Source organism: Helicobacter sp. MIT 14-3879 (assembly GCF_003364125.1).
Window position 1 is genome coordinate 115344 of the sequence record NZ_NXLP01000002.1, and the last position, 57671, is coordinate 173014.

The window sequence follows — 57671 nt, forward strand, 5'->3', positions numbered from 1 at the left end:
ATGGGCTTTTAGATTCTATTAAAAATAAGCCAGAGAAAAATAAATGGCAGGAAAATATACAATCAAGTAGGGCATTTTATCATACAGGAGGTTGATTTAGTGTTATGAAGTTTGTAATTACTATTTTTTATATCTCTACAATAAAGATAAGATTATATGCAATGTAGCTAAGGCGAAAATTATCTTAAAATGTTAGAATACGCAAATTTTTACATTAAATTTTAAGAAGGTATCAATGATTGATTTAGCCAACTTAAGCGTAACAAATCTAGTAAAACTTTATGATTATGATTTATTTGAATTAGGTAGTTTAGCAGATGATATAAGGCAAGAATTGCATAATAAAAAAGTATATTTTAATATGAATCGTCATATCAACCCTAGTAATATTTGTGCCGATATCTGCAAATTTTGTGCTTTTTCAGCACATAGAAAGAATCCAAATCCTTATGAAATGACGAAAGATGAAATATTAAGTGATGTTCATAGTAGTTATAATCGTGGTGCAAGAGAGATTCATATAGTAAGTGCTCATAATCCAAACTATACTTATGAGTGGTATTTTGATATTTTTAAAACTATTAAATCAAAATTTAGGGATATCCATATTAAGGCAATGACTGCAGCAGAGGTGGATTTCTTACATAGGAAATTTAATAAGAGTTATGAAGAGATTCTAGGTGATATGAAAGATTCTGGTGTAGATTCTATGCCCGGAGGAGGTGCTGAAATATTTAATAAAGAAGTAAGAAATAAGATTTGCAAGGGCAAGGTTAATACAGTAAATTGGTTAAAGATACATTCAATTTGGCATTCTATGGGTTTTAAGAGCAATGCAACAATGCTTTTTGGACATATAGAAAAAAGAGAACATAGAATAGAGCATATATTGCTTATTAGAGAATTACAGGATAAAAGTGGAGGTTTTAATGCATTTATTCCATTGCTTTATCAAAGACATAATAATTTTTTAAATATTACTGATTTTCCAAGTGGTATAGAGATATTAAAAACTATTGCAATTAGTAGAATCTTACTACCAAATTTACCAAATATTAAAGCTTATTGGGCAACTTTAGGTATTAATCTAGCCATAGTGGCACAGGAATTTGGTGCAAATGATATAGATGGCACTATTGAAAAAGAAAACATCCAAAGTGCTGCTGGAGCAAATAGTAAAAAAGGAATGAGTAAGGATGACTTAATATCACAAATCAAAGATGCCGGTTTTATCCCCGTATTACGCGATAGTATGTATAATGAATTAGAGTTTTTTAATTAATTTAACAGTTTATTTAAAAATAGGTATTTAAAAAATCTTATAGATTTTTTGATAATTTTTTATAAAACTACTTATCAATATAGATTCTAGGAACTCTATTTGAAATAGCACATATTATTTCATAGTTAATACTTCCAACATGTTTTGCTAACTCATCTACACTTAACTCATTGTTAAATTTATCATAGCCAAATAAAGTTACCTCATCATCAATTTTTACATTATCTATATTGCTAATATCAATAGTGCATTGATCCATACATATATTACCTACCACTTTAGCTCTTTTTGACTTTACTAAAACCTCAGCTTTATTTGATAAAAGCCTCATATATCCATCTGCATAGCCTAATGGTAATGTAGCAATTTTTGCTTTTTTGTTTGTAGTATAAGTTCTTCCATAACTTATACTACAATTTTTTGGAAGTGTTTTTATATGTACAATTTTTGCCTTTAAACTCATTACTGCTTTTAATCCCTCTATATTAATGTCTAAACTAGGTTTTAATCCATAGGCGATAATTCCAATTCTAGCCATATCTTCAATAGCATTTGGATAGGTAATTATTCCAGCACTATTTGAACAATGCTTAATAAAATTATTAACCCTATTATTATTTAAAAATTCTATAAATTTATTATAAATTTTATATTGTTTTTTTGTGTATTGGCAATTTAATTCATCAGCACTTGAAAAATGTGTAAAAACACCTTTTATATTAATAGAATCTAGTTTTGTTATATATAGAATTTCATCTAAATTTTTTTTATTCCATGTATAGCCAATCCTTCCCATGCCTGTATCAAGTTTAATGTGTATATTTGCTACTTTATTTTGTTTTTTAGCTTCTTTTGAAAGCTCAATAGCAACTTCTTTATGATACACACAAAGTTCAATATCATTTTTAATTACTTCTTTTGCTAAATTTGGTGGTGTGTATCCTAGAATTAAAATTCTAGCATTTTTATAATTCTCTCTTAATTCCATTGCTTCTTCAAGTGTTGCAACACCTAGTTGATACACTCCAAAATCTAGAGCGGCTTTTGCAAGCTTTATAGCTCCGTGTCCATAGCCATTTGCTTTTACTACACATAGAATCTTTGTGTTTTTATTTAGTTTATTTTTTATGATGTGTAGATTATTAGTAAAATTTGCTATGTTAATTTCTGCCCAACAATATCTCTTTAGCTTGTTATATGACATAAAGTGCCTTGTTTAATGTCTCTCTAGGTTTCAAGTAATTTTTTTGCCATTGCACTAATTCTATTGCCAGAAGCTACGCTGTATAAGCCTTTAGATGCTCCCATAACTTTTCCTAAGTCTTTTATGCTACTTACATTTAGTGATTGTATTATTTCTTTTAGCTTTGCTTCTAATTCATTATCACTAAGTTCTCTTGGTAGATATTGTAAGATTATTTCTAGCTCTTGCTCTTCTTTTTTTACTAAATCCTCTCTAAAAGCTTTTTTATAAGCTTCAATAGAATCTAATCTCTGTTTTTTTGCACTTAGTAGAATTTTTATTGCCTCATCATCATTAATTTCTATTCTTTTATCAACTTCTATTTGTTTAAATGCAGAATTTAGCAGCCTAATTGTATCTCTTGTAAAAGTATCATTATTTTTCATTGCATTTTTTAGATCATTATTTAATTTTTCTTTTATAGTCATTTTAAGTTTCCTTATTTTTGGAATAAACTTTGCTTTTAATTTTAAATTTAAATTATATCAATTTTATAGCGAGTTTAAATGAAAAAGTTTCTAGCACTATTTGCTTTTATTATTCTTTATGCAGATCCTGTAATGGATTTTAGCCCCCCAAAATATGTAGAGGATTTGCCAGAAAAGGATTTTATAGAAGAATTCCCCAAACTAGGTTCTCTTTTTGGTCAAGGAGAGAGACCTATGTTTGCAGATAGAAGGGCTATGAGGGTCAATGATATTTTATTGGTTAAGGTAAATGAAAGTTCTTCTGCATCATTTAGCACACAAAAAACCTATAATGGCACACAGGAGGGAACTTTAAATGCTCCTGCATTAAATTATAATGGCACAAATCAAGATATAGCACAAAATGTTGAGCAGTTTCAAAATGGAACAGCATTTAATCTTAATTTAGCTAACTCCGACACGGCTTTTAATGGTGGAGGTTCTCAAAATAGGAATGAGAATGTAGAGTTTGAATTATCAGCTAGGGTTATAAAAGTGCTAAATAATGGCAATTATTATATTGAAGGCACAAGGCAGATTATGGTTGATGGTGAAAAGAAAATGATACTTTTAAGTGGGGTAATACGTCCATATGATATTACTTCAGATAATACAATAGAATCTAAATTTATTTCTGAATTAAAATTAAATTATACAAGTGAGGGCGATATAAGCAACAAAAGACATAAAAAATGGGGCAGTGCAGAGCTAGAACAAGCGTGGCCTTATTAAAGAGATTATTAAAGAAGTATATATGAATATTGCAGTAATTCCAGCAAGAGGTGGAAGTAAGAGAATACCAAATAAAAATATTAAAGATTTTTGTGGAAAGCCAATAATAGCATATTCGATAGAAACTGCCTTGCAATCAGATATTTTTGATAGAGTAATAGTTAGCACAGATAGTATTGAAATAAGAGAAGTTTCATTAAAATTTAATGCTGAGGTCCCCTCACTTCGTCCAAGTAACATAAGTGATGATAACAGCACAACACTAGATGTTATAAGCTATGAAGTAAGCAATCTAGGTCTAGAATCTAATGATATTGTTTGTTGTATTTATCCAACTTCACCACTTTTAAAAATAGATTTTTTAAAAGAAGCATATTTTAGATTAAAAGAGGGAAGTTATTGTTTTAGTGCTTGTGAATTTAACTCAAATCCACTTAGAAGTTTTTATATTAAAAATGAAAAATTATGCTTACTAAATGAAAATTTTACTTCATATCGCTCGCAGGATTTAGAGACTTTTTATTATGATGCAGGACAATTTTATTTTGGCTATGCTAGCAGTTTTTTAAATAAAAAGCCAATTTTTAGTGTAGATTCTAGTGTTGTGATACTACCTCAAATAAATGTAGTAGATATTAATACCCAAGAAGATTGGGAAATTGCAGAAATAAAGTATAAAATATTATGCAAGCAATAATTTTGACAGAAGCAGGAAATAATTTTGGTTTGGGGCATTTAAGTAGATGCACAGCATTAAAAAATTTCTTGCAAAAGGTAAATTTTAATGTAGAAATTTATAATCGTGGAGACTTTATTAGTGATAATTGCATTAATTTTAATTGGTTAGCTGAAAGTGAAGCTAAAAAATTAGAATCTATATTAAAGAACAAACCATTAGTTATAATAGATTCTTATTATGCAAATTTTGAATTTTGTAAATATCTTGTAGATAACGCAAAGGTATGTGTATTCTTTGATGATTTTAGTAGAATGAAATATCCTAGAGGAGCTATAATTTTTAATGGTGCTTTGAATGCTAGTAAGTATTATATTGATGTAGAAAATACCATTTTTAGTGGGATTGAATACGGTCTTCTTAGAAATGAGTTCTTGCAAAGAGAGGTTAAAACAATAAATAAAGATATAACTAGAGTTTTAATAGCCCTTGGCGGTAATGATTATAATAATAACACACAAAAAGTTTTAGAAATAATAGAAAAAGAAATAGTTTATGCTGACATTGATGTAGTAGTTTCTAATAAACATAAGCCACTAAACTATGGCTTTAATACAAATATTCATTCAAACATTTCTGCAAGAGTGTTAAAGAATCTTATGTTAGATTGTGATTTAGCCATAAGTGGGGGAGGTGTAACTATGGTAGAGTTACAATCTACTTGCACTCCTACAATAGCTTTAGAAATTGCTTCAAATCAAAGCTACCAACTAAGAGCATGGCAAAAGGTTGGACTTAGAGTAGCAAATAATACCTATCAAATTAAATCACTTTTAAAAACGCTAAAAAAACTAAAAGATAGAAATAAGTTACATAACAAGCTCTTAAAAATTAATATTGGTGAGAAAATAGGAGAATTTATTCAATATTTAGTTGATAAATATAATAGTTAATTCTCCAAATTTTTCAAATATTTTAAATTTGGAGAATTAATGGTTTTTAACTTAAACAACTATAATTTTAGGAGAATTGGTTTTTACAAGTAATATTTTTGCTGATAACCATAATAATAAAAGTAACAAAATAACTGCACAAGAAATAGCAGATTTATTCTATAAAGTTGGAGGAGACCCAAAAGATTCTCATAGAAAAGTTAATCACAATAAAGGATTCTGCACTTCAGGTGAATTTATTCCAAATAAGGCTTTATTAAAAGAATACAATATTCCTATTTTAGAACAAGATTCTATTCCATCGCTTGTTAGGTATTCATTAGGTGGTGGGAATCCAAAAATTAGCGATAAGGATAAAAGCAGAGGAATTGCAATTAAAATGGATGGAAAAGAGCCTTGGGTATTGGTAATGAGTAATGCATAGATAAATTTTGCAAGAACACCTGAGGATATGAAAAGACATCTTACTGCAAGAATTCCAGAAGATGGAAAGCCTAATATAAAAAAGATTAAAGAGACTATTGAGGCTAACCCTTCTTTAAAAAACTATGATACTTATATTAAAACTTTGCCTATTACTTCAAATTTTGCTAATACGACATTTCATAGCGTCCATGCTTTTATCTTTAAAACTAAAGATAATAAAGAAATATTTGCTAGATGGAAGTTTGTTCCTATTGCAGGCGAGAGTTCTCTAAGTAATGAAGAATTAGATAAGTTAGGCAATGATTTTTTAGAAGATAATTTTAAAAATAGTCTAAAGAATGCTCCAGTAAAATATGAAATGTATCTTGTATTCCCTAATAAAAATGACGAAATAGATAATATTAATGCTAGATGGCTTGGAAAACATAAAGAAGCCTTATTTGGAACATTGGTTGTAAATAAATATGATGGTAAGGATTGTAATCAAGATGTTTATTTTCCTTCTATCTTGCCTAGTGGAATTTTACCTCCAAAAGATGCTATGTTTGATTTAAGAAATGAAGTATATGCTATTACTTTTGGAATGCGACAATAAATGTATTCTCCCTTTTTAAAAGAGGAGAATAATATTAATTTTTAATTAAATTATAAAGAATAGGAAGTTCTAACACCCCATCTTCTTGCATAAAATGCCCACCTTTTTCTAAAAGAATAAATTTTGCATCAATTTTTTTTGCAAGATTTTCACTCATGTAATATGGCACTATATAATCATCCTTTGCAGCAATAATAACACGATTTTTAGCTATTTTTTTAATTTTATCTACATTGAGTTTTTCTTTTGTAAATTCATCTAAAATAGGAAGTTCAGGCAATGGTTCGCAAAAGCCAGATACGAGTATAAAGCCCCCAATGTTAGAATCTACACTTATAGTTTCTATAAACCTTAAAATGCTAATACCACCTAAGCTATGCCCTATTAAATAGACTTCACTGTCCAATGATTTAATATCATTTTGCATCTTTTCTATCCAACTAGATAGCTTTGGGTTTGATGAATTTGGCATCTCTAGGATTGTAACTTCAATATTATCATTTAAGGCAGTATTTTTCAGCCATTTAAACCAATGCTTATTTGGTGATGACTCAAAGCCGTGTATTAAATAGATTCTACGCATTAATTTTTATCTTTATCTATTAGTTTGCTTTCATTAATCCAAGGCATCATTCCTCTAAGCCTATTTCCTACTTGTTCTATTTTATGATTTGCTAGATTTTTTCTCTCGGCATTCATTCTTGCATAATTTGCCTTTTTTTCTAAAATAAAGTCTTTTGCAAATCTACCTTCTTGTATATCCTTTAAAATCTCTTTCATTGCTTTTTTAGATGAATCGTTAATAACTCTAGGTCCGCTTACCATATCACCATATTCTGCAGTGTTTGATATAGAATATCTCATATCTGCTAATCCACCTTGATATATTAAATCAACAATTAGTTTTAATTCGTGTAAGCATTCAAAATAAGCCATTTCTTCGGGGTATCCAGCCTCTATTAATGTTTCAAATCCTGCCTTTACTAAGCTTGTTATACCGCCACATAGCACTGCTTGCTCGCCAAAGAGGTCAGTTTCTGTCTCATCTTTAAATGTTGTTTCAATAATGCCTGTTTTTCCACCACCTATTGCACAGGCATAACTCATAGCTAAGGCTTTTGAGTTTCCATCATAATCATTTGCTACTGCTATTAAATCTGGAATTCCACCACCTCTTACAAATTCACTTCTAACTGTGTGTCCAGGTGCTTTTGGAGCTATCATAATTACATTTATATCTTTAGGAGCATTTATTTGTCCAAAATGAACATTAAAGCCATGTCCAAAAGCAATAGTCTTGCTAGGAGAAAGATTTGGCAGAATCTCACTATCAAACACTTCAGATTGTAATTCATCAGGAATTAAAATCATAATTACATCACTTTCTTTTGTAGCTTCTGCTACACTTAAAACTTTAAAATCTTTAGCCTGTGCTTTTTCTTTAGATTTTGAATTAGAATGCAATCCTATTACTACATTTACTCCAGAATCTCTAAGATTTTCAGCGTGTGCGTGCCCTTGAGAGCCAAACCCAATAATTGCCACCTTTTTACTCTTAATTAGATTTAAATCGCAATCTTTGTCATAATACACATTTAAAGCCATTTTTTTACCTTTAATTTTGATTTAAAAAAGGTAAATTATAATTGATTTTACTTAAAATGCTATTTAGTATTGCAATTTTTTAAATGAGTTTTAAAAAACTTAATGTTAATATCCTGCTTTTTTAAATTGTAAGGTTGATTTTTTAAGGAAACTAAATATGCAAGATATTTATAATTCAGTTATTAAAAATATTTCATCATTTCCTGCATTATCTAGCATAGTAGGAGATGTTTGTAGTATTTGTCAAGACCCAAATTCAAGCATATCAGATTTAGTTAAAGTTATAGAAAAAGACCCAGGAATAGTGATAGATATACTTAGAATCTCAAATTCTCCAATCTATGGTTTTACAAGAGAAATATTAAGCATTCATCAAGCTGTTTCTTTATTTGGCATGGGGACTATTAAGGGTTTTGTAATGTCTTCTGTAATACGAAAAAATATGAAAATTAGCTTTGAGTCTTATGGAATTTCTATAAATTCATATTTAGATATTTGTAGAGAATATAATAAATTCTTAATAGAGATTTATAAAAGTGCAGATTCCAAGCTAAAAGAAGTAATATTTCCTGCATCATTTTTGATGACTTCAGGCATACTTATTTTGTCAAATGAAGCTTTAAGTTTAGAAAATTTACAAGAATTTAAGAATAAAATAAAAGAATCAGATTTGTTTTTAGATATTGAGAGTGAATTTTTTGGAATCAATAGCGTAGATGTAACTGTTATGCTTTTTGAACATTGGAATTTTGAGAGTATATTAATTGATACAATAAGGGCTATCAATACAAAAGAAGGTTCAGAAACTGCAAATCCACTAAAACTTGCTTTAAAGTGCATTAACTTACATAAGCAATATACAAAAGAGCAGATAATAAACGCATTAACTTTTATAAAAGAAAACAATATTAATATAAACTTAAATACTTTCAATAACTATATTGTAGATAATACCAATTAATTATTTGTGGAGAATTTTTTATTATCATTAATCTATGGAATAAGTAAGATTCCAAGTAATAAAAGAGAAGTTTTTGATAGATTAGATAAATTAGAGGCAATTGAAAAATACCAATCAAAGTTTAGATTAAAAAAAGATTTTTTTATTGGGTATATATCAAAAAGTTATTCTTCCATAAAAGTTGGTAATAGAGATGTAGTAGCTTTTTTAAAAACCATAAATCCAATTAAAAAAGACCCAAAAATAATAAGTAGGAATATAGATAGGATTCTTCCTAATGATATTGTTTTAGCAAAACTTAGCAAGAAGGGTAGTTTAAGAAAAGATACTAGAGCAAAAGTTAAAATAATAGAAGTATTGCACAGAAATATAGATAAATGTATTGGAATCCTAAAAGTATATAAAAATGAATATAAAATATTTAATTTAAAAACACAAGAGAAACTCCCTATAAAAGTATCACAAAAATCGCTTAGAACCTTGCCCTTAGGTTGTATGTTTGAAATTAGTGATAATAAAATTTTAAATGTTATTGGTTTAATTTATGAGGCAAAGAATGATTTAGAAATAACCCTAAAAAGCTATAATAAAAGTCTAGATTTTTCTAAAGAAGTTTTGGAGTATGCAAATAGCTTTGATTTTGAGATTAAAACTAGTGATTTTAAAGATAGAGTTGATTTAACTAACCTTCCATTTGTAACAATAGACCCAGATGATGCAAAAGATTTTGATGATGCTTTGTTTTATGATGGTAGTAATTTATATATTGCAATTGCTGATGTGAGTTATTATGTTACCCCAAATAGTTTGCTTGATAATGAGGCTTATAATAGAGGATTTAGCATTTATTTTCCACATACTGCAATTCCTATGCTACCGCCAATTTTAAGTAATAATATGTGCTCTCTTAAAAAAGGACAAAATAGACTTGCATTTATTTTTCAATTAAAAATTAATAAAAAAACTCTACTAGTATCAGATGTAAAGTTGTTTGAAGGAATTATAAAGGTAGAAAATAATTTAAGCTATAAAAGAGCAAATGAAATGTTAAAGCAAGATAGTATGTTATTTAATCTTTTTTCTCTTACTTCAAGATTAAGAAAAAAAAGATTAAATAATTCTTTTGAATTTAGTAGTAATGATGTAAAAATAAGCTTAGATTCTAGCTTTTTAATAAATGATATAAAATTGGAACATGAGCTAGATTCTAATCATTTAGTAGAGGAATGTATGCTTTTAGCAAATAAACAAAGTGCAATTTTGATGAGTGATAATAATGTTGGAATTTTTAGAATACACAATAAAATTAGTCCTAAAAATATGAATTTACTTTTTAATGAATTTAGCTTTTTAGCATTAAAAAAAGCTAAAGACTTATATAAAAATATTTTAAATATCCAAAAAAGCATTAAAAGTTTTTATAAAAAAAATAAAGATAGCAATATTTTAGTTAGTAAAGCTGATAGAACAATTATTTCATATATGCCAAAGGCAATGTATTCATCTAAAGTTTCAGAGCATTTTGCACTTGGTTTTGATAGATACTCTCATTTTACATCACCAATTAGAAGGTATGGAGATATTATTGTTCATAGAATTTTAAAATCAATCATTGCAAAAGACTATAAAAATCTAGCATTTTTACAATCAAATATTGAAGTGATTTGTTCTAAAATCAATTTCTTAGAAAAAGAGGTATCAAAAATAGAACTTGATTTTATAGATAGAAAATTTGCAAGATACTTTAATAAAGGTGATATAGTAAAATGTATAGTAGTAGATAATAATATTCCTTGCATAGCAAAGACTATCCCACATAATGCTAGAATCTTTTTAGACAAAAGTTATGATAAATTTACAATCTTAAGAGCAGAAATTATATCTAGTGATATAGAAAGTTTAAAAATACAAGCAAGGATAATATAGAAGATAAATGTATAAAAAAGATTTTGATATTTTATTACAAACACAGATTCCGCAAGCTACATTTTTATATGGAGAATGTGATTTTTTGATTAATTTTTATTCAAATAAAATAAGAGATTTAATTAAAAAAGACAATCAAATTGATATTTTTAGTTTTTATTTTGAAGAATATAATCCTCCTATGATACGAGATTTACTCTCACAGCAATCATTATTTTCTTCAATTAGCTTAATTATAATCAAGCTTTATAAGATAAAGGATTATAAAAAAAAGCCAAAAGATACTGAAATTTTTAGTTTTTTAGAGATTCTTAAAAATAATCAAACAAGTTATTTAATAATAGAATTTTATAATGAAGATTCAATAGATTATATTAGAGCTTCAAAGGCTATCAGCTCTTTGTTTAATACTCAAAAATTTGTTTCTGTTAGGTTTTTTAACCCAACCCAAAAAGAAGCACTAGATTTATTAAAACATTGTGCAATGTCATTAAAGTTAAAGATTAGTGATGTTGCGTTAAATTATCTTTATGAGATTCAAAATAAAGACTTAAGTCTTTGTGTAAATGAGTTAAATAAATTTGTAGTTATTAGTGAGGAAATCACTAAAGAAATTATCAATCAATTATCTTATGGGTTATATACAAATAGTATTGAAGAGTTTTGCGAAGCATTACTTGATAAAGGAGATTATCTTAAAATTATTGCAAAGATTGAAGAAGAGGGAGTTCAAGATATTGATTTTATTCGTTCTTTACAGGGGTATTTTTATAGACTATTTTTATTTTTTGCTTATATTAAACAAAATGGAAATGTGAATTCAAATGAAATTTTAGGACATTCTTTGCCAAAGCAGGCTGAAGAAAAATATACTAGATATGCTATGAAATTAAGAGAGGCACAATATTTAGGTATTTTTTGGATTTTAAATGAATGGCGTTCAAATATTATTAATGGAAAAGAAAAAAATTCTTTTGCTAATTTAATAAAACTGCAAGCAATAATTAAGTAGAATTAAAACTTTTTAAATTCCTTGCTTTAAGTTAGTAAATTTAAGGCAGAAACCAAGAGGAGAAAATATGCGATTTTATGAGACAATGTTTATTTTAAAACCAACTCTTACACAAGAAGAAATAGATGCAAAAATAGAGTTTATTAAAAATATTTTGATAAATAATAATGCTACTATTGAGGGTTGTATTAATATGGGTATGAGGAATCTTGCTTATGAAATTAAGAAAAATAAGCGAGGTTATTATTATGTAATCTATTTCAAATCAGAGCCAAATTTAATAACTGAACTTGAGAGAAATTATAGAATTAGTGAAGATGTTATTAGATTTATAATAATTAACTATAAAAATAAGACAGAACAAAAGACTTGGCAAACATTAGTAGATAAGTCAAATGGAAAGATTCCGCCTGTTCCTCATAAGAAAAAGGCTATAATAGATAAAGAAAATAATGATAATATTTCAATAAGACAAGAAACAGAAGACACACAAAATATAGAAATTAAAGAATAATAAATGTTTAATAAAATAATAATGATAGGAAATCTTACTAGAGATGTAGAGTTAAGATACCTTCCTAGTGGAAGTGCTGTTGCTACCATTGGACTTGCTAGTAATAGAAGGTTTAAAAAGCAAGATGGAAGTCAAGGAGAGGAAGTTTGCTTTGTTGATGTAAAATTATTTGGCAGGACTGCTGAAGTTGCTAACCAATACCTCAAAAAAGGCTCACAAGTTTTAATTGAAGGAAGGCTTACTTTAGAAACTTGGAATGATACAAGTGGTGCTAAAAAAAGTAAACATACAATTACAGCAGAATCTATGCAGATGTTAGGTAGAACAGGAATTGATAATAATCATTCCAATAATAGTAATTATACAAGTAGCTATGAAGATAATTATAATGTTAATAATAGTGAATATAATTCTAGTCAAAATCAACAAAAAAATATACCAGAAATTAATATAGATGATGAAATACCATTCTAAAGGAGAAATAAAAATGAACGAAAGAAAAAAATATTCAAAAAGGTATTGCAAATATACAGAAGCAAAAATAGAATTTATTGATTATAAGGATATCGATATGCTTAAATATTCTTTATCAGAAAGATATAAAATTATGCCTCGTCGCTTAACTGGTAATACAAAAAAATGGCAAGAGAGAGTTGAAGTAGCTATAAAAAGAGCTAGACATATGGCATTAATACCATATATAGTTGATACTAAAAAGGTTGTTGATAATCCATTTAAGGTAAATTAATTTACCTTAAAGTAGCTTTATAAAAGGATTTTCTTTAAAACTTTCATTGTAACCAATAGAATTGGAATCTTTATCTACATCATTTAATCTACTATTAATCTTTTCCATTATTAAGTTTATTTCGTCTAATTTTTCATTACAATATTCAAACATATTATTATCTATGTAGTTTAGTGGATTTTCTATATTTAAATTAAATATCATTTTATTTACTATGCAAGATAGTTTTGTATCAAATAGCTTTACACCCATAAACACAGCACCATCAATTACAAATTTTATATTTGCTAAATGTGCGTTTTTTTGTGTTTTTAACATAGAAGCAGTATTTTTATTTTCTTCTTGCTTTAATAATTCATTAATCCACTCAATTTTTTCACTTAAATTTTTAATCTTTGACAAATTTATACTTAAAATTTGGGTTGCACCGATGAATTCATTTATTCCTTTCATATTTTCTCCAAAGTTGTGAATTTGTATTTTTGTTACTTTTTTTGGTGTAGCTTCTATTATGCCACTATCAATATGTTTTTTTAAGGTAGCTAGTATATTTTTTTGCACCATTTTCTCCTTGATTATTGAGCAGTATTTTTCAAAATAAAGCAAATTTTATTCCATATAATATTTAGAGATAATTTGATATAATTTTTCTAATTTTTAATCAATATGGCGGTGATTTTTGAGAAAGTTATTATTTTTAATTATTTTTGTAATACTTCATTCTAAACCTATAGATTTTAGCTTATATAAGTTAGATTCTGTTACCCCTACAAATAGACCTGCTTTATTAATACTCTCTGGGATTCAAGGTGATGAGCCCGGTGCATTTAATGCAACATCAATTCTAATAAAACACTATAAAATCTTAAATGGTAATGTTTGGGTTGTCCCAAATTTAAATCAATATAGTATTTTAAAAAATAATCGTGGAATTTATGGAGATATGAATAGGAAATTTGCTGAATTATCTATAAATGACCCAGAATATAAAATTATCCAAGATATTAAAAAAATAATATTAGATGATGATGTTGTTAGAGTTTTACACCTTCATGATGGAAGTGGATTTTATCGTGATAGATATATTAATAACCTATTAAATCAAAGTAGATGGGGTAATTGCTCCATAATTGATCAAAACACATTATTTGAATATGATGATTTAAATATCAATATAAATGAAATTGTAAACCATATAAACAATAATTTATTAGACAATCTACATCGTTATCATGTCCGTAATACAAATACAGCACAAGGTGATATAGAACAAAGTAAGAGTCTTACATACTTTGCTACTATTAATAAAAAAATGGCATTTGCAAATGAAGCTTCAAAAAGCCTCCCATTAGAACAGAGAGTATATTATCATCTACTTGCAATAGAAGGTATGTTTAAGATTATGAATATTGAGTTTAAGAAAGATTTTGAGTTAAATACAAGTAATATTAAAAACTTAATTAACGATAAAAATATGAATATTGTTATTAACGATATTATAGAGCTTCCTTTATATAATATAAAAAATAGTTTAAATTATTTTCCAATTCAAAAAGATAATTTAAGATTCTACTCAAACACCCCTATTATATGGCTTTTTGAAGATGGTAATAATTTTAGAATCAAAAATGGCAATAAAAATATCGTATATCTAAAGCCATTTTTTATAGATTTTGATGATAGTTTAAAAAATGTCTCTTTGGTAGTCGATGATAATGAAGTGGAGATTCCAATAGGAACAATAATAAAAGTAAAAGATAGTTTTAGTGTAAATATGCTTCCATATCGTGTAAATATCATAGGTTATTCTTCTAACAAGCTTGGTAATAGTGACACTGAAGCAGGGATAACTATAAAAAGAGATGATTTAATTGATAAATTTTCTATTGATAAAACAAGCTCAAAATTTAGAGTAGAATTTTATAAGAAAGAAGGCAATATTGAAAAATTTTCTGGAATGATAATCATTGATTTCCAAAGCTAGTTAGGATTTAATAAGCTTTTTAAACCATTAAGATTGTTCAACTAAAGTTTAAAGATAACAATAATAACGATAAAGCTATTTTTAGAATTAAAAGTAATTTAGTATTTACAAGTGTTTTGAAAATATATTACACAATGTATTCAAAAAGTCAATACTTTATATTTATTATAAATTAAAGAAATAACAAAACACCTTATTTATGCTCTAATTTAAACTTTAGTCTTATTATATTTTGTAAATGATAGTTTTAGGCTTGTTAGATAAATATAAAATATTTCTCTAAATCCTTAGATTCTTTTAAAAAGGAATCTAAACTTATTTCTTGGATATAAAGCTTCTTATATTTTCTTCTACACCTCTCATTAACCTATCTCTAGTTTCTTTGTAAGCCCAAGCAATATGTGGTGTTATTAAAATCTTTTTTTTAAGTTTTTTATTTAAAAAAGGATGATTTTTTGTCATTGGCTCTATTTCTAACACATCACAAGCAAAATAAAAATCTTTTTTTACAATTGCTTTTGCTAAGTCTTTTTCATTAACAATCCCACCTCGTCCTACATTAATTAAAATAGCATCTTTTTTTAGCAAATTTACCTCTTTTTTTGTAACTAGATTTCTTGTTTTTTCATTTAGTGGAGCGTGGATTGATATAATATCACTATTTTTAAATAGGCTAGATAAGTTTGTTTCTTGCTTAAAGTCTTTACTAGAGTTTTTACCACTTGTTGAATAATACACTATATTTACTCCAAATGCTTTGGCAATTTTTGCTACTTCTTTACCAATATTTCCAAAGCCTATTATTCCCCAAGTTTTATTTTGCAATTCATATAATTCATTACTGCTATTTAAATGGCAAAAAATTTTGCTTTTAGCCCATTTACCCTTTTTGACATATTCATCATAATAATTTAACCTACCAATGATATTTAAAACTAGCATAAATGTATGTTGAGCTACCGCCTGAGTGCTATAATTTGCTACATTTTTAACCTCAATATTTAATTTTTTTGCACATTCTAAATCAATATTATTCATTCCTGTTGCAGTTATACAAATAAGTCTTAAATTTGGTAGAGCATTTAGAATCTTTTCATCTAATATAACTTTATTTATTAGGATTACTTCAGCATCTTTTGCCCTCTTAATAATATCTTTTCTGCTTGTTGTTTGGTATATTGTTAATTTGCCAAGTTTTTCTATTTCTTTTAGGTTGCTTTCTCCAAGTGTAAGTGCATCAAGCATTACTATATTCATAATTATCTCCCTCATTAGAATTTCAATATCACAGCTATCTATGATTAGATATAATACTAATTCAACATTTTAAATAATATTAAATTAGGGTTAAAAATTGTTAGGAAAAATTAAAATTGCTAATATATTAGTAGATTCTATACCTTATATTAAAAAGTTTAGAGATAGCATTATTGTTATTAAATATGGTGGTTCTGCACAGCAAAATATAGAATTAAAAGAGAATTTTGCTAAAGATATAATACTCCTTTATATGTTAGGAATTAAGCCTGTGATAATACACGGTGGGGGTTCAAAAATAAGCTCTATGCTAGAAACTTTAAACATAGAAAGTAAATTTATAAATGGTATAAGGGTAACATCAAAAGAGGCAATGAAAGTTGTTGAGATGGTTTTAAGTGGTGATATAAATAGGGAGTTGGTATTTTTCTTTAGCCATTATGGAATAAAAGCAGTTGGAATAAGTGGTAAAGATGCTTCTATGTTTGAAGCAAAGCCAAAAGACTTTGATGCTTTTGGCTATGTTGGGGAGATTACAAAAGTGAATATAGATGTTTTAATGAAATTATTAAATGATGGATTCGTGCCAATAATCTCACCAATTGCTTTTGGTGATAACATTAATCACCCAGGATTTAATATAAATGCAGATAGTGTTGCTTGTGAAATTGCAAAGGCAATTAATGCAAATAAAGTTATATTTTTAACTGATACAAAAGGGATACTAGATGAAAAAGGTGAATTAATTGCTACACTTACACCAAAAAATGCTAAGAAATATAAAGATTCTAGTGTAATAACAGGAGGAATGATACCAAAGATTGATGCTTGCATATCTTGTATTGAAAATGGTGTAAAAAAAGTGCATATAATAGATGGTAGAATCCCGCATTCTATTTTATTAGAGTTATTTACATCAAATGGTATTGGAACGCAAATAATTAATGAGCAACAAAGCAAATCATAATGGAAGCTAAATTTAATTTTAATCACTTAAATATAATAGATTTATATAAATATAGCTTCATTGATAGAATCTTCATTAAATTACAGACAAGAGCTCTTGGTTCTAGGATTGATAGGCTTTTTATTTTACTTCCTGTATTAATAAATATGAATTTATCTGATAAATATAAGGCGGTAGATAATACAAAAATGTTTTTAATAGATACAATAGAACCTAAAAATCTAGCTCTAAAAGTATATGATAGAGTGATTTTACGCCTTTTTGATTATAAAAAAGATAATAATTTATTTATTCAAGATAGGCAAAAATCTTTTGATATTTTATGTCAAAATATTCAACTTTATAGTATTGTTGATAGAATCTTAAGCGATGAAGAGCAAAAAAGTATTTTAAGAGAAATTATTAAAAAGCAATATGATGAATCATATAGCATAGATGATAATACAAAAAATATTCTTAGCTTCCAAGAACAACATTATTTATAAAGATTATAAATGCCTTAAGTTAATATTATAGATTTATTAATAATTACTTAAATTAAGGTTTATATAAGATTACTTAATTAAAATCTCATTTTTAATTTTTAAATTATAAAGGCGTATTATGAATCTAACTACGATGGCTAAAAATACTAATATAAATCGCGAGTGGATTGTGCTAGATGCAAAAGATGAGGTTTTTGGGAGACTTATTACCAAAGTGGCTATTTATCTTAGAGGCAAGCATAAGCCAAGTTATACACCTCATGTTGATTGTGGTGATTTTGTTGTAATAATTAATGCAAATAAAGTTAAATTTAGTGGATTAAAACTAGATTCTAAAGAATATTTTACTCATTCTGGTTATTTTGGAAGCACAAAGTCAAAAACTTTAGCAGAGATGTTAGAAAAAAGCCCAGAGAAATTATTTAGATTAGCAGTTAGGGGAATGTTACCTAAAACAAAACTAGGAAAAGCAATGATTAGGAAGTTAAAAATTTATAATGGAGAAGAACATCCACATACCGCACAAATCAATAAAAGCAAAAAGGACTAATAAAATATGACAAAAGTTTATGCAACAGGAAAAAGAAAAAGCGCAGTAGCAAAAGTTTGGATTAAAAGCGGAAAGGGCAAATTACTAATTAATGACAAGAGTTTAGATGATTGGTTAGGTGGGCATGAGGCTATTAAAATGAAAGTTATACAACCGCTAGTATTAACAAAGCAAGAAAAATCCATAGATATTGTTGCTATTACATTTGGCGGTGGATATAATGCACAAGCTGAAGCATTAAGACATGGAATTTCAAAAGCATTAAGTTTGTATGATATATCATTTAGGGGTATTTTAAAGCCAAATGGTTTATTGACTAGAGATTCTAGAGTTGTTGAGCGTAAAAAATATGGGAAAAGAAAAGCCAGAAGAAGCCCTCAATTTTCTAAAAGATAATTCTTATAAAATTTCTTTTATAAGAATCTCCTGCTATTCTTACTTAACATTTGATTTAATAAAGCTTTTTAAATCTTTTATTGAATCAATAATATTAGGACTTAGTCGCATTAAAGGAAGAGTATTTTTATAAATCAATATATTATTATTTTTTGTAGCAGTGATATTTTTTAGTATTGGATTATAGCTTAGTAAATTTTCTATATTATTTGCTTCAATACCTAGTAATAATATCTCTGGATTTGCTTTTAAAATATATTCACTAGTAATAATTGGTCTTTTAATATCACTATCAGGAGAAAGATTTTTAACGCCAATTATCTTTAAAATATCAGCGATTAGTGAATTATTTGAAAATGCCATAAGTGGCGAGCTTGAAAATAAAAAAATAGCACTTCTTTTAATAGGCTCTTTTGAAAGCTCATCTAGCTTTGCTTTAAAATCTTTCTTTAGTTCTTCTGCTTCCTTGTTTTTGTCTAAAATTTTTCCTAGTGTTGTTATATTACTATATATATCATCTAATCTTTTAGATTCTAGATATAAAGTTTCTATTCCTAGATTTTCTAACTTTTCTTTTAACCCTATTGAGTATTGACTAAGGATTACTAAATCTGGTTTTAAAGAGATAATTTTTTCTAATGATGGATTTGAGAAGCTCCCTACACTTGGTAATTTTTCTGTCTCTTCTTTTGGGTGTATGCTTGATTGTTGCAATTTTGCTATCCCTTTAATATGGTTTTGAGCATTTAGCATATATATTATTTCAATACTTGCACTATCAAGCACTACTAAATTCTTTGCATATACAAAAACACTAAATAATGTTAATAATATTATCTTTTTCATTTTTTCTCCTTGGTAATATAAATGGTAGATTATTATGCTTTATAACATCACAATTTAGGTCATAAACATCTTTTAAAATATCTTTTGTGAATAACTCTTTAACACCTCCTTGATAAAGATTTTTACCTTTTTTTAGAAAAACTATTTTATTACAAAACAAGCTAGCAAGGTTTAAATCGTGCAATACCACCACTACGCAAATATTGTTAAATTTTTCCTTACAAATACTAAGTAATTCAATAGCATAGTTTAAATCAAGAGCACTAGTAGGTTCATCAAGTAGAAGAATCTTTGGATTTTTTAGCATTGCACGAGCTAAAAGAACTCGTTGAAATTCACCTCCACTAAGACTTAAAATGTTTCTATATAAAAACTCTGAGATATTTAACATTTCTGCAATATTTTCTACATTCTCATAATCATCTTTGCTATATGAGATAAAATATTGTTCTAGCATTGCATATTTTCCCATTAACAAAACATCAATAGTTTTTAGTGGGGTAGTAATGGCAGACTTTTGTGGAACAAAACCTATAATTTTTGCTAAATCTTTAATGCTATAATTTTCTATATTATTATCTAATATTTTAATAATCCCGCTTTTTGGCTTTAAAAAACCTAGTATATTTTTTAGTAAAGTGCTTTTGCCACAACCATTTGCTCCTAATATTCCAAAGAAGTCACCATTTTTTACCACTAGGTTTATATTTTGTAGTAACATATTATTTGTGTAGCCAAAATATAGATTTTCTATACTAATGCTCAAAATCCTCTCCTTGAATTTAATGTTAGATATAAAAATATTGGTGCTCCAAAAAATGCACTAACCACACCTATTGGAATTTCAATTGGTGATATAATGCTTCTTGATAAAGTATCACAAAATAATAAAAATACTCCACCAAGTAGTGTGCAAAGAGGAAGCACTAAAGCCATATTATAGCTCTTGATGCTAACTCTAATAATATGCGGGATAATAAGCCCTACAAATCCTATCAATCCACTAAAGGCTATTCCGAAAGAAACTGCTAGAGATGAAATAACTAACATATTTAGTTTTAATCGCACAGAATCTACACCTAGATTTCTTGCTTCTTCATCTCCACTTAATATTATATTTAGATCATTTCTGTGTAAATAAAAATATATTAGACAAAATATCAATGGAGCAATAATAATTGATATTTTATTCCACGAAGCAAGACCTAAATAACCCATAAGCCACATTACAACCTTAAAGGAATCCTCTCCTATATAATAAATCAAAAGCGATGTAATGCCTCCTAAAAATGATGATATAGCAATGCCAATAATTAACAAAGTAGCAATAGAATGCTTATTATTAATCATAAAAATAAGTAGAGAAAATAGGCAAGAGCATATAAAACCAAAGATTCCAAAGTAATAATCTGGTAGTTTAAACATATATGCCATAATTGCTCCAAAGCTAGCTGCTGAAGCAATGCCTATAATATATGGATCTGCTATGGGGTTAGAAAATATATTTTGTGTAATTGCACCAGATGAGGCAAGTAACATTCCTATTAATATAGCTAAAATAATTCGCGGAAGTCTAAGTTCTCTAACAATAATGCTATGCTCATTATCGCTAAATAAAGCAAATAATACTTCTTTAATGCTTAGATACTCTTCGCCTATCATTAAAGCAAATAGCAGCATTGTTGCATAGGCTATTATAATTACAACATAGCAAATAATTAATCTTTTAGTAAGCATATCTTAACTCTAAGTAATAGCTTCGTCCCATTGCAGGTTGATATTGTGGATATTTTTGATATGTTGCATAAAAATAATTAAAGAGGTTTTTAACACCAACACTTATTTTGTAATTTTGTATATTATAATTTACTCCTAAATCACTAAGTAAATATCCTCCTTTATTCATTATATGTTTATTTGTGTCTATACTAGAAGAAAAATATGCGTTATTCATAAATAATTCTATATTTTGAGTATCATCTCTATATACCTCTCCATTTATTGCAAATGTAATTTTTAACCACGGAACATAGGGTATATAGGTATTTTTTAGATTAGCATTACTTTCATTTGCCTTAAAAATATTGCTATAAATATATGATATTCCCTCTTGGAATCTTAAGCGATTATTAAATAAGCTATGCCCCGCTACTAATTCAACCCCTAATCTTTGAGTTTGTCCGAGATTTCCATAAGTATAAGATGTGCCATGTGTAATATTATTTACATAAATCTCATTAAATGTATGTGTATAGAAAATATTAAATGATATGTCATTAAAGTCTATATTATCTTTTAGTCCAATTTCTGCAGTTACATATTGTTCAGGTTTTACATGATTTAGCTCAATATTATTAAGATTGCCTGTATTATTGCTATTGATACTAGAGTTTGGATCTGCATTTATCATTTGAAAGGCAGATGGAGAGATAAAGCCAAGTTCTGTCCTTAGATATACATTACCTGTACTGCTATAATAAAAATTTGGAGCTATCTCTGTTGCATATCCAAGTCTAGAAGTATGAGTATAAAATTTATTATATTCTGTATTCTCTAATGTGTTTGTCTTTTGCCAATAATCTTGCACATTGCTAATATAGTAGTTTGAATACTCTACTCTAGCTCCAACACCAAGATCAAAGAAATCAATAGGCTTGTAGGTATTATAAATATAAAGGCTATTACTTAATTTAGTAGCCTTATTTCTTACATTACTAATATATTGTAAAATATTAGTATTATTAGCGTTATTAATTCGTGTTGGGAATATATGATTAATATAATTTAGTCTATTTGAAGATTCTAAGATATTATCTAGCCCAACAACCAAAGAATTATTTAAAATATCATATTTAAATTTAACATTTGCCCCACCACCTTGATTAAAAAAGCCACTTCCTCCTCCCATATTCATAATTCCAGCAGGACAATTAAAGGCTTCTGTGGCTTTAGTGCTAAGACAATATTCATAATCTATATACTTTAGATTGCTAAACTGATAGAAAGCAATTGCATCTAAGCTTATTTCATTACTTATTTTTCCTTTATAATTTAGAGAAGTAGCTAAAAAATCTATATTATTCTTATATTTATAATCACCAGGATTATTCCATTCATCTTTTAGCTCTTTATTGTTTTTGGTAATTACTGATGTATTACGACTATTACCTTGTGTTTTAGTAAATTCTAAATATGATATTGGAGTATTTATATAGGAGTGTCCATAGCTAATATTAAAATCTAGTTTATGGTTTTCGTTTATATCATAATATGCTTGGAATGCCCCAAATAAATTTGTGCTATTATCATTTCTAAACGCATTTATAGTGCTTTTATCACTAGCTATACCCTTAGCATTTCTAACTCCTCCGATATATCCGCCACTAAAATCTCCCCTTAAAAATATCTTATCACTTACTTTTCCTCCCCCAGCAAGAGACAAAGACCCACTTTGAAGTCCCAGCTTTTCACCACTGCTTAGTTTTAAAATTGCTCTTGCAAAATTCTTACTTGGCTTTTTGGTAACTATATTTACTACTCCTCCTCTTGTGCCACTTCCATATACTACTGCTCCACCCCCTGGTATTATTTCAATGGATTCTATATCATCAATATCTACGCTATTATACGCTGCTACTCCGTGGCTTGTATCTAGCAATGATATTGGCACTCGATTTAGCAGAATTTTAACTGCACGATTTGCATCTTCTCCTTGTCCTCTTAAATCTATATTGTTTCCAAATCCTTTATTGCTGAAAGTTATTAATGGTTGGTATATCAATGCTTGCTCTAATGAATGATATCCCTTAGATTCTAAACTATTTTTTTGTATTAATAAACTTGCACCATTTTTAATCGGTAAATCAAATCCTAATATAGAAACTACGCTCTCACCAATATATACTTCTTCTAGGTTCTTATAGCTTTTATTTTCAGTTGCCATAGTAACTTTTATAAGTAATATAATTAATAATATTTTAAATTTTATATTCATTTTTTTCTCCAAAAATATTGATTAATATATATTATTTAAATTATAATAATCATTCTTAAATTAAGATTGAATTTATAATAGTTATTTTGTTAAAATTTTCTTAAACTCTTTATATGTTTTTAAAAATATCTTATTTAAAAATTTAACTATTAATTTTATTTTTGAAAGGAAAGTATATGAGTATAGATAATATTATTACACATATGAATAATCATCATAGGAATAATTTAATTGACTTATGTAGAAAATTTGGCGGAGTAAGCAAGGTGGATGAGGTAGAATTGATTGGTGTTGATTTTAATGGATTAGATATTGTTTATGATGGCCATAATTTACATATTGATTTTCCAAAAAAAGCTACACAAGAAACTCTTAAAGATGCTGTGATAGAACTTTGTATGAGTGTAAAACAAACGCATAATATTGCTATGGTAAAAGAAGAGTTAGAAACTTTTATAAAAGGTTTTGCTTCAATATCTATGGCAACTATTAGTAGTGATAATAAAGTTATGTGTTCTTATGCACCATTAATTCAAACGGAATGGGGAAACTATATTTACATTAGTGAGGTTTCAGAACACTATGAAAACATTAAGAATAATCCTAAAAATATTGAAATAATGTTTATAGAAGATGAAAGCAAAGCATCTTCTATCATACTTAGAAAAAGAGCTAGATTTAGAAGTGAGGCTAGTTTTATATCTAGAGGAGAGGAGTTTGATAAGATTTTTGATGAATTTGAGCTTCAGCATAAAGAAAGTAGTGGAATTAAAACTATTAGAAAAATGCAAGATTTTCATTTAATAAAATTAGATTTTAAGAATGGACGTTTTGTGAAAGGCTTTGGTCAAGCTTATGATATTATTAATGGTGAAATAAATTTTGCAGGAAATAGTGGGAATCCTCATAAAATGCCACATAAATAATTTATAATAAAACGTATAAGGCTATAATCTCTTATTATCTAACTATAAAGTTAATAAATGTAAAATTATAGTTTGATTTTATATTTAAGGTTTTTATTTGATTATAGTTATAGTTGTCGATTGTTTTAAAAATAAGAGTAATGGAACGGCAGTTAGTGCAAATAATTTAAGTATTACATTAAAAAATAAAGGTCATATTGTCCGTGTAGTAGCCCCATATATCAGTGGAGATAATATGTATTGTGTAAAAGAGCGTTATATTCCATTTGTTACAAAAATAGCACATAGTCAGAATATGCACTTTGGTGATGCGGATTCTAAGATATTAAGAAAGGCATTTAAAGATGCTGATATAATTCATTTTTTCCTTCCTTTTAAACTAGAAATAGTTGGTGTAAAAATAGCAAGAGAAATGGGAATCCCATATATTGGTGCTTTTCACTTACAGCCAGAACATATTACTTATAATGCTAATTTAAGGTGGATTCCATTTGCACATAAATTTATTTTTTGGCTTTTTAAGCACAGGATGTATTATAAAATCAAGCACATACATTGTCCATCGAAAATGATTGCAGATGAACTTAGGAAAAATAATTTTAATTCAAAACTTTTTGTTATATCAAATGGTTTTAATGCTTCATTTATGCCACTACCAAAACAAAGAGATAATAATTTTTTTCATATCATAATGACTGGTAGATATTCAACTGAAAAGAGGCAAGATATTCTAATCAATGCAGTTAAACTAAGCAAATATGAAAAACAAATTAAACTTCACTTAAAAGGTAGCGGTCCTCGTGAAAATTACTATAAAAAAATTTCACATAGTTTAAGCAATAAAGTTGATTTTGGATTTGTCAGTAAAGATGAATTAATTAATTTATATTCTAAAATGGATATTTATGTCCATACTGCAGATATTGATGGAGAGGCAATTTCTGCATTAGAAGCCATTGCCTGTGGAGTTGTGCCAATAATAAGTGATAGTAAATTATCTGCTACAAAACAATTCACACTTGATGAGAGAAGTTTGTTTAAAAGAGGTAATGCTAAAGATTTAGCACAAAAAATTGATTATTTTATAGAAAATAAGCACATATTGCATAAGTTGGGTAAAGAGTATTCTAAGAGTGCAAAAGATTATGACTTAAATATATGCGTAGATAAAATGTTAGATTTATATAATGAAGCAATTAGAGACTTTAAAGATTCTGCAAAATGAGGTTTATTGGGTTTTCATTTGTTTTATAATTCTTTAAGAAAACATTAAAAATATTTTATTTATAATTCATTTACTTTACTTAAAATTATTTAATATTTAATGAGGAAAATTTATGAAAAGAAATGGTTTTAGTATGATAGAGTTAGTTTTTGTTGTTGTAATTTTAGGAGTTTTGGCAGCTGTAGCAGTGCCAAGATTTGTTGCTACTAGAATGGATGCACATGTGGCTACTTTAAGAAGTGATGCATCGTCTGTTATGAAAGCTATTGTAGCAAAAGTTTTTGCTGATAATATAGACACAACTGCTAGTAAAGCTCCAGCACCAAACGACCCAACTAAAAGCACTATGATTACTTGGAGCGAATGGATGATAGAAGTAGGCGGGCTTGATAGACAAAGATGGATGAAAGCTATTGCTAGTGATAGAACAATTACTCCAGTTTATCAATGGGTAGTAAATGGTCAAAGGGTTCCAATGCCTTGTGGAGACCTTATACAGATTACAACAAGTGGAGATTTATATTTTAACCCAAATAGTTTGCCAGATAAAAATACACAAGGACCTCACGAAGCAATTTGCTCACTTTTAAAAGAAAGCTATGGCAAAGATGCAAATAAAATAATACCATTAACTTCAACAAGAACACTAGAATTTTAATTAGTTTTAAAAACTAATTAAAAATTTTTTAAATGTCTATTATAGTAATTTTATATATAATATTCTACTTTTTAATTAATAATTCATTATTCTTTAAGGTTTAAATTTTTTATTTTTAATTATAATACTATCTGCAATTTATATTAATCAATAAAAGTTTAACTTTTATTGGTAATTGACGATTGTGTCTTTAGAGATATTCTTTCTCTACTTAAATTAACATAAAGGAATTGATGTATGAAGAAGATTCTGATATTAGCAATAGCTTGTTTGACAATATCTCAAGCTAAAATGTTTGTTGGTGCAGATGGTGGCTATATAATGTATGGGAGTGCATCAAATGGCTCTACTAATTCGTCTATTTATGATTCAAAAAATAAACATAGATTTGATTCTGATGGTTGGAGTGTTTCACTAAATTTTGGAGCAGAAGGCTTTGTTAATAATTATTTTGGAGCTAGAGCCTTTTTAGAAGCATTCTATTCAAGAGGATTAAATAATAGCATTAACATCATTGATATTACTGGAAATGCAGATATTATAATAAATTTTGTTAATACAGGTGGATTTGCATTTGGTGCATTTGGTGGTCTTGGAGTAGGATATGAATATTTATTTACAAATAAATTTACAACAGGTGATGGAATTGCTCCATTCTTTGGAAGAGTAGGTCTTACTTTTGGATTAGGAAATAATAGTAGAATTGATGCTACACTTAAATTACCTATTATGGGTTGGTATATTCACGGAAGTGACTCTAATAAATTTGTTCAATCTCCACTTTCATTCCAACTTGGATATAAATATCTATTCTAAGTTTATATAAGAGGCATAGCCTCTTATATAAATAAATTAAGTCTTATGATGCAATCTAATTATATATATTTTTTAAATAATCCATTTTGGCAGTCGTATTTAAAAGTAACATATCAGCTATAATTATAGATAGTAAGTTTTCTGCTACCACACTACCACGTATGGCAATACAGGGGTCGTGTCTTCCTTTTAGGTTAAAATCTATTTCATTATTTTGTTTATCAATTGTTTTTTGTGTTAAAAATATACTGGGAGTAGGTTTAAAATGCACTTTTATGGTGATTTCATCACCATTGCTAATTCCTCCTAAAATTCCACCACTATTATTGCTAAGAAAACCACTTTTACTTATAAAATCATTGTTTTCACTACCTAATCTTTTGCTAGATTCTATACCTCCCCCTATCTCAACAGCTTTTACTCCATTTAACCCCATCATTGCTTCAGCTATTGCAGAATCTAACTTGTAATATAGTGGCTCACCTAGTCCAATAGGCACTTTACTAGCACATATTAAAGCTACTCCACCAATACTATTATGAGATTCTCTAGCATTTTTTATTTCATTTTTTTGTATATTTTCTATTTCATTATCAAGACAAAAAATCTCACTTCGTTTAGCAAAGTCAAAGTCTATTTTATTAGCCTTTATATTGCCAATTTGATATACCCCACTTTTTGTTTCTATGTTAAATTCTTTTAAAAAAAGTTTTGCTATAGCTCCACTTGCAACCCTCGCAACACTCTCTCTAGCACTACTTCTCCCACCACCGCGATAATCTCTAATGTTATATTTATGAAAGTATGTAAAATCAGCATGAGATGGGCGGAATATGTCTTTTAGGTTTTCATAATCCTTACTCTTTGTATTGTTATTTGCAATTATCATTGCTATTGGCATTCCTGTAGAATATCCCTCAAACACACCACTTAAAATTTCTACTCTATCTTCTTCTTTTCTTTGCGTAGAATAAATATTTTTTCCACCTTTTCGTCTATCTAACTCATTTTGTATAAACTCTAAATCTATTATTAGTCCTGCAGGAACTCCATCTACAACACAACCAATAACTTTCCCATGAGATTCTCCAAATGTCGTTACTCTAAATTTTTTGCCAATAGTGTTCATTTTACCTCTTTTTTAGAATAAAATAAGCTTCTTTTGCACACATTTGTTCAGCTTCTTTCTTGCTTTTTCCATTTGCTATGGCATATTGCATATTATTTATCTTAACTTGCATTGTAAAGCTTTTATTGTGGTCAGGACCACTTGAATCTATTAATTCATATTCTGGTATTACTCCACAAATCGCCTGCGTTAGCTCCTGTAATGCAGTTTTATAATCTACAAACAAACTATCTAAATCTATTTCTTTATAAACTAATTCAAGTAAATGATATGTAATGTTACGAGCATATTCTAGCCCCCCATCAATATAAACTGCACCAATTAATGCCTCAAAAGCATCTGATAAGATAGATGGTTTAAATCTCCCTTTATTTTTTATTTCAGATTGAGAGATGAATAGATACTGCCCTAGTGTGATAGCATTTGCTAACTTTGTAAAGCTATTTTCATTTACTATTGCTGCACGAAGCTTTGTTAAATCCCCTTCATTACTATTTTTTAGCTTATTAAATACATATTCACCAATTAGCAAGTCAAGCACCGCATCACCAAGAAATTCTAATCTTTCATTATTAGTAGTTTTATTGTAGCTTTTATGTGTCAGAGCCTGTATTAGAAGTGCTTGATTATTGAAATTGTATTTAATACTTTTTTGTAGTATTTCTAAATCATTTAACCATATATTTTGTTTATGATTCTTAGAATCTTGTGTGCAATTAGTAGAATCCTTATTATTTATTTTTAGTTTACTAGCTTCTTCTTTTGCAATTTTATCACATTCTTCATTTTCTAAATGTCCGCTATGTCCCCTTACCCAAGTAGCTTTTATCTTATGTCTCTTAGATAAGCTTACATACTCTCTCCATAAATCAGTGTTTTTTATTTTTTTAAAATCTTTTATAACCCAATTTTTTAGCCAAGAATTAATGCCTTCGCAAACATATTTTGAGTCGCTAATTATATTAATTTCACAATCTTCTTTTATAGTCTTTATTCCCTCTATTACAGCTTTTAGCTCCATTCTATTGCTTGTCGTATTCTCTTCTGAACCTTTGATAATCTTAATATTATTTTGGTATTTAAGCATTGCACACCAGCCACCAAAACCAGGATTTCCTAGAGAACTGCCATCAGAGTAGAGAGTAATTTTTTTCATTTTTCCTTTCCATTATTTCTAAAACTAGATTCATACTTCCTAATTCCCCGCAAGATTGACAGCGATGGGTTTCAAATGGGAATATCCCTTGACAAGAAGCACAGCAATATTTAAAGCCAAGCGTGCCATTTTTTGATGAATTTTTATTTAAGATTCTTATCGTTTCTAATTCAAAAATATCACATTCTATATTATCATTAATAATACCTTTTGCACGATAAACATCAGATATTTCCTTATGGTTTTTTATAAGCTCTAGTGGAGGATTGTCTAGATTCCATAAAATATCAATACAATTATATATATTCTTAGTATTTAGTATTAATTCCCAAAATTTTTCTAAATTATTTTGTTTGATATAGCTAAGAGTGAGTTTATTTGTAATATTTGAATTAATTTTTAATATTTCTTTTTCTCTTTGCATAGGAGGCATAATACTATCATTTATTAAAATTAGAATCTTAATATATTTTTTTACATTATCCATTTTTCCTTCTAATTCTTCTATACAAGAAATTACATCATAAGCATTTTTATACTCACCCAATGTTTCATAAGTTTGCATAAGTAAAGATAGAACTTTAAAATTTCTAGGATTATTTTTTAAAATTTCTATAAAAATATTTTTTGCCCTCTGCATAAATCCAGCTTTATAGTATGTCATTCCTAGTAATTCAAAAATATCCATTTTATTTTTTATATCTTTTGTTTTATCAAGTATAGAAAGATATATTTTTATTGCTTCATCAAAGTTTCCATTGCTTACATAAATATTTGCTATGAAAGTTAATGTTTGTATAGGAGCTTTAGAAATCTCTATTGCAGTATTTATATTTTCATCAAATTTATAGTAATTAAAGTTATTAGCTAAAGCATTGAGAGAATCTTTTTTTTCTTTAAGTTTAAATCTATTTCTTGTATAGTCAGCAATTGCAACGATTATTATTATAGATATTATTATAATAATACTAAATAGAGGATCTTTATAAAATGAAAAAAAACTATCCACAATAGCTTCCTAGCAGAAAATTATTTTTTAGATTATACCTAATATTTATCTGTAAAACTCACATATAAATCTTTATAAAGATTTATATGTGGAAATTATTTTATAGCATTTAATGCAGCTTCGTAGTCAGGTTCTTTTGTAATTTCTTCACATACTTCTTTGTATATTATTTTTCCTTCAGTGTCTATTATAAAAACTGCTCTTGTAAGTAATCCACTAAGAGGAGAATCATCTATTAAAACACCATATTTTTTACCAAATTCTTTATTTCTATAATCACTCAATGCTTTTAGATTAGCAATTCCTTCAACAGAGCAAAATCTACCTTGTGCAAATGGTAAATCCATAGATATAACAAAAACTTCTACATTTGGTAAGCTCGCTGCCTTTTGATTAAAAGTTTTAGTTTGTATTGCACATACAGGTGTATCAAGGCTAGGCACTACATTTAATACTTGAATTTTATCTTTTTTACCACCTACTATAACATATCCTAAGTCATTACCTTTTAACTTTACACTTGGTGCGAATTCACCAATTTTTATTTCATCTCCTACTATTTTTACAGGGTTTCCTTTAAACTTTACATTCATTAATTTATCCTTTGTTTAGTTTATTTATTCTAAAATTCTATTTTTTGGAATAAGACTAGAATTATAATTTAAAAATACAAATATGTATTATAAATTTTTAATAAGGAATTATCATTTGTCGAAAAAACGATACATTTTAGATACATCTATAATATTAGATGATATAGAGAATCTTACCCATATTTCACAAAATGGTGAAAATGAAATATTTATTTCGGATGTTGTTTTACATGAGTTAGATAGAAAGAAAGATTTACAAAATGAGTTGGGATATTTTAGCAGAGAATTTTTCCGTGCAATTAATTCTGATAATAAAGTCAAAAAGAGGAATTTAGGCAAAGATGCTGATATTGTTTATAAAATACTCTTTAAAAATAAAAATGTAGAATTTAATATATTTATAATTTATAGAGAAAAGTATAAAACCCAGCATCTTGATTATGGATTAAATGATAGCAGAATCTTAGAGATTGCAAAGGATTATAAATTTATATTGCTAACAAATGACATTTCATTAAAAATTAAATCAATTTCACAGGGTGTTATTGCAGAATCTATTTTTAGAAATATGGTTGAAAACCCTAGCGATATTAATTTTTTGTGGAAGTTTAATATTCATAAAGACTTAAATGAGGATTCTTTAGAAAGAAATACAGATTTTACCAAGCTTAAGGATTGGAGTATAATTGAGCTTAATGAAGAAGATAATACTGATAGTTCATTATATTTAACAGGTAAAAAGAAGTTTGGGTTTAAAATTGATGGTAAATTTGAAGAACAAAAGTTAGATTTTATTATTGAGGAGAATTCTCCATATATTCGTCCAATTAATTTAGAACAAAAGCTTCTTTATGCAATGCTAATTCACCCTAAAAGTAAAGTTAGTATAGTTACAGGAAGCACAGGAAGTGGTAAGACGTTAATATCACTTCAAGCTGGATTGACGCTAATTAAAAAAGGTCTTGTTGATGGTATAATTTATATGAGAAATACAATTACATCAAATGATAAAGAAGCAGAGCTTGGTTTTAGAAAAGGTGATGAGAGTCAGAAATTAAGTTATTTTATGTATCCACTATATAGTGCGATAAATTTTACGATAGATAAGCTTCAAGAAAGCTCTCTTGCAAAAAAAATTGAATATAGTGGAGATGTAAATACTATTGAAAAAAGAGATGCCACAGAATATTTTATAAAAAAGCATAATATTGAAGTTATGGATATAGCACACGCTAGAGGTGTTAGTATTGGAAAAAAGTTTGTTATATTTGATGAGTCACAAAATGCTTCTGATGCAACTATAAAGCTTATTGGAACTAGGATAGCACAAGATTGTAGAATTGTATTTTTAGGTGATTGGAAACAAATAGATCATCCATATTTAAGTAGGTTTAGAAATGGTGCGGTTACTCTTTTACAAAAAGCACAAAATAGCGATTTTATAAGTGGAATCCAGCTTAAAAATACTATTAGAAGTGATATTGCACAATGGTTTGAAGAAAATATGTAGATTTTATATTATTATTTTAATCTTAAAGGAGAGAGAATGAGCAAGTTAAAGCAGTATGTAAAAAGAAAATTGCATAGTTTATTTAGTAATAATATAGAAACAAGTTTAAGAGAGATATTAGCCTATAATGTTTTAAAAGATTTAAATTTATCTAATAAAGAAGATATTTTATTATCTTTTTATCCTAAACCAGCAGGTTTTATGAAATCATCTAGTAGTGAATCTAACATTAGGAAATATTTGAGTTTAGTTCGTCCAATTGATGTGGAAAGTATAGATGTAGCAAGCATAATTAAACTAAAGAGATTTGGTGGTAGCAACGATGGTGGCTATATTATGGCAACCCCCCCCCATTTTCTAATAAAAAATTAACACCCATTGCAGTATCTCTTGGAGTTTCATCATACTCTCCTTGGGATTTAGAGATGGCAAATATTGGGTATAAAGTTATTCAATATGATGCAAGTATATCTAAAGCCCCATATAATCACCCAAATATTATATTTCATAAGAAGTTTGTAGGAGTTAATGATGGTGAAGATATTATTGCGTTTGATAGATTGATAAAAGAAAATAGTTTGAATAAGGATTGTCATAATATATTACAAATTGATATTGAGGATTGTGAATGGGATATTTTGGATTCTGTAAATTTAGGCTTAATTAATAAGTATTTTTCTCAAGCTATTTTTGAGTTCCATAATTGCAATCCAAATGATGAAAAATTAAGCCAAAAAAGACTTAGAATCTTAGAAAAATTAAGAGATTATTATACTCCTATCCACACACATTTTAATAATTATGGAAATGTTTTTTATAATAGTGGTTTATTTTGGTGTGATGTTATAGAGGTCTCATATATGAGAAATGACTTAATTCCAAAAGACGCAAAATTAAAAATAGGGCTTGGTAATTTAACAGGGTTGGATTCACCAAATGCTATGTATTATCCAGATATTCCTATTTTGTTTGACAACTTATAAAATCTTTTAATATAAAAAATGTAAGATAAGAGGCATTAGAATCCACAAAAGTTTTATTTAAAGATATTATTTAAGAGATAGTAATTTTAAGTTTTGTTATATTTGTTAGGTATTTTTAAAATTTATTCTAAAATTTTAAAAGGGTTAAAATATTTTTATTTACTATTACTAGATAGCTTTTGAGTATCTTTATATAATAATTAATTTTAATTTAATAGGCTTTTAAAATTTATTCTAAAGAGTAATATTGTATTAGTGTATTTAAAAAGAGATGGCTAAGAATCAAAAGATTCTTAATTTTTTAATTTGTAGTTTTTTTACCTGTTAATTTTTGACACATTGTAATTTTTAAGTCACAAGTTATAGCTGGAGATTTTGTTAAAACATCTGTGGTAATATTCATTGCCAATGAGTCTTTTCCTACTATTGCACTGAAATTATTACTATTATTTACTATAAACCCACACTTATTGCTAGATCCTGATACAAGACCTTCTTTTAATATATCTAAAAGTTCTTGTTGAGACATTGTTTTGCCCTGCATAAATCTTTTTGTATATTCTCTAGATAATGCACTTTGGGTTTCTGATAAACTTGCTCTTAATTTTGCATAGCAGGCATCTTCTCTACCTGCTACTAGCTTTGGAATTGCTACTGCACTTAAGATACCTATTATTATTACTACAAAAATTACCTCTATCATAGTGAAACATTTTCTTTTCATAAATTTAACTCCAACTTAATATTTTAAAGCCTTAATTTTAACATTTACAATTCATTTAATTATAGTTAAATAAAACTTAACTAAACTAAAATTAACATAAAATAATGTAATTTTACGATATTATTTTAAGTCATCCACATAAAGTAAAATTTATACAAAAATTTCAAGGGAAATTCAATGGAGCAAAATATTAAATTAAACATAAACGCAAAACAAACTCCTCCAAGAATAAATACAATTGATGTATTAGCCAATGCTAAACCTATAACTTTAAATACCCAAAAAAAAGCTTCTCCATCTATAAGCTCAAAGCCAGTAATTAATCAATCAACATCTCAAAGTATAGCTATACAGCAGCAGGCTAAACCTATGCAAGCACAACAAGCACAATCTATTCAAGCTAAAAATGATACTTTAAAATCTATAAGAGAAATGAAAGAAGCTCAAATTAAAGAATCTAATGTATTAAATAATATAAATAGAGTTAATAATACTACTCCTAATATTTCACAAAATTTAAATAAACAAGTTAGCTCTATAAATCAAATTCCTACTTTAAGCCAAGCTACTAAATCTGAAGTTGAATTAACACATAATTCAATTAAAAAAACATCAAATATAGAAGTAACGCATCCTCAAGAACAAAACATACAAGATACTAAAAAACAAAAGCAAGATACCTTAAAAAATAAAAATGATTTAGAAAATGATTCAACAATAGGTAGGGTTCAAGATATACATATAGAGCCTAATATTGTAAAAGAAGATTTAACTTTTAGAAATCCAAATATTGAATCTTTAAGGGTTAATGTTAATCAGCTTGACTTTGCTGTAACAAGAAGAGTTAGAGTATATTTAAAAAAGCTAATTGATATTGGTGGAAGCGACCTTCACCTTAAGGCTGGAGCTAAAATTCGTGCTAGAATTAATGGGGATATTATAATTTTTAGTGATGATATTTTTAGCAAAGATGATGCAATTACTTTTGCAAAGGAGCTAACTAGGACAAGATATACTGAATTTGTATCAAATAAAGAAATGGATATGACTTATATATATGATGTTTCAAATAGATTTAGGGTAAATATGTTCTTTCAAATGGATGGTGTATCATTTGCATTTAGAACGATTCCAACTACGCAAAATACTATAGATGGATTAGGGTTGCCTAAGGCAATACATAATATAGTAGATATGGAGAGGGGTCTTGTTTTAGTTACGGGAATAACAGGTTCTGGTAAATCAACTACCCTTGCCTCAATTATTAATGAGATAAATCATAAACACGCAAAACATATTATAACAATAGAAGACCCAATAGAATTTATACATAAAGATATGAAAAGCATTATAAACCAAAGAAGTGTTGGAATGGATACAAATAGCTTTGCATCAGCACTTAAAGCTGCATTACGTGAAGACCCTGATATAATATTAGTAGGAGAGATGAGAGATATTGAGACAATAGAAATGGCTCTGCACGCAGCAGAAACAGGACATTTAGTGTTATCAACACTACATACAATAGATTCAAAAGAAACTATAAATAGAATAGTTTCTGTATTTCCTACTCATGACCAAACTAGAATCCGTGCCACATTAGCATCTACATTAAATGCCGTAGTATCTCAAAGATTACTAAAAAATAAAGATGGAGGTAGAACAGCAGCTATTGAGCTATTATTTAGAACGCCAAGAATTGAGCTAATAATTAATGAGGGTAGAGATGGGGAGATATTAGAGGCTTTATCTGAAGGGAAAGATATTTATCATACACAGACATTTGACCAGCATTTATTTGAATTAATTACTAATGGAATAGTTGATGAAGATATGGCACTAGAAAAAGCCACTTCATCATCAGATTTAAAATTAAAACTTAAAAATATAAGTTTTGCAGGAAAAAATGAAGAAGGAGATTCTATTACAATCAAAAGATAGTTTTATTAAATATAAACTCTATATATAGTTTGGAATTATAATGGTTAAAACATTAGACTTAAAACATACTCCTATTACAAAGCTATTTTTATCATATTTTTTACCATCTTTTATAAGTATGTTTGTATTATCTACTTATGTAATAATAGATGGTATTTTTGTTGGACATGGAATTGGACAGCTTGGGTTAGCTGCTATTGGTATATCTATTCCTATTTTTGCTTTTTTTACTGGGATTGAGCTTTTATTTGGTGTTGGTGGTGCTACATTAGTTAGTATGGCTTTGGGTGCTTCTAAGTCATATAAAGCTAGAATTATTTTTAGCTCTGTGATTTATTTTACTATTGTTTTTGGGGTGTTATGTGCTATATTGTTATTTATTTTTAGAAGAGAATTGGCTATCAATATAGGAGCAGATGAAGTTTTACTCCCTTTAAGTTTAGAATATTTAAATGTAATATTATTAGGCAGTGTAGTAATATTAACTCAATCAATTTTATGCACTTTTGCACGTAATGATGGAGCTCCAAATCTAGCTATGATTTCATTTGTATCAGGCTCTATTATTAATATAATTTTAAACTATATTTTTATTTTTATTTTTCATTGGGGAATGTTTGGGGCGGCACTTTCTACTATACTTGGGCATTTTTTTGGATTGGTTATTATTTTAAAACATTTTATTTGCAAAGACGGTCAATTATATTTTATAAAAGTATTTAGTTTAAATGCACTTAAAAAGTCTTTGATTAGTGGAGTCTCTCCATCAATGTCAGAATTTGCATTTGGTTTTATTATTATGTTTATGAATATATTGCTATCATCTCTTAAATCTCAAGAAGGTATAGCAATACTTGGTATAATGATGTATATTGGTGCAATTTGTTTTACTAGTATTTTAGCTGTTTCACACGGACTTCAGCCGATAGTTAGTTATAATTTTGGTTATGGGAATTTACAAAGAGTGCTAAAAACTTTTAAAATCAGTATTATTTTTGCTTCATTATTTGGGATTGCCATCTATGTAATTCTTTATTTTTTTACTCCACAAGTTGCTAGAATCTTTCTAAAAGAAGATGATTTAGCAATTTTAGATAATCTAATTTTAGCAGTTAAAATTTATTTTATTGGATATTTATTTTTAGGTGCAAATACAATTATATCTTCATTCTTACAAGCAATAGGCAGAGTAAAAGGTTCTATGATTGTTTCTCTTTCACATAATTTATTGTTTATGTTGATATTTTTACCACTTTTTGCAAATATCTTTGGCGTAATTGGAATTTGGGCTAGTTACCCTGTATCATTATTTTGTGCTTTTATTGTGAGTGTAGTTATATTAAAAATTGAGTTAAAAGGTTTTATATGAAAAAGATTATTTTATTTGATATGGATGGGACTTTGATAGATTCTACTGAAGCAATTTATGAGAGTTTTTGTAATGTATTTAGAGATAATAAACTTCCTATTTTAACTAAAGATGAGGTTTCAAGGTTTATTGGTTATACGCTTCAAGATATGTTTAGTTTTTTTGGTATAAATGAAAATGATATAGAAAAATATTGTTTGCAATATAAAAATCATTATAAAAATATTTGTAATCTTAAAACTTCTATGTTGCCAAGTGCGATAGATTCTATTAAATTAGCTCATAAATTTGGGATTTTGGGTATTGTAACGACCAAAACAAGTGCATCAACAAAAGAGATTTTAGCTCGCTTTGGAGTAAGAGATTATTTCAAAGTTATCATTGGAAGAGAAGATGTATTTTATACAAAGCCACATAAAGAACCAATATTAAATGCTTTAAAAGCTATACAAACAAATTCTTTGAGTAATGTTTATATGATTGGAGATACTATTTTAGATTTACAAGCAGCACAGAATGCAGGTGTAAGAGGTATTGGGGTATTATGTGGTTATGGTAGAAGAGAGGAGCTTGAGAAATTTAGTAACAATGTTTTTACTAATACATTAGAAGCTGTTAAATTTATAAATAGGTGTTAATTTTTTTGTTATAGTTTTTATTATCTTAACAAAAAAGGTTAGTTAAATGAATAGATATACTTGGTCAAGTAGTTTAGCTTATATTTTAACAACAGCAGGTGCTACAATAGGTTTTGGTGCTACTTGGAGATTTCCATATTCAGTTGGCGTAAATGGTGGTGGTGCTTATGTTTTAACATTCATAATAGCAATGTTTTTACTTGGGATTCCTATGATTTTAGTTGAGAATGTAATAGGAAGAAGGGCTCATAAAAATTCAGTTGATGCTTTTAGCGCAACATACCAAAATAAAAATTTTTCTAAATATTGGAAAATTGTAGGCATTATGGGTTTGATTGGTTGTTTTGGAATTATTGCTTATTACATGGTGCTTGGAGGATATGTTATAACATATATATGGAATATACTTATAGGAAATCTAGATTTATCTACACCTATAACACAAGCTATTACAAAAGAATTTTATGATGTTAATATAAAACATAGTCCTTTTCATATTACAATTTATACTTTGATTTTTATTTTTTTAAATTGGATTGTTTTAGTTAGAGGAATTTCAAATGGCATAGAAGCTTCAATGAAATTTCTTATGCCATTGCTTTTTATTTTTTTAATTGCTATTGTAATTAGAAATGTAACATTACCGGGTGCTATGGAGGGAGTGAAGTTTTATCTTATTCCAAACTTTAGTAAAATTACTCCACAGCTTTTTATTGAAGTATTAGGACAAGTGTTTTTTGCATTATCACTTGGGTTTGGTGTTATGATTACTCTTTCTTCATATTTAAATAAGCAAGAGAATCTAATAAAAACATCTGTCATTACAGCTATTATTAATACAATAATAGCACTTTTAGCAGGGTTTATGATTTTCCCATCTCTCTTTAGCTTTGGACTTAGTCCAGATTCTGGTCCCCCGCTTGTATTTGAAGTACTACCAATAGTGTTTTCACATATGCACTTTGGCTCAATTATAGCTTGGGCTTTCTTTACATTATTACTAATTGCTGCATTTACAACTTCTGTTACACTCTATGAAGTCTTAGTAACTGCTACACAAGAAAAACTAAATTTAAGTAGGATTGCCTCTGTAACTTTAGTTTTAGCATTGACATTTATAGCCGGTAATATACCATCAATTATGGCTTATGGACCTTGGAGTAATATTAAAATATTAGATAGAAATATTTTTGATGCTTTTGATTTCATCAGTGCTAATATATTTTTTGTTCTTACAGGACTTGGTTCAGCTATTTTTGTTGGTTGGGTTTTAGGAGATGATGCAAAAGATGAGTTAGGTAACGGGGTTAAGAATAAAAATATCATAAATATTTGGTTTAATTATGTTAAATTCATTATTCCAATAATTATTTTTGTTGTATTTATTTATGGATTAAAAGATGTATTTATTAAATAAAAGGAGATAATTATGATCATAGGCTGCCCAAAGGAGATAAAAACTCACGAATATCGTGTAGGGCTAACCCCAAATAGTGTAAAGGCATATTCTAATGCAGGGCATAGCATTTTGATTGAGAAAAATGCAGGTGCTGCCATAGGTTTTAGTGATGAGGATTATAAGAAAGCAGGTGCAACTATTACAGATAAAGAAGAGCTTTTTAATAAAAGTGATATGATTGTAAAGGTAAAAGAACCAATAGAATCTGAATATAAATATTTTAGAGAAAATCAAATTTTATATACATATCTTCATTTAGCAGCTGATAGAAAATTAACAGAAATGCTACTAGAAAAGCATATTAGCTCCATTGCTTATGAAACCATTAAATTTAGGAATATTCTTCCTTGTCTTGCTCCTATGAGTTCCATTGCTGGGCGTTTATCAGTCTTAGAGGCATCTAAATATATACAAAAAGTTTATGGAGGAAATGGCACTTTATTAAGCGGTATTCCGGGTACACAAAATGGAAATATTGTAATTATTGGAGGAGGTGTAGTTGGTTTGAATGCTGCACAGATAGCCGTGGGTATTGGAGCTAATGTAACTATATTTGATATTGATACAGCAAGATTAGCCTATATTGACCAAATATTTAATATGAAGATTCACACCCTATTTAGTTCAAGAGAAAATATACTAGATTCTATTTCAAAAGCAGATGTAATTATTGGGGCAGTTTTAATACCGGGTTCTAAAGCTCCAAAATTAGTTAAAAGAGAGGATTTATCAATCATTAAAAAAGGTTCAATTTTAGTTGATGTTGCAATAGATCAAGGTGGTTGTTTTGAAACCTCAAGACCTACTACACATAATGAACCTGTTTTTGAAGTTGAAGGAATCTTGCATTATTGTGTAGCAAATATGCCAGGAGCGGTAGCTAAAACTTCTACATTAGCATTAAATGATGCTACATTAAGTTTTGGAGTGAGTATTGCAAATTTAGGTGTGAAACAAGCGGCATTGCAAAATGAAGGTGTAATGGAGGGTATTAACACCTTTGATGGAAAATGCACTTATAAAGGCGTTAGCGATGCATTTAATATTTCTTACACAAATATCAAAGATTTACTTTAATATTTGTAGGTAGTGGGTTTATTTATATCAATACTTTTATTAACTTTATTAGTGTGCAAATTTATCTATAAGTTCATTTTTACCAAATATAATTAAGGTATCTCCTTGATAACAAGTTGTATTTAGGGGTGGATTTTCTATCCAATTTCCATTATGTTTTATTGCAAGCACTTTTGTGTTGGATTCTTTGATAATTTTTTCAATACTTGAACCTGACAAAAATTCACTTGCTAATACTTTGGCTACTTTTAGAGAATCTTCAATATCTATAACTTCAAATTCGTGATATTTTATTATTTCATTAATTAGCTTTTTTGCCATATCTCTTTCTGGATAGATAATTTTATTTACACCAAGTTTTGAGAGTATTTTTCCATGTGTTTTATTGATTGCTTTGGCAATAATAGTTTTTATATTAAGTTCTTTTAATGCCATAAGCGTTAATATGCTAGATTCTATGTTTTCTCCAATGCTAACTATTACAATATCTATATCACAGAATCCTGCTTCTTGTAGAGCATTTTTATCAGTAGAATCTAATATAAAAGAATTTTCATTTAAATTTTTTAACTCTTTAAATGCTTCTTCATTTTTATCTGCAATAATTACATTTTTACCTTCTAAAATTAAATCGTGTGCCACATAGTATCCAAAATTGCCTAGACCGATAACTCCAAAAGTATGCTTTTTCATAAATTTCCTTTAAATTAAGATTTTTTCTTCTAAATATTTTAGGTGCTTATCTTTTTTATTAACAAAAATAGATATAGAAAATAATAAGATTCCAGCTTTTCCAGATAACATTAATATGATAATTACTAATTTACCACCATCACTAAATAAAGCAGATAAACTTAGCACCCCACCATCTCCAGCTGAAACTCCAACCGTTCCTAATGCAGATGTAACCTCAAATAATATAAATAAAAATTTATTACCCTCTTCTGTTATAGATAAGAGCATTACACTGATAAGCACGATAGATAATGCTAATGTTAGAGTTATAAAGGCTGAATGTATAATATTAGTTTCTATTTGCCTTTTAAAAATAATTGGCTGTTCATTTCTAATAGTTCTATATACATATATTAAAATTACAGCCAATGTCGTAACTTTTATACCACCAGCAGTTCCACCAGCTCCTCCACCAATTACCATAAGTAATGAGCCAAAAAATAAGCTAACATCTCTTAATAAACTTAAATCTAATATATTAAAACCAGCTGTCCTATAATTTATAGCAGTAAAATAAGAAGTCATAATTTTGTTTAGTAAGCTTAATTCCCCTATGCTTTTATTGTTATGCCATTCTAATACTAAAACTAATATTGTGGAAAATATGATTATAATAAATGTTGTTATTAATGTTATTCTAGTATGTATTGATAAATTTTTAATTTTCTTTTTATTTAGTAAATATAATTCTATTAATACAAAATAGCCAATTCCTCCAACAATTATTAATGATGTTATAACTATAATTAACATAAAGTTATCAACCCTGCCTAAAAAACCAAGCTTAAATACCGAGAATCCAGCATTATTAAATGCAGAAATAGAGTGAAATATTCCAGCCCAAATAGCATCTAATATTGGCATTTCAAGCATAAAAATTAAGCTTAAAACAAATGCTCCAAATGATTCTATTAATATTACAAATAAAAATAATTTTTTTACAAAATAAGTCATATCTTCATAATTTGGAAATGATAAAGAAGTCTTTAATAAGCTTTTCTTTGAAAGATCAATATTTATTCTAAAAACTATATAAAATAGACTAACAAGTGCCATATATCCTACACCACCTAATTGTATTAGGATAAGAATTATAAGTTGTCCAAAAAAATTATAATCAGTAGCAGTATTTTTAACTATGAGTCCTGTTAGACTTATAGCTGAAGATGATGTAAAAAAAGCATCTATAAAATTAGATGAATTTACTTGACTAATTGGCAAACTTAAAATAATTGCACCAAATACTGCGATTAATATATATCCTATCACTAGAGTTCTAGCAATTTTTTTATTCACAAATAGTTCCTAGTTTTATTTAAAGTTAAACAATTCTAGTATCAAAATGTAAAATTTTTGTCAAATGATAAATAAATTTTTATTATGTGTATTTTTTTGCTAATTTATAAAATTTTTACATTTTAATATATATTTTTAAGACCTTATTGCATAGAATAGATATATCAATTTTTATAAATGGAGATACTATTATGTTAGAAATTAGATGGCATTCTCGTGCCGGTCAAGGTGCTGTAACAGGAGCAAAAGGATTAGCTGATGTTATATCTGGAACAGGGAAAAATGTTCAAGCATTTGCATTTTATGGTTCAGCAAAAAGAGGAGCTGCAATGACAGCATACAACAGGATTGATGATATTGATATTTTAAATCATGAAAAATTTATGAATCCAGATTATGTTTTAGTAATTGATCCCGGTCTTACATTTATAACTAATATTTGTGAGTATGAGAAGCCCTCTACAAAATATATTATTACTACCCATCTTGATAAAGAAGAGTTATTAGAAAAAAAGCAAGATTTAAAAGGTAAAGAGGTTTATGTTCTTGATTGTATAAAGATTTCTCAGGAAACTTTAGGTAAGCCAATACCAAATGCTCCAATGTTAGGAGCATTTATTAAAATTTCTAAAGCTTTAGAGCTTGATTTTTTCTTAGAATCTTTTAAAAAAGTTTTAAGCAAAAAGCTATCACAAAGTGTTATAGATAAAAATATGGAAGCTATTAAAAGAGCTTACAACGAAGTAAAATAAAAGGAGTAATTATGGAATATAAAGGTTGGAATGAATTTGAAATAGGATCTGTGCTGTTTCCATTTGATAATGATGATGCTAATAATGTAAATAAACATCAAGAGGATAGAAGCTATACAAACAATAGCTCCTATACAGCTAGTGTGGCACATTGGAGAGTGGAAAAACCTATATTTAACCCAGAACATTGTATTAATTGCTTTAATTGTTGGTTATATTGTCCTGATAGTTCTATAATTGCACGAGATGAGAAACTTCAAGGTGTAGATTATGTTCATTGTAAAGGTTGTGGAGTTTGTTCTAGTGTATGCCCTACAAACCCTAAATCTCTATTGATGTATAATGATATTGAAGATGAGAAGAGTGCCCTTGCTTCATGGCCACAAAAAGAAAAGAAATAAGGAGTTTTTATGGCACTAAAGATGGAATTACAAAAATTAGAAGTTTGGGATGGTAATATGGCTGCAAGCCAAGCTCTAAGACAGGCACAAGTAGATGTTGTAGCGGCATATCCAATAACACCTTCTACTCCTATCGTTCAAAATTATGGTAGTTTTGTTGCAAATGGTTATATTGATGGTGAGTTTGTAATGGTAGAATCTGAACACGCAGCTATGAGTGGTTGTGTAGGTGCTGCTGCTGCTGGAGGGCGTGTTGCTACGGCTACTAGTTCTCAAGGTTTTGCATTAATGGTAGAAGTTCTATATCAAGCAGCTGGTATGAGGCTTCCAATATTGCTAAATTTAGTTAATCGTGCTTTAGCATCGCCACTAAATGTCAATGGAGACCATTCTGATATGTATCTTAGCCGTGATACAGGATGGATTAGCTTATGTACTTATAATCCACAGGAAGCATATGATTTTAATCTTATGGGATTTAAGATTGCCGAAGATTTGAGGGTTCGAGTTCCTGTAATAGTTAATCAAGATGGTTTTATTTGTTCTCACACTGCACAGAATGTTTCTCCATTAAGTGATGAGGAAGCATATAACTTTATAGGGGATTATAAACAATATAATGCTATGCTAGATTTTAGCAAACCTGTTACTTATGGCTCACAGACAGAAGAAGATTGGCATTTTGAACATAAGGCTCAATTGCATAATTCAATAATGAATTCAACACCTATTATTAAAGAGGTATTTGATGAATTTGCAAAATTAACAGGTAGAAAATACAATATAGTAGAATCTTATGATTGCTCTGATGCAGATTTGATTATAGTAGCATTAGGCACAAGTGTAGAATCTGCCAGAGTAGCAAGTAAAAAAATGAGAGAAAAAGGTTTAAAAACAGGTGTTGCTTCTATTAGGACATTAAGACCATTTCCTTATAAAGAGTTGGGAGAAGTGTTAAAAAATGCTAAGGCAATAGCAATGCTTGATAGAAGCCTCCCAGCTGGTGCTATGGGAATGCTTTTTAATGAGGTTGCTGCATCTGTATATCAAGCAGAATCTACTAAACACCCGATTATTTCTAATTATATTTATGGTTTAGGTGGAAGAGATTTAACTCAAAGTAATATAGAGGGGGTTTATTTGGAATTAGATGCTAATGCTAAGGCTGGTAAGCTTACTCACCCAACACAACAATTTTTAGGTCTTCGTGGAAAAAAAATAGGATTTAATTAGGAGGAATAAAATGACAAGAGAAATTAAAAATTTAAAACAATTTTCTAAAGTAGCCGAAAGATTTGAGGGTTCTCACTTACTTTGTCCTGGTTGTGCTCATGGAATGATTGTTAGGGAAGTATTAAATGCCACAGAGGCACCAATATTAATTGGAGCTTCAACAGGTTGTTTAGAGGTATCTACGGCAGTTTATCCATATACCTCTTGGAATGTTCCTTGGATTCATATAGGGTTTGAAAATAGCTCTACTGCAATCGCTGGAGCAGAAGCAATGTATAAGTCTTTAGTAAAAAAAGGTAAATACAAAGGAGAGAAGCCAAAATTTGTTGCATTTGGTGGTGATGGAGCAACTTATGATATTGGTTTTCAATGGATTAGTGGTTGTTTTGAGAGAGGACATAATATGACTTATATATGTCTTGATAATGAAGTATATGCAAATACAGGAGGGCAGAGAAGTGGTTCTACTCCGCTTGGTTCGTCTACTTCGACATCTCCTGCTGGAAATGTAAGCTATGGTAAAAAAGATAAGAAAAAAGATATTTTACTAATTATGGCTGCACACGGAGCGCCGTATGTGGCACAAGTATCACCAAATAAATGGAAAGATATGAATAAAAAAATTAAAAAAGCCATAGATACAGATGGTCCCACATTTATTAATGCTATGAGTGCTTGCACTACGGAGTGGAAATTTAATGCTGATAAAACTGTTGAAGTAAGTGATTTAGCTGTGGATTCTTTAGTATTCCCATTATTTGAAATAATAAATGGTAGAGAATTAAATATTACATATCGTCCTAAAAATGTATTACCTGTGAGAGATTATCTTGGTGCTCAAGGCAGATTTAAACATTTATTTAAAAAAGAAAATGAGCATATTATTGAGCAACTTCAAAAAGATGTAGATGATAGGTGGGAATATCTACAAAGAAGAGAAGAAGCAAGGGTGTAGAATCTAAAAGAATCTAATGGGCTCTTTTATGATATTTGTCATTTTGTGTTTTATAAAAAGAATTTGCTCCTAGAATCTAGATTCTAGGATTCTTTATAATTTTATCAATAATATTTTCCATTAAATAATCTATATATAGCCATACTAAAAAATTACAACCCAACTATAGGTGCTAGTATTATTAGCATAAGCCTTAGCATAAGAAAAAAAAAGGGGGGGGGTAGTAAGGATATAAAACAAATTATAACTATACAATTTATAACATAAATTCTATAATAATTAATTCTTCCTACAATTTACTTAGTCTATTTTTGATGTTTAGAAAATCTATATAGTGTTGTAGAGAAGTGCCTACATCCCCAATTTTGTAAGTTTTGTTTGGCTTATGTAATGGGATATTTTTATTTTTTATTTCTTTGATTAAAATTTTTATTTCACTAAGCAAACATTCTAATATTTTTATATCATCTACTTGGTATATATTAAAGTTTTTTGTTGCTATGTAATTAGGTTTTAATTCAGTTTCTATAATTTTTTTTAGTAAAGTTAAGTAAGATTCTTGAGTTTCTTTTCCAAGTTTCCCATTTGTTCGTTTTGAGATTACTTTTGATAAATATTCTTTAAATTCTCCTTCATAAGATGAATTTAGTAGTTTTAGTTTAAATTCTTTACCATCACATTTTAGTTTTATAGTATCCATTTATCATCCTCCTTTTATAGTTTATTAATACTTAATTTTAATACTAATTTTGACACCAATTATTTCCAAAAAATATTTTGTATATATTATTATCGCTATCTTCATATATACCAATATACCCATACTCATAGCCCCATTGTCCATAGTTACACTTTAATAATGTTAAGGATTTATTTCCTAGAAAAAATGCATTTAGTATTACTGCATATAGCATTGTAGAGGCAATTGCAATTATTATCTTTTTCATATTTTCCCTTTTCAAATTTATTTAAAATAAGGGTTTAATTCTACCCCCCCCCTATATTAATATATGCTTAAAATCCAAATATTAAAAATTGTTTTTTAAGTATGTAAGTGCTAGAATCCAAAATTTTTAAAATCCAATATAAGAATCAATTATGCAAAATATACGAAATATAGCAGTTATAGCACATGTAGATCATGGAAAAACCACTTTAGTAGATGGTCTTTTGAGGCAATCAGGGACATTTAGCGAGCATGAGGTAGTAGATGAGAGAGTTATGGATAGTAATGACTTAGAAAAAGAGAGAGGCATTACCATACTTTCTAAAAATACTGCAATTAATTATAAAAATACAAAAATTAATATTATTGATACTCCTGGTCACGCTGATTTTGGTGGTGAAGTTGAGAGAGTTCTTAAAATGGTTGATGGAGTTTTACTTCTTGTAGATGCACAAGAGGGTGTAATGCCACAAACAAAGTTTGTAGTAAAAAAGGCTCTGGGCTTTGGAATCCGCCCTATTGTTGTAGTTAATAAGATTGATAAGAGTGCTGCTACACCAGATAAGGTTGTAGATGAGGTATTTGATTTATTCGTAAGTATGGGGGCTGATGATAATCAACTAGATTTTCCTGTGATTTATGCTGCGGCAAGAGATGGCTATGCAATTAAAAATTTAAATGATGAGAAGAAAAATTTAGAACCGCTTTTTGAGGCAATCTTAGAAAATGTTCCAAATCCAAGTGGAAATGATGAATCTCCCTTACAAGCTCAAGTATTCACACTTGATTATGATAATTATGTAGGTAAAATTGGTATTGCTAGAATATTTAATGGCACACTTTCTAAAGGGCAAAATGTGCTTTTAGCAAAAAGTGATGGAGAGAAAGAAAATGGAAGGATTACAAAATTAATAGGTTTCTTAGGTCTTGCTAGGACAGAGATTGATAGTGCAAGCACAGGCGATATAGTAGCTATTGCTGGATTTAATGCTATTGATGTTGGAGATTCAATAGTTGATATTAATAATCCAATGCCACTAGACCCAATGCACCTTGAAGAGCCTACTATGAGTGTATATTTTGCAGTAAATGATAGCCCTCTATCAGGCACTGAAGGCAAACATGTAACTGCAAATAAAATCAAAGATAGATTGTTAAAAGAAATGCAAACAAATATTGCTATGAAAATGAGTGAAGTTGGTGAGGGGAAGTTTAAGGTTTCTGGTCGTGGTGAGCTTCAAATAACTATTTTAGCAGAGAATTTGAGGAGAGAGGGTTTTGAATTTAGCATATCTCGTCCAGAGGTAATAACAAAAATTGAAAATGGAAAGAATTTTGAGCCATTTGAGCATTTAGTAATTGATACTCCACAAGATTTTAGCGGTGCAATAATAGAAAAATTAGGTAAGAGAAAGGCTGAAATGAAAGCTATGAATCCTATGAGTGATGGCTATACAAGACTTGAATTTGAAATTCCAGCAAGAGGACTTATAGGTTATAGAAGTGAATTTTTGACAGATACAAAAGGTGAGGGTGTTATGAATCATAGCTTTTTGGAGTTTCGTGAGTTTAATGGAAGTATTGAGCATAGAAGCAATGGTGCATTAATTAGTATGGAAAATGGAGAAGCGACTGCATTTTCACTATTTAATTTACAGGATAGAGGTGTTTTATTTATTACTCCTCAAACCAAAGTTTATGTTGGTATGGTTATAGGTGAGCATAGCAGAGAAAATGACTTAGATGTTAATCCTATTAAATCAAAGCATTTAACAAATATGCGTGCAAGTGGAAGTGATGATGCAATTAAATTAGTCCCACCTCGTGAATTAACACTTGAGAGAGCTTTAGAATGGATAGAAGATGATGAGATATTAGAGGTAACTCCTAAAAATATTAGAATTAGAAAAAAGATTTTAGACCCAACACAAAGAAAAAGAAAAAAGTAAATAGTTAAATATAAAAGAAGAATTAAATTTTTCTTTAGATTCTAATATTCAATAATTAAGGCTATGTTAAATAATAAGTGCTATTGTTGAAAACAAAAGCATAATTAAAAGATAATTGGATTCAAGAAATTTTCATCGCCCTATCTAGTTTTATAAAAATTTTGCAAAATCAAATTTCTTAACATAATTTGACATAAAACTGAAATCTAATTCCCCATCAGATTTTATTGGTAGCTTTATGCTTACTGTTGGAACTTCTGAAATTCCCATTCCGTGTGCTACTGTCTTAAACAATCTCTCCGAAATAATAATAGAAATATAATATTTGGCATATTTATCTATTTTGCCTTTAAATTCTTTCTTAAAATCACAAATCATCACAAAGCTAGTTGCACAAAACTTATAATCGCAATAGTATGTTTTCCCTCCTCCACCATCTCCACCACTAATAATACAAATTTTATCTTTAAAACTTTTTTTAAAATTGCTTTTCATTCCTCCTATTCCATTGTTGTCTTTTTTGCTATTATCAATGGAATACCTTTTAAATCAAATTTATCTTCAAGTGTTATTTTTATTGATTTTTCTTTTCCTTTTTCTAGCTTTTCAATCAGCTTAGTTAGACTAATTTGAGCATAAGCATATGCTTTTGTTTCTTTGTAATCAAGTTTGGTTTCTATTGGCATTTTTCCACACAAAATTTTTGATGACACACATTCTCTAATGTATCTTGCAAAAACTCTATCATCAATATCAACAGCTCTATGAGAGCTATAAGCTTCAAATAAAAGTTTATCATCATACTTAAATCCCCTTTTTTAGTAGCTCTATTTTCTTGAAAGTTATTATTAAGATAGGCATCTAGTATTTCTTTCTTAATAGATTCCCACCTATTTTCCTTATCAACCCTGCTTTCATTTTCCACTACATAACCATCATCAAGACAATTTATTAACAATGTTATTTTTCCTTTGCTTATTTTTTTCAAGCACAATAATACAAGTATTTGCCCCTTTTAGGATAAAATAAATTGCTTGGTAGCGATACCACTGCATTTAGATTTGAAATTTTGAATATTTTTTCCAAATAATCAATATTCTCTCTTATTGTCCCTTTTACACATGACTTAGGAAGGATGGAGGCTTTTTAGCCTCCATCCTTCATTTTCTTAAGTGTTTCATAAACAAATTTTAGTTCACAATCTTTTTGACTAAATGGTGGATTCATTAAGGCTCTATCAAATAAATCCTGAAAAGATTTTAACTTGGTAAAACAATTTTCATTAAAAATGTTTGTTGCACCATCCCCGTGTAAAACATATTAATACCTGCCAATGTAGCATTAAATTCACTACATTCAATTCCAAACAACCTATTCTCCTTGATAATTTTTTGTTTCTCATCAAAACTCTCATCTTTTTTAAGCTCATTAAACATATTTGCCATTGCATTTGTAAGGAATGTTCCACTTCCACAAGTAGGGTCAAGAACATTGTTATTTTTGGAGCAGTGTGCTAGGACATACATTAGATTAGCGATATAATAGGAGTAAAAACCTCTCCTTTTTCATTGGCATTTGCAGAATTCCATCTCCTAAAAACCTTTAGAAAATTATTCATAATGTCGTGTCCTCTGTAATCATCAGCTGAAATATTTATAAAGTTATAAATTGTGGATATTTCTTGAATGATTGTATAGACATCTTGACTTGCTGCTCTTTGTAAAGAACTATCTCCTAATATTTTAAGAATGAATTGCTGTTTTTGCCTTTTATTTATTGGCATATCATCTGTAAAGATTACATTTATACCTCTTTTAATTGCATTTAGTATAGTTCCTGTGGATGTTAAATCAATATCTTGCCCATATTTAATACACAACATCACAGCACCAATAAAAGGAACATTCACTTGCTTATCGATATTAGAATCTCTAAATAGATTTGCTAACTTTTTTGCACTATTATTTACAATGACTTCGTTGCTTATTTTTAGGAAAATACTCCTGTAATACTCTTTGTTTTTTGGTTCTAATTCATCGCATTGCAGTTTTCCATTGACATAACATCTAAATTTCTTTTGATTATATTCAAAGCCAATAAAATGCTCATTATTCTCTAAATCCATATAATCATTGATTTGTCCTGTAAATTTATTTTTTGGACTTTCTGCCTCAAGTATAAAAGTTATTCCTTCATAAAAGTAATATCCATAGGGTTTTTTTGAAATTCCCTTTTTCTTACTCTTATAAATAAATAAAGAACCATCTGTTTTATTGGTTAATCCTAAAATATGTGAGAATTTCTTTACAATATCAAATTCCTGTTCTTCCCCCCCCCCTATTGTGTTTTATTGATTTTTTGTTATCTTTCATATATATCCTTAAATTTAATACTGTTATCTTAGGGTAATTTGAAATATTTTTAACTAAAATCTTGCAATATGTTTTTAATAAAATCAAGCAAGATACTTCCTTATCTTTTGTGTATCTTTTGTAAATTAATAAACTTGTGAAATTTTATCACACAATTTTATAAATAATACTATTATTTAGTAGAGCCTAATTAAAAATAGTTTTGTAACAAATACCATAATTAATATATTGCAGCTTTTTTGGAATTTTATTTTTAAATATAGTAAAAATACTTATAAAGGCTTAGGTCTTTATGTTTAAACTTAAGGCTATATATCTTTAAAATTGGTATGCCCAGAGGGATTCAAACCCCCGACCTACAGGACCGCAACCTGTTGCTCTATTCAGCTGAGCTATGGACACATAATTAAGGTAGAATAGAAGTTTATTTTAATTTATTTAAGTTTATAATTGGCTTTAAAGCTTATTGACAATTAACGCATTCTATACTTCTATCTATTACACCATTTGTTTGTTTTTCTGCATCTGGGCTTTGACTTCGTAAATAATATGTTGATTTTAGACCCAATTTCCATGCTAATATATAAATTTCATTTAAATATTTACCAGAGGCTTTTGATAGGTCCATAAAAATATTTACACTCTGCCCCTGATCAATCCATTTTTGCCTAATAGCTGCTGCTTTTATAATATTTAGCTGGTCAATTTCATAAGCGTTTTTATAGAAATTAAATGTATCAAGATTTAGATTTGGAACTACATTTGGTATCATTCCGCTAAGGTTTTCTTCTAGCCATTTTTTACGATAAATCGGCTCAATGGTTTGTGTAGTTCCAACTAAAATTGAGATGGAGCTAGTAGGAGCAATAGCCATCAAATATCCATTTCTAATGCCATTATTTTTTACTTTTTCTCTTAATTCATCCCAATCATAAGCATCTAATAATGTCCTTTCTGTTAGCTTTAAAGCTTCTTTATTTGCTAAGTCTATAGGTAGAATTCCTTTGCTCCAATTTGAATTTGGAAAATCTTTATAAGAACCCTTTTCTACTGCTAAATTTGAACTAGATAGGATTGTATTAAAGCTAATTAATTCCATAATTTTGTCTATTTTTTCAAAATGTTCTATACTTCCCCATTCAATTTGATTTATAGCAAGCATTTCTGCTTCTCCCATTACGCCTAATCCTATTGCTCTATTTTTTAGATTTGTAGCCCTAACCTTACGGCTAGGATAGAAGTTTAAATCAATTACATTATCTAGCATCCTAACTGCAATTGGAATAACCCTCTCTATATCTTCTTTTTTGTTAATTTTACTTAGGTTTATGCTTGCTAGATTGCATACTGCAGTTTCTCCACCTTCTCCTACTCTTTCTGTTATAAATATATTTTTGTTATTTATCGAATCAAGAGAGGTAATTTTATTTGCTTTTTTTATTACACCAGAATCTAATTTAACCTCATCATTTTCATTAAAATATTCAAATTCTCCATTCTCAAACTCAATCTTTACTTTATAGTGTGTGGGATTTGTATTTTGAAATATCTCTGTGCAAAGATTGCTACTTCTAATTAGTCCAATATGTGCATTGGGATTAGCTCTATTTGCATTATCCTTAAAACATAAAAAAGGAAGCCCACTTTCAAAATAATTTGTTAGAATTTTTTTCCATAAATCCTTAGCATTCATTACTTCCTTTATTATGCCTTCTTTTTGTTCTAATTCAGTATATTTTTTTTCAAACTCATCTCCATAGCATTCTGTTAAACAGGCACACTCATATGGGTCAAATAAAGTCCAAAGTTCATTATTTATAACCCTTTTCATAAATAAATCACAAATCCATAGTGCAGGGAATAAGTCGTGCGTTCTTCTTCTTTCTTCACCACTATTTTTTCTTAAGTCTATGAAGTCATTTACATCAATATGCCAAACCTCTAAATAAGTAGAAATAGCTCCCTTTCTTGTTCCTAATTGATCTACTGCAATTGCTACATCATTTGCAATTTTTAAGAATGGGACGACACCACCTGCTGCATTTTTGTGTCCATCAATAAAGCTTCCAAGCCCCCTTATTTTGCTAAAATCCCAGCCAATTCCCCCACCATATTTACTAAGTAATGCCATTTCTTTATAAGAATCAAATATCCCTTCTATATTATCAGGCATACTTCCTACATAACAAGAGCTTAGTTGATGTCTTGTGCTTCTTGCATTTGCAAGTGTTGGTGTGGCTACCATAACTTCAAATTTTGATATTACATCATAAAACTTTACAGCCCATTCATTAGGTTCTTTTTCTTTACTAGCTAAAAACATTGCAATTGCCATAAACATATGTTGGGGTAATTCTATTGGTTTATTTTTTCTATCTTTGATTAGGTATCTATCATATAGTGTTTTTATTCCAAGATAGTTAAATTGTAAATCTCTCTCTTTAGCTATTTTACTATTTAAAAAATCAAGGTCGAATTTATCACTAAATCCTTTTAGAATTTTACCTTCATCTTGTGCTTTTTTTAAGTAGTCTCTTAAGTGTTTATAGCCTGTAAATCCACTAACTTTATGATATAAATCATATAAAAATAATCTAGCTGCAACATAAGTCCAATTTGGAGTATCAATATCAATTTTATCTACAGCTGTTTTAATAAGTGTAATTTGGATTTCTTCAGTGGTTATTCTATCTCTAAAATGAATTTTTGCATCTACTTCTAATTCACTTTGGCTAACCCCACTAAGCCCATCAACAGCAGAACTAGTATATTTTTGTATTTTTGTAATATCTAGAGGCTCAATTCTTCCATTTCTTTTAATTACACTTATTTTACTCACTCCCTAACCCCTCTACTTGTATTCTACTAAGTCTTCAATACTTAATCTATATCTTTTTTGCTGCTCTTTTATTCGGTAGCCAAAAGTCAGTATCACACTTACGCATTCTTTGAAAGTGTCAATCTCTAATATTTTATTTACTTTATCTTCTTCAAACCCTTCTATTGCACAAGAATCTATTCCCATATAAGCAGCACAATTCATCATTGAACTAGCCATAATATAGCTTTGTTTTTCAACCCAACTTCTAGTATTAAGCCCTTTTGCTTCCTTATCTTTTAAAAATTTACCATAAATCCTAATCCATTTATTTCTCTCTTCATCTGTTTTTCCTCTTCTATAAGACATAGAGTCTATATAATTTGATGGTGGAATTATTGCTTGGAGGATACATTTTAAAACTACTACTTCTGACGCACTAGTTAATTGGATTTGGTTTAAACAAGCTTCTCTTAAGACTTCTCTTAACTGTTTATCTCTTATTACTAATATTCTTGTTGGTTCTACTCCCATAGAACTCGGAGATAACCTAGCAGATTCTAAAATATCATTAAAGTTACTTTGTGGGATTTTTTTGTTTTCATCAAAGATTTTACAAGCGTGCCTGAATTTCATCGCGCTAATAAATTTATTCATTTTGTATCCTTGCTTTGCATTTAGTGTAAATTTTATAGATTAAAGATTGATTGACTTTTTATAAAAAAGTCAAGTGCTTTAGAAATTGGAATTCTATATTTTAAAAGCTTAAAATAAAGTAGAATATTACTTAAAGTTTTATCAATCTATAAATTTTTTAAATTTATATAATCTCATTGAATTTAATACTACACTAATTGATGAAAGCCCCATAGCCAAACCTGCAATCATAGGGTTTAGAGTTAGATTTATACCAAAAATAGCTGGAATCCCCATAGCAATTGGAATAGCACATATATTGTAGATAAATGCAAATGTAAGATTTTCTTTTATATTTTTAATTGTTTTAGAAGATAACATTAGTGCTTCATAAATACTATTTAGGTTGCTATTAAGTAATATAATATCTGCTTGTTTTATTGCAATATCACTTGCATTTGATAATGATATTCCAATATCTGCTTGTTTTATTGCAAGAACATCATTTATACCATCACCAACAAAACCTACAATATTTCCATTCTCTTGAAGTTTGTTTATAAAATCTAGTTTATCTTGTGGTAGTTGTGAGTAGTAATATTCATCAATTTTGCATATATTTGCTATAGATTCTACATTTGCCTTTGCATCTCCGCTTAAAATTATACTTTTAATGTTTAGTTTTTTTAGTTTAGCTACCATCTCTTTAGTATTTTGGTTTAATTTATCTGTAATTACAAAATTAGCACAATATTTATTGTCAATACCAATGTAGCATACAATATATGGGATTTCTCTTGCTATTGCATTATTTATAAAAGTAATATTTCCAATTTTTATTTCTTTATTATCAATAATTCCACTTATTCCTTTTCCTGGGATACTTTCTATACTTGTTACATTAAAATTTGTTGTTTTTACTTCTTTTTTTATGTATTTTAATATTGCATTTGAAATAATATGTTCGCTTTTAGATTCTATTGCATATATTAATGATAAGAGGTAGTTTTTAGTATATTTAGAATCTAGAATTTCAAATTCTACTACTTCAAGTTCTCCTGTAGTTAATGTGCCTGTTTTGTCAAAAACAATAGTATTAATCTTAGAAGCATTTTCAAGGCTTTCTGCATTCTTAAAGTAGAATCCTCTTTTTGAAGCAATAGAAGTTGCTATTATAATACTAAGCGGTGTTGCTAAGCCTAAAGCACAAGGGCAAGATATAAGTAGAGTTGAAGTAAATACTATAAATGAAATATGAAAATCACCTTTTATATAAAACCACACACCAGAAGCAATTATTGCTATAAAAATAATACTTGGGACAAAATAAGCAGATATTTTATCAGCAATCCTTGCTATTGGGGCTTTTTTGGTATTTTGCATTAAAGAGATAATTTTACCAATCATAGAATCATTAGCTTTTGCATAAGCAACAGCTTCTACTTGCTCACTCTCATTAATGCTACCACTATATATTAAATTACCTTTTTGTTTTATTTTATGTTTGCTCTCACCTGTAATGATGCTTTCATCAACTATACATTTATCACTTTGTAATATACAATCTACACTAAACATTTCGCCTTTTGGAATAACTATAATATCGCCTATTTCTATATACTCTATTTTAGTTTGTATAGTCTCATTATTTACTAATTTTAGAGCGATTTTTGGAGATATATTGGTTATAGAATCTAGAGCATTTTTTGCATTATTTGTAGCATTAGATTCTAGTTTTTTACCCAGCATAATAATAGCAATAATTACTCCAGCACTCTCAAAATATAAATTATGTAAGAAATTTTGATTAGAAAAATTTGCTATATATAAACTATAAATTATCGCACTTCCACTCCCTAACATAACAAGACTATCCATATTTGGCACTAATTTTATTAATGAATTAAAGCCTTTTATATATATTTTTCGTCCAGCATATAATATTGGTATAAGCAATAGAATCTCAATTATAAAAATAAGCTTAGTGTTATGAAATATTATTGCATTAAAAAACATTCCACCCATAGATATAATAAAAAGTGGAATAGCAAAAATAATAGCTATTAAATAATCATTATTTATTTGTTTTTTGCAAGATAAACTTGTTGGTATTTCTGCTTTGTATCCTAGTTTTTCTATTAATTTAATAATATTGTCTATACTTCCATTGGTGTCATCATATTCTATTAGGGCACTTTCTCTAATTAAATCAACTTCAATTTTATTAATAATTGCTTTTCGCCTTAAACTTCTCTCTATTGATGATGAGCAAGCAGCACAGCTCATTCCGCTAATTTTTAATTTAATCGTTTTCATAATTAAGTCCTAAAAATTATAGTTATAGCTAAAGATAAAGTCTATATTGTGGTTTAAAATCTTAATATCATTAATGAAAAACTTATAAAATGGAATAGTTATTCCAAATTCAATTTGGTGTTTTTTAAAGCTTTTTGATATACCTAAGTTAATTTTAAATCCTTGTGAAAAAAAATTATCTTTTATAAAGTATTCCCCACCATAACCAGCCCCAATGTAGAAATCTAAGTATATTATATTTATTAAAAAATCAAAATTACTAGAAATTGCAAGTCCTAGTGGAATGTTATTGTTTGTAGGAAATCTTGCTCCTAAATCAAGATAGATTCTAAGAGCATTTGCGTTAAAGTAGTATAAGTATCCAATTTTACCCATAATCTCAGTTACAATATATTTTTTAGATTTATTAATATCTGTTAGAGAAAATATA

At 28.1% G+C, this 57671-nt stretch carries 63 protein-coding genes, 1 tRNA gene and 1 pseudogene (2 of these 65 cut by a window edge); 35 read left to right on the top strand and 30 right to left on the bottom strand.

What is annotated here, in order from left to right; translation table 11 throughout:
* Window positions 1–95, top strand: the 3' portion of a protein-coding gene (gene moaA, locus CQA44_RS01955; RefSeq protein ID WP_115545598.1) for a GTP 3',8-cyclase MoaA. The gene continues 925 nt to the left of window position 1, outside the view; 95 of the gene's 1020 nt are visible here — the last part of the coding sequence; the start codon falls outside the window, past its left edge; its stop codon occupies window positions 93–95.
* A gap of 140 nt (window positions 96–235) precedes the next feature.
* Window positions 236–1282 (top strand): aminofutalosine synthase MqnE, encoded by a 1047-nt coding sequence (gene mqnE, locus CQA44_RS01960; RefSeq protein ID WP_115545599.1) that lies wholly within the window; start codon window positions 236–238, stop codon window positions 1280–1282.
* Between the two features lie 67 nt (window positions 1283–1349).
* Here the strand turns inward: mqnE and alr are convergent, their stop codons facing one another.
* The gene (gene alr, locus CQA44_RS01965; protein WP_115545600.1) at window positions 1350–2486 is read right to left on the bottom strand and encodes an alanine racemase; all 1137 of its coding nucleotides are present in this window, start codon (window positions 2484–2486) and stop codon (window positions 1350–1352) included.
* Window positions 2487–2509: 23 nt separating this feature from the next.
* Window positions 2510–2953, bottom strand: coding sequence for a GatB/YqeY domain-containing protein (locus CQA44_RS01970; RefSeq protein WP_115545601.1), 444 nt, complete (start codon window positions 2951–2953; stop codon window positions 2510–2512).
* A gap of 78 nt (window positions 2954–3031) precedes the next feature.
* Between CQA44_RS01970 and CQA44_RS01975 the strand changes: the two genes are divergently transcribed.
* The 5 genes from CQA44_RS01975 (at window position 3032) to CQA44_RS01995 (ending at window position 6374) form a co-directional block, all read left to right on the top strand.
* Complete coding sequence (locus CQA44_RS01975; protein ID WP_115545602.1) at window positions 3032–3724, top strand: flagellar basal body L-ring protein FlgH; 693 nt, start codon at window positions 3032–3034, stop codon at window positions 3722–3724.
* Window positions 3725–3746: 22 nt separating this feature from the next.
* A complete protein-coding gene (gene pseF, locus CQA44_RS01980; RefSeq protein ID WP_115545603.1) occupies window positions 3747–4421 on the top strand; it encodes a pseudaminic acid cytidylyltransferase in 675 nt (224 codons plus the stop codon).
* Window positions 4409–5353, top strand: a complete 945-nt coding sequence (locus CQA44_RS01985) for a hypothetical protein (protein ID WP_147289742.1) — start codon at window positions 4409–4411, stop codon at window positions 5351–5353. The genes pseF and CQA44_RS01985 overlap by 13 nt, the downstream gene beginning before the upstream one ends.
* A 76-nt stretch (window positions 5354–5429) precedes the next feature.
* Window positions 5430–5777, top strand: coding sequence for a hypothetical protein (locus CQA44_RS01990; RefSeq protein ID WP_115545605.1), 348 nt, complete (start codon window positions 5430–5432; stop codon window positions 5775–5777).
* 27 nt (window positions 5778–5804) lie between these two features.
* Window positions 5805–6374 carry a hypothetical protein gene (locus CQA44_RS01995; RefSeq protein WP_115545606.1) on the top strand — a complete coding sequence of 190 codons (570 nt, stop codon included), beginning with the start codon at window positions 5805–5807 and terminating at the stop codon, window positions 6372–6374.
* 34 nt (window positions 6375–6408) lie between these two features.
* On the opposite strand, the gene CQA44_RS02000 is transcribed toward CQA44_RS01995, so the two are convergent.
* Both CQA44_RS02000 and ilvC read right to left on the bottom strand, forming a co-directional pair.
* Window positions 6409–6957, bottom strand: coding sequence for an alpha/beta hydrolase (locus tag CQA44_RS02000; protein WP_115545607.1), 549 nt, complete (start codon window positions 6955–6957; stop codon window positions 6409–6411).
* Window positions 6957–7979: a ketol-acid reductoisomerase gene (gene ilvC / locus CQA44_RS02005; RefSeq protein WP_115545608.1), complete on the bottom strand. Its 1023-nt coding sequence runs from the start codon at window positions 7977–7979 to the stop codon at window positions 6957–6959. Before ilvC ends, CQA44_RS02000 begins: the two co-directional genes overlap by 1 nt.
* Before the next feature lie 157 nt (window positions 7980–8136).
* On the opposite strand from ilvC, the gene CQA44_RS02010 reads away from it, so the two are divergent.
* The 6 genes from CQA44_RS02010 to rpsR all read left to right on the top strand — a co-directional run bounded on the left by CQA44_RS02010 (window position 8137) and on the right by rpsR (window position 13140).
* Entirely contained in the window at window positions 8137–8940 is an 804-nt protein-coding gene (locus CQA44_RS02010; RefSeq protein ID WP_115545609.1) for an HDOD domain-containing protein, read from the top strand.
* Between the two features lie 6 nt (window positions 8941–8946).
* A complete protein-coding gene (locus CQA44_RS02015; RefSeq protein ID WP_115545610.1) occupies window positions 8947–10866 on the top strand; it encodes a ribonuclease R family protein in 1920 nt (639 codons plus the stop codon).
* Window positions 10867–10873: 7 nt separating this feature from the next.
* Window positions 10874–11878: a DNA polymerase III subunit delta gene (gene holA, locus CQA44_RS02020; RefSeq protein ID WP_115545611.1), complete on the top strand. Its 1005-nt coding sequence runs from the start codon at window positions 10874–10876 to the stop codon at window positions 11876–11878.
* 67 nt (window positions 11879–11945) lie between these two features.
* On the top strand, window positions 11946–12392 hold the full coding sequence (rpsF, locus tag CQA44_RS02025; RefSeq protein WP_115545612.1) for a 30S ribosomal protein S6: 447 nt from the start codon (window positions 11946–11948) through the stop codon (window positions 12390–12392).
* A 3-nt stretch (window positions 12393–12395) separates the two neighbouring features.
* Complete coding sequence (locus CQA44_RS02030; RefSeq protein ID WP_115545613.1) at window positions 12396–12866, top strand: single-stranded DNA-binding protein; 471 nt, start codon at window positions 12396–12398, stop codon at window positions 12864–12866.
* 13 nt (window positions 12867–12879) lie between these two features.
* Window positions 12880–13140, top strand: coding sequence for a 30S ribosomal protein S18 (gene rpsR / locus CQA44_RS02035; protein WP_115545614.1), 261 nt, complete (start codon window positions 12880–12882; stop codon window positions 13138–13140).
* 6 nt (window positions 13141–13146) lie between these two features.
* Here the strand turns inward: rpsR and CQA44_RS02040 are convergent, their stop codons facing one another.
* Entirely contained in the window at window positions 13147–13701 is a 555-nt protein-coding gene (locus CQA44_RS02040; RefSeq protein ID WP_181881739.1) for a flagellar FLiS export co-chaperone, read from the bottom strand.
* A gap of 118 nt (window positions 13702–13819) precedes the next feature.
* Here CQA44_RS02040 and CQA44_RS02045 point away from each other — a divergent pair, with 118 nt between their 5' ends.
* On the top strand, window positions 13820–15124 hold the full coding sequence (locus tag CQA44_RS02045; RefSeq protein ID WP_115545616.1) for a M99 family carboxypeptidase catalytic domain-containing protein: 1305 nt from the start codon (window positions 13820–13822) through the stop codon (window positions 15122–15124).
* Window positions 15125–15439: 315 nt separating this feature from the next.
* Here the strand turns inward: CQA44_RS02045 and CQA44_RS02050 are convergent, their stop codons facing one another.
* A complete protein-coding gene (locus CQA44_RS02050) occupies window positions 15440–16381 on the bottom strand; it encodes a D-2-hydroxyacid dehydrogenase (protein ID WP_115545617.1) in 942 nt (313 codons plus the stop codon).
* Between the two features lie 97 nt (window positions 16382–16478).
* On the opposite strand from CQA44_RS02050, the gene argB reads away from it, so the two are divergent.
* From argB to rpsI, 4 genes are all read left to right on the top strand, one after another.
* The gene (argB, locus tag CQA44_RS02055; protein WP_115545618.1) at window positions 16479–17348 is read left to right on the top strand and encodes an acetylglutamate kinase; all 870 of its coding nucleotides are present in this window, start codon (window positions 16479–16481) and stop codon (window positions 17346–17348) included.
* A complete protein-coding gene (locus CQA44_RS02060) occupies window positions 17348–17833 on the top strand; it encodes a hypothetical protein (protein ID WP_115545619.1) in 486 nt (161 codons plus the stop codon). The genes argB and CQA44_RS02060 overlap by 1 nt, the downstream gene beginning before the upstream one ends.
* Before the next feature lie 118 nt (window positions 17834–17951).
* Window positions 17952–18383 carry a 50S ribosomal protein L13 gene (rplM, locus tag CQA44_RS02065; protein ID WP_115545620.1) on the top strand — a complete coding sequence of 144 codons (432 nt, stop codon included), beginning with the start codon at window positions 17952–17954 and terminating at the stop codon, window positions 18381–18383.
* Window positions 18384–18389: 6 nt separating this feature from the next.
* Complete coding sequence (gene rpsI / locus CQA44_RS02070; protein ID WP_115545621.1) at window positions 18390–18779, top strand: 30S ribosomal protein S9; 390 nt, start codon at window positions 18390–18392, stop codon at window positions 18777–18779.
* 39 nt (window positions 18780–18818) lie between these two features.
* Here rpsI and CQA44_RS02075 read toward each other — a convergent pair whose 3' ends face one another.
* The 4 genes from CQA44_RS02075 to CQA44_RS02090 are packed head-to-tail and all read right to left on the bottom strand — an operon-like array spanning window position 18819 to window position 23619.
* Complete coding sequence (locus CQA44_RS02075) at window positions 18819–19625, bottom strand: ABC transporter substrate-binding protein (RefSeq protein ID WP_115545622.1); 807 nt, start codon at window positions 19623–19625, stop codon at window positions 18819–18821.
* The gene (locus CQA44_RS02080; RefSeq protein WP_115545743.1) at window positions 19594–20346 is read right to left on the bottom strand and encodes an ABC transporter ATP-binding protein; all 753 of its coding nucleotides are present in this window, start codon (window positions 20344–20346) and stop codon (window positions 19594–19596) included. Before CQA44_RS02080 ends, CQA44_RS02075 begins: the two co-directional genes overlap by 32 nt.
* A gap of 41 nt (window positions 20347–20387) precedes the next feature.
* Window positions 20388–21362, bottom strand: coding sequence for an iron ABC transporter permease (locus CQA44_RS02085; protein WP_115545623.1), 975 nt, complete (start codon window positions 21360–21362; stop codon window positions 20388–20390).
* Window positions 21352–23619, bottom strand: coding sequence for a TonB-dependent receptor (locus CQA44_RS02090; RefSeq protein WP_115545624.1), 2268 nt, complete (start codon window positions 23617–23619; stop codon window positions 21352–21354). Before CQA44_RS02090 ends, CQA44_RS02085 begins: the two co-directional genes overlap by 11 nt.
* A gap of 176 nt (window positions 23620–23795) precedes the next feature.
* Between CQA44_RS02090 and CQA44_RS02095 the strand changes: the two genes are divergently transcribed.
* The 4 genes from CQA44_RS02095 to CQA44_RS02110 all read left to right on the top strand — a co-directional run bounded on the left by CQA44_RS02095 (window position 23796) and on the right by CQA44_RS02110 (window position 27244).
* Window positions 23796–24545 (top strand): HugZ family heme oxygenase, encoded by a 750-nt coding sequence (locus tag CQA44_RS02095; RefSeq protein WP_115545625.1) that lies wholly within the window; start codon window positions 23796–23798, stop codon window positions 24543–24545.
* 97 nt (window positions 24546–24642) lie between these two features.
* Complete coding sequence (locus CQA44_RS02100) at window positions 24643–25770, top strand: glycosyltransferase (RefSeq protein ID WP_115545626.1); 1128 nt, start codon at window positions 24643–24645, stop codon at window positions 25768–25770.
* Window positions 25771–25882: 112 nt separating this feature from the next.
* Window positions 25883–26428 (top strand): type II secretion system protein, encoded by a 546-nt coding sequence (locus CQA44_RS02105; RefSeq protein ID WP_115545627.1) that lies wholly within the window; start codon window positions 25883–25885, stop codon window positions 26426–26428.
* Window positions 26429–26665: 237 nt separating this feature from the next.
* Window positions 26666–27244, top strand: a complete 579-nt coding sequence (locus CQA44_RS02110; protein WP_115545628.1) for a hypothetical protein — start codon at window positions 26666–26668, stop codon at window positions 27242–27244.
* Window positions 27245–27299: 55 nt separating this feature from the next.
* On the opposite strand, the gene aroC is transcribed toward CQA44_RS02110, so the two are convergent.
* The 5 genes and pseudogenes from aroC to tpx form a co-directional block, all read right to left on the bottom strand.
* The gene (gene aroC, locus CQA44_RS02115) at window positions 27300–28373 is read right to left on the bottom strand and encodes a chorismate synthase (RefSeq protein WP_115545629.1); all 1074 of its coding nucleotides are present in this window, start codon (window positions 28371–28373) and stop codon (window positions 27300–27302) included.
* A gap of 1 nt (window position 28374) precedes the next feature.
* Window positions 28375–29112 (bottom strand): ribonuclease III, encoded by a 738-nt coding sequence (gene rnc / locus CQA44_RS13130; RefSeq protein WP_408941372.1) that lies wholly within the window; start codon window positions 29110–29112, stop codon window positions 28375–28377.
* 54 nt (window positions 29113–29166) lie between these two features.
* A pseudogene (locus tag CQA44_RS13135) lies at window positions 29167–29529 on the bottom strand (RNase H family protein); the annotation flags it as partial.
* Entirely contained in the window at window positions 29504–30538 is a 1035-nt protein-coding gene (locus CQA44_RS02125) for a lipopolysaccharide assembly protein LapB (protein ID WP_115545631.1), read from the bottom strand. The pseudogene CQA44_RS13135 and the gene CQA44_RS02125, both read right to left, overlap by 26 nt.
* A 95-nt stretch (window positions 30539–30633) precedes the next feature.
* On the bottom strand, window positions 30634–31131 hold the full coding sequence (tpx, locus tag CQA44_RS02130) for a thiol peroxidase (RefSeq protein ID WP_115545632.1): 498 nt from the start codon (window positions 31129–31131) through the stop codon (window positions 30634–30636).
* A 115-nt stretch (window positions 31132–31246) separates the two neighbouring features.
* Here tpx and CQA44_RS02135 point away from each other — a divergent pair, with 115 nt between their 5' ends.
* From CQA44_RS02135 to CQA44_RS02145, 3 genes are read left to right on the top strand one after another with little or no spacing between them, the layout of a single operon-like run.
* Window positions 31247–32641 (top strand): PhoH family protein, encoded by a 1395-nt coding sequence (locus tag CQA44_RS02135; protein WP_115545633.1) that lies wholly within the window; start codon window positions 31247–31249, stop codon window positions 32639–32641.
* A gap of 36 nt (window positions 32642–32677) precedes the next feature.
* Complete coding sequence (locus CQA44_RS02140; RefSeq protein ID WP_115545634.1) at window positions 32678–33013, top strand: hypothetical protein; 336 nt, start codon at window positions 32678–32680, stop codon at window positions 33011–33013.
* 53 nt (window positions 33014–33066) lie between these two features.
* On the top strand, window positions 33067–33624 hold the full coding sequence (locus CQA44_RS02145) for a hypothetical protein (protein ID WP_258864873.1): 558 nt from the start codon (window positions 33067–33069) through the stop codon (window positions 33622–33624).
* Between the two features lie 301 nt (window positions 33625–33925).
* Here the strand turns inward: CQA44_RS02145 and CQA44_RS02150 are convergent, their stop codons facing one another.
* The gene (locus CQA44_RS02150) at window positions 33926–34348 is read right to left on the bottom strand and encodes a prepilin-type N-terminal cleavage/methylation domain-containing protein (protein WP_115545636.1); all 423 of its coding nucleotides are present in this window, start codon (window positions 34346–34348) and stop codon (window positions 33926–33928) included.
* 177 nt (window positions 34349–34525) lie between these two features.
* Here CQA44_RS02150 and CQA44_RS02155 point away from each other — a divergent pair, with 177 nt between their 5' ends.
* The 5 genes from CQA44_RS02155 to ald are packed head-to-tail and all read left to right on the top strand — an operon-like array spanning window position 34526 to window position 40832.
* Window positions 34526–36289 carry a type IV pilus twitching motility protein PilT gene (locus CQA44_RS02155; protein WP_258864874.1) on the top strand — a complete coding sequence of 588 codons (1764 nt, stop codon included), beginning with the start codon at window positions 34526–34528 and terminating at the stop codon, window positions 36287–36289.
* 40 nt (window positions 36290–36329) lie between these two features.
* Entirely contained in the window at window positions 36330–37658 is a 1329-nt protein-coding gene (locus CQA44_RS02160) for an MATE family efflux transporter (protein WP_115545637.1), read from the top strand.
* Window positions 37655–38296 (top strand): HAD family hydrolase, encoded by a 642-nt coding sequence (locus tag CQA44_RS02165; RefSeq protein ID WP_115545638.1) that lies wholly within the window; start codon window positions 37655–37657, stop codon window positions 38294–38296. The genes CQA44_RS02160 and CQA44_RS02165 overlap by 4 nt, the downstream gene beginning before the upstream one ends.
* 46 nt (window positions 38297–38342) lie before the next feature.
* Window positions 38343–39713, top strand: coding sequence for a sodium-dependent transporter (locus tag CQA44_RS02170; protein WP_115545639.1), 1371 nt, complete (start codon window positions 38343–38345; stop codon window positions 39711–39713).
* A 12-nt stretch (window positions 39714–39725) separates the two neighbouring features.
* Window positions 39726–40832: an alanine dehydrogenase gene (gene ald, locus CQA44_RS02175; RefSeq protein WP_115545640.1), complete on the top strand. Its 1107-nt coding sequence runs from the start codon at window positions 39726–39728 to the stop codon at window positions 40830–40832.
* Window positions 40833–40880: 48 nt separating this feature from the next.
* Here ald and CQA44_RS02180 read toward each other — a convergent pair whose 3' ends face one another.
* Both CQA44_RS02180 and CQA44_RS02185 read right to left on the bottom strand, forming a co-directional pair.
* Entirely contained in the window at window positions 40881–41525 is a 645-nt protein-coding gene (locus CQA44_RS02180; protein ID WP_115545641.1) for a TrkA family potassium uptake protein, read from the bottom strand.
* Between the two features lie 9 nt (window positions 41526–41534).
* Window positions 41535–42863 carry a TrkH family potassium uptake protein gene (locus tag CQA44_RS02185; protein WP_115545642.1) on the bottom strand — a complete coding sequence of 443 codons (1329 nt, stop codon included), beginning with the start codon at window positions 42861–42863 and terminating at the stop codon, window positions 41535–41537.
* A gap of 191 nt (window positions 42864–43054) precedes the next feature.
* Between CQA44_RS02185 and CQA44_RS02190 the strand changes: the two genes are divergently transcribed.
* Genes CQA44_RS02190 through CQA44_RS02205 form a run of 4 tightly spaced genes read left to right on the top strand, consistent with a single transcriptional unit; the run spans window position 43055 to window position 46204 of the window.
* Complete coding sequence (locus tag CQA44_RS02190) at window positions 43055–43615, top strand: pyruvate flavodoxin oxidoreductase subunit gamma (RefSeq protein ID WP_115545643.1); 561 nt, start codon at window positions 43055–43057, stop codon at window positions 43613–43615.
* Between the two features lie 11 nt (window positions 43616–43626).
* Window positions 43627–44016, top strand: a complete 390-nt coding sequence (locus CQA44_RS02195) for a 4Fe-4S dicluster-binding protein (RefSeq protein WP_115545644.1) — start codon at window positions 43627–43629, stop codon at window positions 44014–44016.
* 9 nt (window positions 44017–44025) lie between these two features.
* Entirely contained in the window at window positions 44026–45249 is a 1224-nt protein-coding gene (locus CQA44_RS02200) for a 2-oxoacid:ferredoxin oxidoreductase subunit alpha (protein ID WP_115545645.1), read from the top strand.
* Between the two features lie 10 nt (window positions 45250–45259).
* Window positions 45260–46204, top strand: coding sequence for a thiamine pyrophosphate-dependent enzyme (locus CQA44_RS02205; protein WP_115545646.1), 945 nt, complete (start codon window positions 45260–45262; stop codon window positions 46202–46204).
* 289 nt (window positions 46205–46493) lie between these two features.
* Here the strand turns inward: CQA44_RS02205 and CQA44_RS02210 are convergent, their stop codons facing one another.
* The gene (locus CQA44_RS02210; protein WP_115545647.1) at window positions 46494–46904 is read right to left on the bottom strand and encodes a hypothetical protein; all 411 of its coding nucleotides are present in this window, start codon (window positions 46902–46904) and stop codon (window positions 46494–46496) included.
* A gap of 43 nt (window positions 46905–46947) precedes the next feature.
* A complete protein-coding gene (locus CQA44_RS02215; protein ID WP_115545648.1) occupies window positions 46948–47151 on the bottom strand; it encodes a hypothetical protein in 204 nt (67 codons plus the stop codon).
* Window positions 47152–47302: 151 nt separating this feature from the next.
* Here CQA44_RS02215 and typA point away from each other — a divergent pair, with 151 nt between their 5' ends.
* Window positions 47303–49099, top strand: coding sequence for a translational GTPase TypA (gene typA, locus CQA44_RS02220; protein ID WP_115545649.1), 1797 nt, complete (start codon window positions 47303–47305; stop codon window positions 49097–49099).
* Between the two features lie 150 nt (window positions 49100–49249).
* Here the strand turns inward: typA and CQA44_RS02225 are convergent, their stop codons facing one another.
* From CQA44_RS02225 to CQA44_RS02270, 10 genes are all read right to left on the bottom strand, one after another.
* Entirely contained in the window at window positions 49250–49594 is a 345-nt protein-coding gene (locus CQA44_RS02225; protein WP_115545650.1) for a restriction endonuclease subunit S, read from the bottom strand.
* 5 nt (window positions 49595–49599) lie between these two features.
* Window positions 49600–49785 (bottom strand): hypothetical protein, encoded by a 186-nt coding sequence (locus CQA44_RS02230; protein ID WP_115545651.1) that lies wholly within the window; start codon window positions 49783–49785, stop codon window positions 49600–49602.
* On the bottom strand, window positions 49776–50057 hold the full coding sequence (locus CQA44_RS02235; protein WP_147289743.1) for a hypothetical protein: 282 nt from the start codon (window positions 50055–50057) through the stop codon (window positions 49776–49778). Before CQA44_RS02235 ends, CQA44_RS02230 begins: the two co-directional genes overlap by 10 nt.
* 301 nt (window positions 50058–50358) lie before the next feature.
* The gene (locus CQA44_RS02240; RefSeq protein ID WP_115545653.1) at window positions 50359–50625 is read right to left on the bottom strand and encodes a DNA methyltransferase; all 267 of its coding nucleotides are present in this window, start codon (window positions 50623–50625) and stop codon (window positions 50359–50361) included.
* Entirely contained in the window at window positions 50625–51224 is a 600-nt protein-coding gene (locus tag CQA44_RS12455) for a hypothetical protein (RefSeq protein ID WP_181881741.1), read from the bottom strand. The genes CQA44_RS02240 and CQA44_RS12455 overlap by 1 nt, the downstream gene beginning before the upstream one ends.
* A 572-nt stretch (window positions 51225–51796) precedes the next feature.
* A tRNA-Arg gene (locus CQA44_RS02250) sits at window positions 51797–51873 on the bottom strand.
* A 61-nt stretch (window positions 51874–51934) separates the two neighbouring features.
* Window positions 51935–54301: a ribonucleoside-diphosphate reductase subunit alpha gene (locus tag CQA44_RS02255; RefSeq protein ID WP_181881753.1), complete on the bottom strand. Its 2367-nt coding sequence runs from the start codon at window positions 54299–54301 to the stop codon at window positions 51935–51937.
* Window positions 54302–54322: 21 nt separating this feature from the next.
* The gene (locus CQA44_RS02260) at window positions 54323–54946 is read right to left on the bottom strand and encodes an NAD(P)H-dependent oxidoreductase (protein WP_115545655.1); all 624 of its coding nucleotides are present in this window, start codon (window positions 54944–54946) and stop codon (window positions 54323–54325) included.
* Between the two features lie 141 nt (window positions 54947–55087).
* Window positions 55088–57241 (bottom strand): cation-translocating P-type ATPase, encoded by a 2154-nt coding sequence (locus CQA44_RS02265; protein WP_115545656.1) that lies wholly within the window; start codon window positions 57239–57241, stop codon window positions 55088–55090.
* 9 nt (window positions 57242–57250) lie between these two features.
* A protein-coding gene (locus CQA44_RS02270) for a hypothetical protein (protein ID WP_115545657.1) crosses the window boundary here: on the bottom strand, window positions 57251–57671 show its 3' portion. The gene runs 311 nt beyond the window's last position; the window shows 421 of its 732 coding nt (coding positions 312–732); its start codon lies beyond the right edge, outside the window; its stop codon occupies window positions 57251–57253.

What these genes read in the sequence shown, in the direction of transcription:
- mqnE (WP_115545599.1), top strand. Translation starts at nt 236, where the DNA reads ATGATTGATTTAGCCAACTTAAGCGTAACAAATCTAGTAAAACTTTAT.
- alr (WP_115545600.1), bottom strand. Translation starts at nt 2,486, where the DNA reads ATGTCATATAACAAGCTAAAGAGATATTGTTGGGCAGAAATTAACATA.
- CQA44_RS01970 (WP_115545601.1), bottom strand. Translation starts at nt 2,953, where the DNA reads ATGACTATAAAAGAAAAATTAAATAATGATCTAAAAAATGCAATGAAA.
- CQA44_RS01975 (WP_115545602.1), top strand. Translation starts at nt 3,032, where the DNA reads ATGAAAAAGTTTCTAGCACTATTTGCTTTTATTATTCTTTATGCAGAT.
- pseF (WP_115545603.1), top strand. Translation starts at nt 3,747, where the DNA reads ATGAATATTGCAGTAATTCCAGCAAGAGGTGGAAGTAAGAGAATACCA.
- CQA44_RS01985 (WP_147289742.1), top strand. Translation starts at nt 4,409, where the DNA reads ATGCAAGCAATAATTTTGACAGAAGCAGGAAATAATTTTGGTTTGGGG.
- CQA44_RS01995 (WP_115545606.1), top strand. Translation starts at nt 5,805, where the DNA reads ATGAAAAGACATCTTACTGCAAGAATTCCAGAAGATGGAAAGCCTAAT.
- CQA44_RS02000 (WP_115545607.1), bottom strand. Translation starts at nt 6,957, where the DNA reads ATGCGTAGAATCTATTTAATACACGGCTTTGAGTCATCACCAAATAAG.
- ilvC (WP_115545608.1), bottom strand. Translation starts at nt 7,979, where the DNA reads ATGGCTTTAAATGTGTATTATGACAAAGATTGCGATTTAAATCTAATT.
- CQA44_RS02010 (WP_115545609.1), top strand. Translation starts at nt 8,137, where the DNA reads ATGCAAGATATTTATAATTCAGTTATTAAAAATATTTCATCATTTCCT.
- holA (WP_115545611.1), top strand. Translation starts at nt 10,874, where the DNA reads ATGTATAAAAAAGATTTTGATATTTTATTACAAACACAGATTCCGCAA.
- rpsF (WP_115545612.1), top strand. Translation starts at nt 11,946, where the DNA reads ATGCGATTTTATGAGACAATGTTTATTTTAAAACCAACTCTTACACAA.
- CQA44_RS02030 (WP_115545613.1), top strand. Translation starts at nt 12,396, where the DNA reads ATGTTTAATAAAATAATAATGATAGGAAATCTTACTAGAGATGTAGAG.
- rpsR (WP_115545614.1), top strand. Translation starts at nt 12,880, where the DNA reads ATGAACGAAAGAAAAAAATATTCAAAAAGGTATTGCAAATATACAGAA.
- CQA44_RS02050 (WP_115545617.1), bottom strand. Translation starts at nt 16,381, where the DNA reads ATGAATATAGTAATGCTTGATGCACTTACACTTGGAGAAAGCAACCTA.
- CQA44_RS02060 (WP_115545619.1), top strand. Translation starts at nt 17,348, where the DNA reads ATGGAAGCTAAATTTAATTTTAATCACTTAAATATAATAGATTTATAT.
- rplM (WP_115545620.1), top strand. Translation starts at nt 17,952, where the DNA reads ATGAATCTAACTACGATGGCTAAAAATACTAATATAAATCGCGAGTGG.
- rpsI (WP_115545621.1), top strand. Translation starts at nt 18,390, where the DNA reads ATGACAAAAGTTTATGCAACAGGAAAAAGAAAAAGCGCAGTAGCAAAA.
- CQA44_RS02075 (WP_115545622.1), bottom strand. Translation starts at nt 19,625, where the DNA reads ATGAAAAAGATAATATTATTAACATTATTTAGTGTTTTTGTATATGCA.
- CQA44_RS02080 (WP_115545743.1), bottom strand. Translation starts at nt 20,346, where the DNA reads ATGTTACTACAAAATATAAACCTAGTGGTAAAAAATGGTGACTTCTTT.
- CQA44_RS02085 (WP_115545623.1), bottom strand. Translation starts at nt 21,362, where the DNA reads ATGCTTACTAAAAGATTAATTATTTGCTATGTTGTAATTATAATAGCC.
- CQA44_RS02090 (WP_115545624.1), bottom strand. Translation starts at nt 23,619, where the DNA reads ATGAATATAAAATTTAAAATATTATTAATTATATTACTTATAAAAGTT.
- CQA44_RS02095 (WP_115545625.1), top strand. Translation starts at nt 23,796, where the DNA reads ATGAGTATAGATAATATTATTACACATATGAATAATCATCATAGGAAT.
- CQA44_RS02105 (WP_115545627.1), top strand. Translation starts at nt 25,883, where the DNA reads ATGAAAAGAAATGGTTTTAGTATGATAGAGTTAGTTTTTGTTGTTGTA.
- CQA44_RS02110 (WP_115545628.1), top strand. Translation starts at nt 26,666, where the DNA reads ATGAAGAAGATTCTGATATTAGCAATAGCTTGTTTGACAATATCTCAA.
- aroC (WP_115545629.1), bottom strand. Translation starts at nt 28,373, where the DNA reads ATGAACACTATTGGCAAAAAATTTAGAGTAACGACATTTGGAGAATCT.
- tpx (WP_115545632.1), bottom strand. Translation starts at nt 31,131, where the DNA reads ATGAATGTAAAGTTTAAAGGAAACCCTGTAAAAATAGTAGGAGATGAA.
- CQA44_RS02140 (WP_115545634.1), top strand. Translation starts at nt 32,678, where the DNA reads ATGAGCAAGTTAAAGCAGTATGTAAAAAGAAAATTGCATAGTTTATTT.
- CQA44_RS02145 (WP_258864873.1), top strand. Translation starts at nt 33,067, where the DNA reads ATGGCAAATATTGGGTATAAAGTTATTCAATATGATGCAAGTATATCT.
- CQA44_RS02150 (WP_115545636.1), bottom strand. Translation starts at nt 34,348, where the DNA reads ATGAAAAGAAAATGTTTCACTATGATAGAGGTAATTTTTGTAGTAATA.
- CQA44_RS02155 (WP_258864874.1), top strand. Translation starts at nt 34,526, where the DNA reads ATGGAGCAAAATATTAAATTAAACATAAACGCAAAACAAACTCCTCCA.
- CQA44_RS02160 (WP_115545637.1), top strand. Translation starts at nt 36,330, where the DNA reads ATGGTTAAAACATTAGACTTAAAACATACTCCTATTACAAAGCTATTT.
- CQA44_RS02165 (WP_115545638.1), top strand. Translation starts at nt 37,655, where the DNA reads ATGAAAAAGATTATTTTATTTGATATGGATGGGACTTTGATAGATTCT.
- CQA44_RS02170 (WP_115545639.1), top strand. Translation starts at nt 38,343, where the DNA reads ATGAATAGATATACTTGGTCAAGTAGTTTAGCTTATATTTTAACAACA.
- ald (WP_115545640.1), top strand. Translation starts at nt 39,726, where the DNA reads ATGATCATAGGCTGCCCAAAGGAGATAAAAACTCACGAATATCGTGTA.
- CQA44_RS02180 (WP_115545641.1), bottom strand. Translation starts at nt 41,525, where the DNA reads ATGAAAAAGCATACTTTTGGAGTTATCGGTCTAGGCAATTTTGGATAC.
- CQA44_RS02190 (WP_115545643.1), top strand. Translation starts at nt 43,055, where the DNA reads ATGTTAGAAATTAGATGGCATTCTCGTGCCGGTCAAGGTGCTGTAACA.
- CQA44_RS02195 (WP_115545644.1), top strand. Translation starts at nt 43,627, where the DNA reads ATGGAATATAAAGGTTGGAATGAATTTGAAATAGGATCTGTGCTGTTT.
- CQA44_RS02200 (WP_115545645.1), top strand. Translation starts at nt 44,026, where the DNA reads ATGGCACTAAAGATGGAATTACAAAAATTAGAAGTTTGGGATGGTAAT.
- CQA44_RS02205 (WP_115545646.1), top strand. Translation starts at nt 45,260, where the DNA reads ATGACAAGAGAAATTAAAAATTTAAAACAATTTTCTAAAGTAGCCGAA.
- CQA44_RS02210 (WP_115545647.1), bottom strand. Translation starts at nt 46,904, where the DNA reads ATGGATACTATAAAACTAAAATGTGATGGTAAAGAATTTAAACTAAAA.
- CQA44_RS02215 (WP_115545648.1), bottom strand. Translation starts at nt 47,151, where the DNA reads ATGAAAAAGATAATAATTGCAATTGCCTCTACAATGCTATATGCAGTA.
- typA (WP_115545649.1), top strand. Translation starts at nt 47,303, where the DNA reads ATGCAAAATATACGAAATATAGCAGTTATAGCACATGTAGATCATGGA.
- CQA44_RS02225 (WP_115545650.1), bottom strand. Translation starts at nt 49,594, where the DNA reads ATGAAAAGCAATTTTAAAAAAAGTTTTAAAGATAAAATTTGTATTATT.
- CQA44_RS02230 (WP_115545651.1), bottom strand. Translation starts at nt 49,785, where the DNA reads ATGCCAATAGAAACCAAACTTGATTACAAAGAAACAAAAGCATATGCT.
- CQA44_RS02240 (WP_115545653.1), bottom strand. Translation starts at nt 50,625, where the DNA reads ATGTATGTCCTAGCACACTGCTCCAAAAATAACAATGTTCTTGACCCT.
- CQA44_RS12455 (WP_181881741.1), bottom strand. Translation starts at nt 51,224, where the DNA reads ATGGATTTAGAGAATAATGAGCATTTTATTGGCTTTGAATATAATCAA.
- CQA44_RS02260 (WP_115545655.1), bottom strand. Translation starts at nt 54,946, where the DNA reads ATGAATAAATTTATTAGCGCGATGAAATTCAGGCACGCTTGTAAAATC.
- CQA44_RS02265 (WP_115545656.1), bottom strand. Translation starts at nt 57,241, where the DNA reads ATGAAAACGATTAAATTAAAAATTAGCGGAATGAGCTGTGCTGCTTGC.